The sequence below is a fragment of the Sphingomonas sp. OTU376 genome, assembly GCF_038440415.1.
Classification (GTDB): domain Bacteria; phylum Pseudomonadota; class Alphaproteobacteria; order Sphingomonadales; family Sphingomonadaceae; genus Sphingomonas; species Sphingomonas kyeonggiensis_A.
The window spans coordinates 1-43907 of the sequence record NZ_JASATQ010000045.1 but is presented as its reverse complement, the minus strand read 5'-3'; the positions used below and the strand labels follow the sequence as shown (position 1 = coordinate 43907).

Sequence of the window (43907 nt, the reverse complement as noted above, 5' to 3'; positions counted from 1 at the left end):
GCCTGGGGGGGGGCTTGGGGGGGTTAACAAACGGCCGGGCTCGATGCCGGGCCTTTTCTTTATCTCCGCCGTCTCGCTGGGCTCGCTGCGCTCGCAACCCACCCCCAACCCCTCCCTTGCAGGGAGGGGAGCAGAAACGGCGACGGTTACCGCCCAACCCTGGCCGCAGCGATCCGCCCCTCGGCATAGTCATCGCGCAGCCTTTTCTTGTCGATCTTCCCCGAGGCCGCCAGCGGCATCGCAGGCACCTCGGCGACCTCGCCCGGAATCCACCAGTCCGCAACCTTGCCGCGCAGCATCTCGAGCAGCGCGCGCGGGTCCTCGCCCTGGCTGTCGACGATCAGCACCGGCCGCTCGCCCCATTTCGCATCCGTCCGCGCGATCACCGCGACATGGCGCACCGCCGGGTGCGTGCCAATGATCGCTTCTATTTCGTTCGGGTTGATCCACTCGCCGCCCGACTTGATCAGGTCCTTGGCCCGCCCGCAGATCGTCAGATTGCCCTCGGTGTCGAGCATCGCCAGGTCGCCGGTGTCGAAATAGCCCTCTTCGTCCAGCGCGCTTTCCCGGCTGCGGAAATAGCGCTCGATCACGCTATGTCCCTTCACCTTGAGATGCCCCAGCACATTGCGCTGCGGCACCAGCGTGTTGCCGTCCGCATCGGTGAGCTTGAGGTCGAGCCCCATGACCGGCCGCCCCGAAGCCGGCGCCGCATCCCCGGGCAAGTCCCTCGGTGCGATCGCGCCGACCGGCGACAGCTCGGTCATCCCCCAGCTGGTCTGCACCCGCGCGCCGAGCTTCTCCTCCAGCCGCCGGAGCAGCGCGTCGGGGCAGCTCGATCCGCCGATCAGCACCCGCTCCAGCGTCGGGAAGGCTTCGCCGCTCGCCTCGGCCTGGTCGGCCAGCGTCAACCAGACGGTCTGTACGCCAACAGCCACAGTCACGCCTTCGTCGCGGATCAGCCGTGCCAGGCTCGCCCCGTCGAGCGTCCGCCCGGGCAGCACCAGCCTCGCGCCAACCGCCGGCGCTGCGAACGGCATGCCCCAGCCATTGGCGTGGAACATCGGCACGCCGAGCAGCAACGTGTCACGCGCGGTGATCGCCACCGCGTCCGCCTGCAGCGCGCGCAGCGTGTGGAGGTAGTTGGAGCGGTGGGTATATACGACGCCCTTGGGGCTGCCCGTCGTCCCGCTGGTATAGCAGAGCCCGGCGGGGGCGTTCTCGTCGAACGCCCCCCAGGCCATGGGGGCGCCATGCGCCGCCAGCAGCGCTTCATGGCGCCAGACCTGCACCCGGTGCGACCCGAGGGTGCCAAGTTCCGCGTCCGATGCGTCCAGAAGGATCACATGCTCGATGCTCGGGCAGTGCGGAATGAGCTCGGCGGCGAGCGGCGCCAGGTCCGCGGCCACCGCGAGCACCCGGTTCTCCGCCTCGTTGACCATTGCCGCCAGGTGCGCCGCGGTCAGCCGCGGGTTGAGCGTGTGGCACACCAGCCCCATGCCCATCGCGGCATAATAGATCTCGAAATGGTGGATCGTGTTCCAGCCGAGCGTGCCGACCACCTCGCCCTGGCGCAGCCCGAGCGCGGCGAGCGCGCCCGACAGGCGGTTGCTGCGTTCGCGCAGTGCCGCATAGGTCGAGCGCTTCACGACCGTGCCCGCCTCGGCCTCGACCACCTCGCAGTCCTGGAACCACTTGGCGGCATGATCGAGGAATTTGTCGATGGTCAGACCGTAGGGCTGCATGAAACCTTGGCGCTTTGAGAAAGGAAAGGCCGCCGGAGAGGGAGCACCGGCGGCCAGGCAGGAAATCAGAACGTCTTCAGCAGCTTGATGCCGTACTGGCGGGGCGGGCCCGCGAAGTAGAGGCCCGAGTTCAGCGCTGCCGGGTAATGCTGGTCGGTCAGGTTGGTGCCGTACAAGGTCACCGTCCAGGTCTTGTGCTGGAAGCCGAACTGCGCGTTCAGGATGTTGCGCGCCTCCAGGTGATCGCCGCGCGCCGGGTTCTCGAACAATGTCGCCCACTGGTCGCCGACATGGCCGAAATTCACCCGCGGGGTGATCTTGTCGCCGCTCTTCAGTTCCAGCTCATATTGCGCCCCCAGGTTGAAGGTCAGGTTGGGCGCATAGGTCTGGCGGCGGCCTTTCAGCGCGATGCAGCTGGCGCTGGCGGGACCCGTATTCGGGTTGCACGCCACCGTGCTTGCGCCGCGCGGGTCGGTCGCGAAGAAGGTGCCCAGCTCGCTGTGCAGCACGTTGATGCCGGCATCGAGCGTCAGCCCGCCGCTGCGGAACTCGGCCTCGGCCTCGAACCCGTAGATCTTGGTCTTGTCGGGCACGTTCAGCTCGATCCCGAAGGTCGGGAAGGTCGGATAGCCGATGATGACCTGGAAGTTCTTGTAGTCGTTGTAGAAGCCGGTGATCGTCGTGCGCAGCTTGCCGCCGGCCCAATTGCCCTTCCAGCCCGCTTCGTACGAGGTCACTTCCTCGGGCTTGAACGGCGCGGGCAGGCCCAGCCCCACCGGCACGTTCAGCCCGCCCGGGCGGAAGCCGGTGGCAACGAAGCCATAGAGATACTGGTCCTTGCTCGCCTTCCAGCCCAGCGTGACCTTGTACGAGAAGTTCTTCGAGCTGGTTTCCTGGTCGGCGATGATCGGGGTGCCGTATTGCCGCACGTCGACATCGTTGATCGATCGGCTCTCGGTATAGCGGCCGCCCGCCTCGATCTTCAGGCTCGGGGTGATGTTGAAGCCGATCTGGCCGAACGCCGCGAGCGAGCGCGTCATGTTGTTGCCCTGCAGCTTGTACGTCGCCGCCGGCAGGTCGAGCGGATAGGCCACGTCGATGATGAACTGGTACGGCCGCTTGAAGTGGTAGTCGTTCCACACGCCGAACGCACCGAGCAGCCAGGTGAAGCGCTGGTTGTCGGCCGAGATCAGGTTGAACTCCTGAGTGACCTGCTGTTCGTCGACGCTGTCGTAGAAATAGCTGTTGCCGGTGGCGGTGCCGTCCAGGTCCGCCTTGTACATCGTGTTGGCCCATTGGTAGCTCGAGACCGAGCGGAACTTGGTGCCGCCGGCGAACTCATATTCGGCCTTCAGGATCGAGCGGACGAAATTGTCGCGCGCCGCCTGGGGCGCATTGTACTGCACGTCGAACAGGTCGCGGTGGTTCGGGTTGGGCGTGCTCGTGCCCGGCAGCGTCTTGAAATAATTGGCGAAGGGCGAGGCGGGATAGGCGCCGAAGTCGAGCCAGTCGAAATCGGTCTTCGACAGGATCGAGAAATTGTCGCTCGGCTTCCAGAGCAGGCTGATCCGCCCGGCCATCAGCCCCACCTTGCCCTTTTCATAGGGATAGGGTGCGCCGCCGGCGCCGGTGATGTTGTAGAAGCTGTCGCGGCGCTGGGTGAACAGCGCCACCCGGGCGGCAAAGGTGTCGCTCACCGGCAGGTTCACCGCGCCCTGGAAGCCGGCGTCGTTGTAGTTGCCGTAATGGACGTTGAAATAGCCGTGCGTGCCGCCGCCGATGATCGGATCATTGGTGTTGACGAACACCGCGCCGCCGGTGGCGTTCTGGCCGACGATCGTGCCCTGCGGTCCCCTCAGGACCTGGATGTTGGCAACGTCGAAATACGGCTCGCCCTGCACATAGCCGGGGAAGCTCGGAACCCCGTCCCGGTACGTGATCACGCCGGTCGTGGTCTGGGTGTTGTGCTCGGCCTTGCCGATGCCGCGGACGTTGAAGTCGTTGCCCTGGCCGAAATTATTGACGACGATCGAGGGCATCGCGAACTGCAGCGCGTCGACATTGGCGACGCCCTTGTTGTCCAGCTGGCTGCCCGAAAGCACCGAGGCCGAGACCGCGGTGGTCATCAGATTCTCGTTGCGGCGCTGCGCGGTGACGACGATCTCGTCCTCTTCCGCGTCCGAAGCGGATGCAGCCGCAACCGGCCTGGCCTGTGTCTCGGGGCTGGTGGTCTGCGCCGCGGCGGTGCCGCTCCAGGTCAGGGCAAGCGCAGACGCGCCGGCCAGCAACGGGCGATAGTTCATTCGGGTCCCTCCCACATCCATCTCCAGACGCGATCTTCGTCGCGATGGCGGGAAAGATGCCGCAAAGCCGATGGGCTTGCAACACTAATTCACTCATGAGTGAATGTTGTGACCGGGAAAGGCCGACCCGCGCAACCTTTGGTCACTTCGGGGAATGGAAGGGGATGGGAGAGGGCGTGCCCCAACTAGCGCGTCACCCCGGCCTTGAGCCGGGGTCCCGGGGCAAGCCCGGGGTGACGCAAGGCTAGAAAATCCGCCGCACCGAAAGCAGCAGTGTCCGCCCTTCGGGATCGAGATAGGCCCCCTGATACGCAAGCGGGGTTGCCCCGCTGGCGTCGGTCACTTTCTGTCGCGTGTTCAGCAGGTTGGCGATCGACAGGCTCACCCTTGTCCCGCGCGCCCAGTCCTTGCCGCGGAAGCGGTTGGCTAGGTTGGCGAAGACCCGAAGCTCGAAAGTCGCCAGCGCCCCGAAGCGCAAATCCCCGGCCGGTGACGTGCCGGTCACCTCGGCCGCGCTCTTCCAGCTCCCCGACAGGCGCACGCCCACGCCATTGTCGATCACACCGGTGTTGAGTTGCACATTGTGCCGCGCCCGCGGGGTGCCGCCCAGCGTCCCGCCGTCCATCAGGTCGATCGGCGCAAGTCCCTCGCGCAGCACGATTTCATCCTTCAGGATCACGCTGTGGTAGAGCGAGAATTGCAGCCGTGCGCCATTGTCGCTGCCTCCGCCGCCAGGCCCTCCCGGCCCACCGCGGGAACCGCCCGGCGGTGGCGGCCCGAACCCGCCCGGTCCGCCCGGGGGAGGCGGTCCGAAGCCTTCGGGCGGCGGACCTCCCGGGGGCGGACCGAATCCGTCCGGCGGCCCGTCGAACCCGCCCGGCCGGCCGGGCCCGCTGGGGTCGCGCAGTTCGCGGCCATTGACCACGATGTCGCCGTCCTCGCCGGGCGGCGGGTCATCGCGATGCTCGGGATCGGTGCCCTCGGGCGGACGGTCGTAGCGGGTTTCCCCGTTCGGCCGTCCGCCCTCGGGCCGGTCGCGCATCCATGGCGGCCGGAAGCCCGGAGGAGGCGTCGGTCGCTTGGGTGCGCGCAGCACCTGGGTGAAGTTGATGCCCCAGCGCAGCTGCTCGCGATCCTCGCGGGCGATGTTGACTGCGCGGGTGTCGATACTGGTCAGCTGGCCGGCGGCATCCCTTTCGAAATGCTCGGGAAATGCCTCTTCCAGCGCCGCCGAGCCGTCGGCGATGCTGAGGATAGCATTCTCGGTACGGCTGTTGTTGTAGTTGGCGGTGAAGCTCAGATTGAGCTTGGTCCAGGGCTTGGCGGTCAGTCCCAGCTTGACCACGTGGCGGTCATCGGCCTTGAGCAGCGGGTTGCCACCCGAGATCCGGCTGACCGTCACCGTCTGGCCGGTGGCATAGTCATAGGCGCGGACATTGTCGGTGATCACCACCGCGTCGCCGCGCTGGGCGAGGGTGGGGGCCACCCGGTCCTCGTTCACCGCCGCGATCAGGCTCAACCCCGTGACCGGGGTCCAGTTGAGCCCGTAGCCAAAGGTGCCGAGCGTCCCATAGTCGGAGACCTGGGTGACCCCGCCATTGAGGTTCGCGGTCAGCTTGCCGAGGAAGGGCAGCACCCCCTTGGCGCGGCTCGCCAGCGGCAGGTCGAGGCTGATCTGCCCGCCGCCATTGGTCCGGCTGCTGTCGCCCGACGTCGCCATGCCGCCCAGCGTGCTGCGGGTGCTCAGCGTGCTGAAATCGCCGCCCAATCTCAGGCTGACGGCGGCATCGCCTGCGGGCAAGGCGAGCAGCTTGCCATTGACCAGCAGGCTGGCATTGCCGGTATCGGTCAGCGAACTGGCCCGGTCGGTGCCGATCAGGCCCGCATCCGCGCGGTCGGTATCTCGCCGGGTATCGGCATGGCTGTAGCTCGCCACTGCCGACAGCCGCCAGCGCCGGGACAGGTCGTGGTTGAGCGTCACCCCGCCGCTCACGCTCGTGGTATTGCTGTCCTGCCGTAGCGGATCGTCCGAGAGGAAGTTCGTGGTGCCAAGCGGCAGGCCGTTCAGCCCGTCGCTGGTGCTGTAATCCCCGCGCAGATTCACCGAGAGATTGGTCTTCGCGCCCAGCTGGTGGGCGACATTGGCGTTCAGCCCATAGCTCCGCGTAGCGGGCTTGAGCGTGCGATAGCCCCGGTCGTCCGTGCCGTCGGCCGCTGTGCTCGCCGGCACCAGGTCGCGCTCGCTCTCGAGCAGCGAGGCGGTCGACTTGGCCCGCCCGGCGATGTTGACCCGGTCATTGTCGCGGATGCGGGTATAGGTGAAGTCGCCGCTCCCATTCTCGCCCTGGCCCTCGGTCGCGAGCCCGCCGGCCAGGTTGGCGACGCGCCCTTCGAAGCGCCGGCGAAGGATGATGTTCACCACCTTGCGCTGTGCGTCATAGCCATATTTGAGCGCGACTTCCTCGGGCAGGATATCGACGCGGACGATCGATTCCGTCGGCAGATCCGAGACTTCGTTGACGCCCGAGATACGCTTGCCGTTGACCAGCACCACTGGGCCCTCGTCGTCGCGGCCCTGCGCGCTCGCAGTCTGCTCGGCGATCGCGTCGAGCAACTCGCTCACCGTGCCCACGCCATAGGCGGCGATATCGGCCTGGCCGAGCCGGTTCTCCGGCGGAATGTCGCCGATCACCGATCCCGGCGGGGCCTTGCCGGTGACGACGATGTCGTCCTCGCCCTGCTTGGGAGCGGGGTTGTCCTGCCTGGGCGGTGCCTGGGTCTGGGCGTGCGCCGCCGGGGCGAGCACGGCCAGCGCCGCGCCCGCGAGCAGCTTCATCCTGGTCTGCGTCATGACGGGCTCATTCTTCTCCGCGCGGCGGACGGCCCATCGGGCCGCCAAAACCGCCGGGTCCACCCGGACCGCCCGGTCCGTCACGGTCGCGCGGCTCGAGGCTGCGCAGCTCCTCCATCGTCAGCGCGCCGTCATGATCGGCATCGGCCGCGTCGAACTTCTTGCGCTCATAGGCGAGCAGTTCGTCGAGCGAGGCGCCATTGTCGTAATTGGTGTTGGCGTTGACGATCACGATTGCGTTGAGCGGCTCGACCAGCCGGCGCAGCGCCATGTCGTCCTCGTCCAGGTCCGGCATGATGCTTTCGGAGACCGGCCCGCCAATCTCGGCGACGGGCTGGTGCTCGGCGGAGGCGACCGAGCCCATGTCGTGCTGCCAGGCGAAGAACTCGGCGGCGCTCAGCGATCCGTTATGATCGGTGTCGATCCGCTCGAACCGCGCCTTGATCCGCGCGTCGCGCCGCGCCTCGATCACGGTCTTGAGCTCTTCGAAGGTGACCAGCCCGTCGCCATTCTTGTCGGCGGTCCTGAACATTTCGGTGACGACCTTGTCGAGCTTCTCGCGCTTGACCGGCTTCATCATTTTGGGACGCCCGCCACCCGGACCACCGCCGGGAGGGCCGCCACGGCCGCCGGGTCCGCCCGGCCCGCCGCCGCCGCCGGGAAAGCCGCCACCGCCGCCGCCGGGGCCCATCTGGGCATAGGCCGGCGCCGCCACGGCCAGCGCCGCACCCAATAGGAGGGTGCGCACCACGCCTTGTTTAGATCCTTGCATCACGTCCCCCGTGCAAACCGTCTCGCAGCCGCTCTCGGCCGCCCGGTGCACGCGGGAATTTCGATTTGTTGCAACGCGGAGAAACTGGCGCTGCGTCAGCCCATGGAAGCTGAACGGATCAACTTCGCGGCGCTCGATGAACAGGATGATGCCGCGCCAGGCCTGCTCCCGTCGCGGCCATATGGCGGCTTGGTCGCGTCCAAGCGGATGCCGGTCGCAGAATCGTTCCGCGCGGGGGAGGTGGCGCGCACCTCTGCCCGGCGCGGCCCTGCGTGTCCTCCGTCTTCCCTGGTGGCTCCTCGCACGTCCGCCCTGTTCAAGGAGACGATGTGATGAGGAAGATGATGGCGGTCGCGTCCTGCGCGGCGATGCTGCTCGCGGTGCCGGCCCAGGCCGGTATACAGGACGTGCCCCAGACCCAGCAGGCAGCCCCGGCCGAAGCCGCGCCGGCGGTGCCCGAATGCAAGCCGAAGAAAAAGAAGAAGGGCCTTGGCCTTGGCGGACTGCTGCGCGCCGCCCGCAATTCGGGCCTGGTCGGCGGCCTGGCCGGCAAGGTGGGCGGCAATTCCTATATCGCCAATGCGGCGGCCAGCACGGCGATCGACGTTGCGGCCAGCCAGCCGAGCGGCTCGTCCGACGCGGTGGAGACGCCGCAGTGCTGAAGACGGGTTTCCTTCGGGTCGCGCTGGTGTTGCCGTGGCTGCTGGGCGCATGCGGCGGGCAGGGCGTCGCCAATACGGCTGCCGGCGCGGAGCAGCGGGGGCAGGGAGCGCCGGGCTCGCTGCGTTCGGGGCTCTACAAGATCGTCCAGACCGGCGATGGCGGGGGCGAGGAAGAACGCTGCATCACCAATGAGATCATCGCCGCGGGCCAGTATATCGCGGTCAAGGACCTGCAGCCGGGCTGGAAGATCGTGCGCAACCGCGCCTCGGGCGGTACGGTGGATCTCGAGGCGACGGGTCCGTCCAAGGGCAGGATGGTGTACAGCGGCAGCTACACCGCGACGAGCTTCACCGTCGATGCCGTGATGACCTTCGAGCACAATGGCGAGATGATGACGATGAAGAACCGCGAGACGGGCACGTTCGTGTCGGCCGATTGCGGGAAGGGCGAAGGGTGACTTGAGACTTGCCGATCCTCCCCTCCCGGGATGCGAAACAAAAAGAGCCGGCGACCCCTGGGGTTGCCGGCTCCTTTTTTCCGCTGACCGGATCGATCAGTCGATGTTCTTGGCGAGCTCGCGGTTGAACCAGAGCGCCACCAGGGTGCCGATCGCGCCCGAGAGGAGATAGGCTCCGGCGGCGAGCAGGCCGAACTCGGCGCCCAGCCACAGGGCGATCAGCGGCGCGAAGGCGGCGCCGAACAGCCAGGCGAGGTCCGAGGTGAGCGACGAGCCCGTGTAGCGGTGCGACTTGGTGAACATCGACGACAGTGCGCCCGACGACTGGCCGAACGAGATGCCGAGCAGCGCGAAGCCGAACAGCATGAACACGATCTCGCCCGCCTCGCCCGAGGAGAGGAGCTGCGGGGCGAAGCCGCTGAACACCGCGATCGCGACGGCCGAGCTGCCGAGCAGGGTACGGCGGCCGACACGATCGGCCAGGCTGCCCGAGATGACGATCGCGATGGTGCCGACGATCGCGGCGACCGCTTCGATCACCAGGAAGTCGACCGGGCTGTTCTCGGTATAGAGGAACACCCAGGAGAGCGGGAACACGGTGACCATGTGGAACATGGCGAAGCTGGCGAGCGGGGCGAAGGCGCCCATCACGATGATCCGCCAGTCGGCGCTGACCGTCTCGGAGATCGGCGCGGGCTCGAGCTCGCGGTCTTCGAACAGGCGGGCATATTCCGGCGTCACCACGATGCGCAGGCGGGCGAACAGCGCAACCACGTTGATCGCGAAGGCGACGAAGAAGGGATAGCGCCAGCCCCAGGCGAGGAAGTCCTCGGCCGGCAGGGCAGCGATGAAGAAGGCGAAGAGCAGGCTGGCCACGAACAGGCCGAGCGGCGCGCCGAGCTGCGGGATCATCGCATACCAGCCGCGCTTGTCGCTCGGTGCGTTGATCGCGAGCAGCGAGGCGAGGCCATCCCAGGTGCCGCCCAGTGCCACGCCCTGGCCCATGCGGAACAGCGCGAGCAGGAGCGGCGCGGCGAGGCCGACCTCGGCATAGCCGGGCAGGAAGGCGATCGAAGCGGTCGAGCCGCCGAGCAGGAACAGCGCGATCGTCAGCTTGGCGCCGCGGCCATAGGCGCGGTCGACGGCGGTGAAGATCAGCGTACCGACCGGACGGGTGATGAAGGCGAGCGCGAAGATCGCGAACGACCAGAGCGTGCCCTGCAGCGGATCGAGGAACGGGAAGATCAGCTTCGGGAAGACCAGCACCGAGGCGATGGCGTAGACGAAGAAATCGAAGAACTCGGACGTGCGCCCGATGATCACGCCGATGGCGATCTCGCCGGGATGGATGGCATGGCCGTCGCTGTGCAGCGCGCGGGCATCCCGCTCGGCGGTAAGGGTGGGGACGGGTTCACCGCTCATCGAGTTCGAACTTTCCTGCAACACGCGCAGCGCAAGCGCGTTTCATAATGCCGTTAAGGGGGCTAAGATAGCCCCGGCGCGGCGCTCTTGCGCCATAGCAGACAACGCAGGGATTGGACAAAATGTCCTATGTGCGGTGCAACATCGGGGGCCTAGGCGCCCGCCATGCCTAGACCCCGTCCGCTCTCCGCACGCCTCCGTGCGCTGCTGACCCTGCCGGCTTTCGCGCTGTTGTGCGGATGCGACATGGTCGTGCTCAACCCCGCCGGCGATGTCGCCCGTCAACAGGGTGACCTGGTGATCGTGTCGACGCTGCTGATGCTGCTGATCATCATCCCGGTGATGGCGCTCGTCGTCCTGTTCGCCTGGCGCTATCGCGAGTCGAACAAGGAAGCGCATTACGAGCCGGACTGGGATCACTCGACCGGCCTGGAACTGGTGATCTGGTCGGCCCCGCTGCTCATCATCATCTGCCTTGGCGCGATCACCTGGGTGAGCACCCACCTGCTCGATCCGTACCGCCCGCTGGCGCGCACGGGCCCGAACCAGCCGGTGGCGGCCAATGTGAAGCCGCTTGAGGTCCAGGTCGTCGCACTCGACTGGAAGTGGCTGTTCATCTATCCCGAGCAGGGCATCGCCACGGTCAACGAGATGGCCGCTCCGGTGGGCCGCCCGATCCGCTTCCGGATCTCGGCCTCGTCGGTGATGAACTCCTTCTACATCCCCGCGCTGGCCGGCCAGATCTACGCGATGCCGGCGATGGAGACCCCGCTGAATGCCGTGTTTGACAAGACCGGCGTCTTCCAGGGCTTCTCGGCAAATTATAGCGGTCATGGCTTCTCGAAGATGCGCTTCAAGGCGCACAGCGTGGACCAGGCCGGGTTCGACGCCTGGGTGGCCGAAGCCAAGAAGGCCGGCGGCAACCTGGACCGCGCGGCCTATCTCCAGCTCGAGCGCCCGAGCGAGGGCGATCCGGTGCGCCGCTTCGCCGCGGTGGAGACCGGGCTGTTCGATCGGGTGACCAACCTGTGCGTGCAGCCGGGCAAGATGTGCATGCACCAGATGATGGCGCTCGATGCCGAGGGCGGCATGGGCAAGGCCGGGCTGCACAATGTCCGCCACGTCGAGGACAAGACCAGCGCCACCGGCACTCACATGCATGGCGGCAAGAGCTTCGTCGGCGAGATCTGCGCCGACAAGATGGACGTCGCCGTCCGCGCCCAGCCCAAGCCGATCAGGCAGGCACCGCTCGCCGGTGCCGGCCTGAGGCAGCCTTCGGCGGAGCCGACCCCGACCGCTCCCAGCGTTGCGTCCGAAACCCGGCCGCGTCCTCTTTCCTGATCGCGAAGCAGATTATGATCCCGCAACCCGCACCCGTTAGCCCTATCCTGGGCAAGCTGTCGCTCGACGCGCTGCCGCTGCACGAGCCGATCGTCGTGGCGACCTTCTGTGGCGTCGCCCTTGGCGGCATCGGCCTCGTCGCCGCGCTCACCTATTTCAAGCTCTGGGGCTATCTGTGGAAGAACTGGTTCACCAGTGTCGACCACAAGAAGATCGGGATCATGTACATGATCCTGGGCCTCGTGATGTTCCTGCGCGGCTTCGCCGACGCGCTGATGATGCGCCTCCAGCAGGCGCTCGCGTTCAACGGGTCCGAGGGATACCTGAACGCGCACCACTTCGACCAGGTGTTCACCGCCCACGGCGTGATCATGATCTTCTTCGTGGCGATGCCGTTCGTCACCGGCCTGATGAACTACATCGTGCCGCTGCAGATCGGCGCGCGCGACGTGTCGTTCCCGTTCCTGAACAATTTCAGCTTCTGGATGACGACCGGCGGCGCGGTGCTGGTGATGGCCTCGCTGTTCGTCGGCGAGTTCGCCCAGACCGGCTGGCTGGCCTATCCGCCGCTTTCGGGGATCCTCTACAGCCCTGGGGTCGGCGTCGACTATTATCTATGGGCGCTGCAGGTCGCGGGCGTGGGCACGACACTTTCGGGCATCAACCTGATCGTGACGATCCTCAAGCTCCGCGCGCCCGGCATGACCCTGATGAAGATGCCGGTGTTCACCTGGACCTCGCTCTGCACCAACGTGCTGATCGTCGCGTCCTTCCCGGTGCTGACCGCAGTGCTCGCGCTGCTCGGTCTTGACCGCTACGCCCACACCAACTTCTTCACGAACGACTTCGGCGGCAGCGCCATGATGTACGTGAACCTGATCTGGATCTGGGGTCACCCGGAGGTCTACATCCTGATCCTGCCGCTGTTCGGCGTGTTCTCGGAAGTCACCTCGACCTTCTCGGGCAAGAAGCTGTTCGGCTATTCGTCGATGGTCTATGCCACGATCGTCATCACGATCCTGTCGTACCTCGTCTGGCTGCACCACTTCTTCACCATGGGCTCGGGCGCCAGCGTCAACAGCTTCTTCGGCATCACGACGATGGTCATCTCGATCCCGACGGGCGCCAAGATCTTCAACTGGCTGTTCACCATGTATCGCGGCCGCATCCGCTTCGAGCTGCCGATGATGTGGACCGTCGCGTTCATGCTGACCTTCGTGATCGGCGGCATGACCGGCGTGATGCTCGCCGTGCCCCCGGCCGACTTCGTGCTGCACAACTCGCTGTTCCTGATCGCGCACTTCCACAATGTGATCATCGGCGGCGTGCTGTTCGGCCTGTTTGCGGCGATTAACTTCTGGTGGCCCAAGGCCTTCGGCTTCAAGCTCAACGTCTTCTGGGGCAAGGTGAGCTTCTGGTGCTGGGTGGTCGGCTTCTGGATGGCCTTCACGCCGCTCTACATCATGGGCCTGATGGGCGTGACCCGCCGCATGCGGGTGTTCGACGACCCCAGCCTGCAGATCTTCTTCGTCGTCGCGGCGCTCGGCGCTGCCCTGATCGCCGCCGGCATCGGCGCGATGCTGGTCCAGTTCGCGGTGAGCATCTGGAAGCGCGAGGAGCTGAAGGACGTGACCGGCGATCCGTGGAACGGCCGTACCCTGGAGTGGGCGACCTCATCGCCGCCGCCGGAGTACAACTTCGCGTTCACGCCCGTCATCCATGACTTGGATGCCTGGTACGACATGAAGAGCCGCGGCTGCGAGCGTCCGCTCACCGGCTTCAAGGACATCCACATGCCGAGTAACACCGGCGCGGGCGTGATCCTCGCCGGCATCAGCACCCTGATCGGCTTCGCGCTGATCTGGCACATCTGGTGGCTGGTCGGCGTGAGCTTCGTGGCGCTGATCGGCGGCGCGATCTTCCATACCTTCAACTACAAGCGCGATTTCGACATTCCTGCCGAAGTCGTTGCCGAGACCGAGGCTGCGCGCACGCGCCAGCTCGCCGGAGCCTGATCGATGAGCACCACGACGATTCCCGCCGCGGACGAACCGGTCCGCTTCTACGACCTGGACGAGCATCCGCACCCGGAAGGCTACAGCACGATGCTGGGCTTCTGGATCTACCTGATGAGCGACTGCCTCATCTTCGCGATCCTGTTCGCCTGCTACGCCGTGCTCGGCGGCAACTTCGCCGGCGGCCCGGGGCCGAAGGACCTGTTCGACCTGCCGCTCGTCGCGCTGAACACGGCGATGCTGCTGTTCTCGTCGATCACCTATGGCTTCGCGATGCTCGGCATGGCGAAGGGCAACAAGACGCAAGTGCTGGTGTGGCTGGCGATCACGCTGGTGTTCGGCGGCTGCTTCCTGGGCATCGAGCTCTACGAGTTCAGCGAGCTGATCCATGAGGGCGCAGGCCCGTGGCGCAGCGCGTTCCTGTCGAGCTTCTTCACCCTGGTCGGCACGCACGGCCTGCACGTCACCTTCGGCTCGATCTGGCTGATCACGCTGATGGTGCAGGTGAGCCGCTTCGGCCTGACCGCCGCCAACCAGCGCCGCCTGGCCTGCCTGAGCCTGTTCTGGCACTTCCTCGACGTCATCTGGATCGGCGTCTTCACCTTTGTCTATCTGATGGGAATGCTGCGATGAGCCACGACACCCATGACCACGGGGATCACGGCCACGGCGTCGAGATCCCGCACGGTTCGATGCGCGACTATGTCATCGGCTTCGTGCTTTCGGTCATCCTGACCGCGATCCCGTTCTACCTCGTCATGGAACGCCCGTTCTCGAACGGCGTCACCGCCGCGGCGATCATGGCGTTCGCGATGATCCAGATCGTGGTCCACATGGTCTATTTCCTCCACCTCAAGCCCAAGGCCGAGGGTGGCTGGACGATGACCGCGCTGCTGTTCACGATCATCGTCGTGGTGATCATGCTCTCGGGTTCGCTGTGGGTGATGTACCACCTCAACGCGAACATGATGCCGATGGTCGATCCGAGCCAGCTTCCGTGAACGATGAACCCCGGCCCCGCGTCAGATGGGGCATCGCGGTTGCGATGCTCGTCTGCGCGGGGCTGCTGGCAGGGCTGGGCATCTGGCAGCTCGAGCGCCGCGTCTGGAAACATGAGCTGATTGCCGCGGTCGAGAGCCGTGCGCACGGCACGCCCGCAGCGGCGCCCGGGCCCGGCGCCTGGAGCGCGATCACCGCCAGGACCGACGCCTATCGCCGCGTCACCGCCACCGGCACTCTCCTCAACGACCGCGCCACGCTGGTAAAGGCGGTGACCGAACGTGGTTCGGGCTATTGGGTGATGACCCCGCTCAAGACCCGCGATTTCACCCTGCTGGTCAATCGCGGCTTCATCCCCGACGCGATGCGCGACAAGGTTCCCGCCGGGCCCGGCTATCTGCAGGTGACCGGGCTGTTGCGTGTCACCGAGCCCGGCGGCGGGTTCCTCCGCGCAAACGACCCCAGGGCCAATCGCTGGTATTCGCGCGACGTCGCGGCTATCGCCAGCGCCCATGGGCTCGGACAGGTCGCACCCTATTTCATCGACGCGGATGCCACGCCCAATCCGGGCGGTTGGCCGGTCGGCGGGCTGACCGTGGTCAAGTTCCCCGACAACCACCTGGTCTACGCACTGACCTGGTTCGGGCTGTGCGCGATGGCGCTGTGGGGCGCCTGGTTCATCGGCTGGCGGCGGGGAAGCGCCCAGTGATCCACGCCCGGGGGCAGGAGGATACCGACCCCGGCCGGCGCAACATGTGGCTGCTCGTGCAGCTGCGCTGGATCGCTGTCGGTGGCCAGCTGGGCACGATCGGCTTTGTCCATTTCGTGATGGGCGTGAAGCTGCCGCTGGTCCCGCTGTTCATCGCCCCGCTGGTGCTGATCGGCATCAACCTGGCGACCTATCCGCTGCTGGACCGGCGCGCGGCGATCACCAACTGGGAACTGACCCTGGCGATGCTGGCGGACGTTGCGGCGCTCGCCTGGCAGCTCCACTTCACCGGCGGCCTCGCCAACCCCTTCGCCTCGCTGTTCCTGCTCCAGGTCGTGACCGGGGCGATGCTGCTCCAGCCGGGATCGAGCTGGCTGATCGTCGGCGCGACCAGCCTGGCGGTGTTCGGCATCGCGATAAATCCGGTGCCGCTCGACCTGCCGACCGGCGTCAACGATCCCTTCCGGCTCTATCTGGCTGGCAGCCTGATCTGCTTCGCGTTGATCGCGGTGCTGCTGGTCTCGCTGATCACCCGCATCGCCCGGAATCTGCGCGACGGCGATGCCGAGCGCGCCGAGATCCGCCAGCGCGCCGCCGAGGAGGACCATATCGTCCGCATGGGCCTGCTCGCCACCGGGGCGGCGCACGAACTGGGCACGCCGCTCTCCTCGCTCTCGGTGATCCTGGGCGACTGGCAGCGCATGCCGCGCATCGCAGGCGACCGGGACCTGGCGCAGGACGTGGCCGACATGCAGGCCGAGGTGGCGCGCTGCAAGACGATCGTCAGCGGCATCCTGGCCTCGGCGGGCGAGGCGCGCGGCCTTTCCTCGGAATTCACTACCGTGCGGCAGTTTCTCGACTCGCTGGTCGCGGACTGGCGGGCAAGCCGGCTGACCGGCACGCTCGACTATGCCGATCATTTCGAACCGGACTTGGCGATCGTCTCCGATCCGGGGCTTCGCCAAGTATTGAGCAACGTGATCGACAACGCGGCGGAGGTTTCCGACTGGATCGGCATCACCGCGCTGCGCGACCATGACGACCTGGTGATCGACATCGCCGACGAGGGACCGGGCTTCGCGCCCGAGATGCTCGCCGGCTTCGGCCAGCCCTATCGATCGAGCAAGGGCAAGCCGGGCGGCGGGCTGGGGCTGTTCCTGCTCGTCAACGTGCTGCGCAAGCTGGGGGGCACGGCAAGCGCGGAGAATCTTCCGGGCAGCGGGGCGGTGGTGCGCATCCGCCTGCCGCTTGACGCGATCGCCCGCCCCGGGGAGGAACAGGCATGAGCGCAATCCGCAAGCTGCTGATCGTCGAGGATGACGAGGCCTTTGCCCGGACGCTGCGACGCTCGTTCGAACGGCGCGGCTATATCGTCGAGGCTGCGGCGAGCCATGAGGACCTGACCGTGCTGCTGGAGAATTTCCACCCCGGCTATGCGGTGGTCGATCTCAAGCTGGGCGGGGCCTCGGGCTTGGCCTGCGTCCAGAGCCTGCGCGCCACCGATGCGGGGATGAAGATCGTCGTGCTGACCGGCTTCGCCAGCATCGCCACCGCGGTGGAGGCGATCAAGCTGGGCGCTTCCTATTATCTCGCCAAGCCCTCCAACACCGACGATATCGAGGCGGCGTTCGGCCGGGAGGAAGGCGATCCGGACGCGCAGATCGCCAGCCGGCCCTCGTCGATCAAGACGGTGGAATGGGAGCATATCCACCAGACTTTGGTGGAGACGGACTTCAACATCTCCGAGACCGCCCGGCGGCTGGGGATGCACCGGCGGACGCTGGCGCGGAAGCTGGAGAAGCGGCAGCTTCGCTAGGGTTTTGATGACGTACAACCCAAGCAGTTCCCCGGCGAAGGTCGGGGACGAGGGTTTCTCTGCCGTGTCGCCTGTTACTCTGGGCCCCGGCTTTCGCCGGGGAACCGAAGGGGAATTCCGACGACCTCAAATATCTTCGTCACCCTGAACTTGCTTCAGGGCCTGGCGGTGTCGCTTATGGAGAGTTCGATGCTGAAACAGATTCAGCATGACGGAAGGAGAGAGGCGGGCGGCTTCCCATCCATCGCAAGCGGGCGCAGAGGTGGGGCTCCGGGAGGGGCCATTTGAAGATTCGTGCCGATATCGTCGCCGGCCTCGCGGTTGCCGGGCTGATGCTGCCCGAGGCGGTGGCCTATGCCGGGATCGCGGGCATGGCGCCGGGGCATGCGATCCTGGCGGCGCTGGTCGGCACGCTCGTCTATGCGCTGGCCGGGCGGAGCCGGTTCGCGATCGTATCGGCGACGTCCTCCTCCGCGGCGATCCTTGCCGCTTCGCTGGCTGCGGTGCCGGGCGGCGAGGGAATGCGTGCGCTGTTCCTGATGATGGCGGTGGCGCTGGCCGGGCTGCTGTTCCTGCTGGCATGGGCGTTCCGGCTGGGCGGGCTGACCGGATTCATCTCGCATCCGGTGCTCCGCGGCTTCGCCTTCGGACTGGCGATCACGATCAGCGTCAAGCAGCTACCGGTGCTGGTGGGCGTGCACGCGCCGAGCGGGAGCCTGTTCGATACCGGCTTCGCCGTGCTGCGGGCCGTACCGCACTGGCATGTGCCGAGCCTGGCGGTGGGGCTGGCCGCGCTGGCGACGCTGCTGGTGCTGCGGCGCTGGCCCGGCGTACCGGCGGCGCTCATCGTGCTGGTCTCGGGCGTCGCGGCTTCCGGACTGCTCGGGCTCGAGGCACATCGCGTGGTGACTGTAGGGCACATTGCGCTGGTGACGGAGATGGCGGCGATCCCGGTCTACTCACCGGCGATGCTGCTGGAAGCGGCGCAGGTCGCGGTGCCGCTGGCGCTGATCCTGCTCGCAGAGAGCTGGGGGACGATGCGGACGCTGGCGCTGCGCCATGGCGACCTGCTCGATTCCGGGCGCGAGCTGCGCGCGCTGGGCTTGGCCAATCTCGCTTCGGCGCTGGTGCAGGGGATGCCCGTGGGGGCAGGGCTCTCCGCGAGTGCGGCGAACGAGGCATCGGGCGCGCGCTCGCGGCTGGCCGGCGCGGTGGCAGCGCTGGCGTTGGGGGCTCTGGTGCTGTTCGCGATGCCATGGGTAGCGTTGCTGCCCCAGCCGGTGCTGGCGGCGGTGGTGATCGCGGCACTGACCCATTCGCTCGACCCGCGACCGATCCTGCGGCTCTGGGGGCTCAACCGCGACCAGTATATCGCGCTCGCCGCCGCGCTGGGCGTGCTGGTGCTCGGCGTGCTCGACGGCATGCTCTGCGCGATCCTGCTCTCGCTCGCGGCGCTGGTGCAGCGCTTCGGCAATGCCCGCCTGGCGCGACTGGGGCGGCTGGGGGAGAGCCATGACTTCGTCGATGCCTACCGCCACCACGACGCGGTGATGCTCGCCGGAATCGCGATCTGGCGGCCGGCGGCCCCTTTGTTCTTCGCCAATGCCGAGCGGATGTTCGCCGAGATCGCGCGGCGGACCCTGGCCGAGCCGGACCTGCGCGCGGTGGTGATCAGCCTGGAGGAGAGCATCGATATCGACAGCACGGCGCTCGACGCGCTGCTCGAGTTCGATCGGGGGATGGGGGCGAAGGGGCTGCGGGTCCATTATGCGCGGGTGCACGACCGGGTGCGCGACCTGCTGCATGCAGCGGGCGCGCAAGGGGTGGTGGAGCGGAGCGATTACAGCGTCGCCGATGCGGTGCGGCGGCTGGAGCGATGATACCGATTGCGACACAAAATCGCCCGGCGAGCCGATGACCCGGATGCGGATCGTGCTTATATGCTCCGTCATCGGATCATGGGGGCTCGAAAGGACAGTGCCATGAACAGGATTTCGATCAAGCTTCTCGGCGCCGCCTTGCTGGCCGGGCTGGCCATGCCGGCCGCCGCGGCCGGGCAGAAGGACGGCGAGGCCGAGATCGCCAAGGCGGTCGCCGGGCGTACTGCCGGCAAGCCGGTGGATTGCATCAACCTGCGCGACATCCGCTCGTCGAAGATCATCGACGGGACCGCGATCATCTACGAGATGAACAACGGCGTGAAATATGTGAACCGCCCCCGGAGCGGTGCGCAGACGCTCGACTGGACCGACGTGCTCGTCACCGAGACGACGCTGAGCCAGCTCTGCCGGATCGACACGGTGCGGCTGTACGACACCGGCCTGCGCTCGGTTACCGGCTGGGTGGGTCTGGGCGATTTCGTGCCCTACCCGAAGCCGCCGCGCAGCTGAGGAGCTGATCGCCGATCGAACCGGCGCTCCATCGTTCAGGAGTGCCGTTTGGTCGCGATCGCCTTGCGGGATCGGCGCCGTAGCTCCGTCTCGACCTGAACCCAGTTTTCAGGTTGAGTATGCAGCACGTCCCAGCCCGCACCCTGCTCGACGCGCCCCGCCACCGGCCATTGCGGCTGGTCGAGCCCGGGCATCTGCCCTGGACGGCACGGGCGGCAGCGGCGACGCGGGTGTGGGCGAGCAACCCGGCCCTGCTGGCCGCGCTGCTGCTGGTCGTCGCGATCGTCGCGCGGGCTGCGCAGTTCGGCAATCCCGTCGTCCAGGTCGATGACGAATTCTACCTGCTGACCGGCGACCGGATGCTCCATGGGGCGCTGCCCTATGTCGACATTTGGGACCGCAAGCCAATCGGGCTGTTCCTGATCTATGCCGCGATCCGCCTGCTCGGCGGGGAAGGCGTGCTGGCATATCAGCTGGTGGCGACGCTGTTCGCGGTGGCCACGGCCTTCGTCATCGCGCGGATCGCCCGCAACCTGGCCGGGCCGCACGGCGCGGCGGCGGCGGGCGTGGTCTATATCCTCTATCTCGGCATATTCGGCGGCGAGGCCGGCCAGTCGCCGGTCTTCTACAATCTGTTTGTCGCGCTCGCGGCCTGGGCGATGACCGGTATCGTGCGTCGCCCAGGCTTCGACTGGCTGGGCTTCGCCGGCGGGCTGGTCGTGATGCTGCTGATCGGCGTGGCGATGCAGGTGAAATATACCGCGCTGTTCGAAGGCGTGTTCTTCGGGCTCGCGCTGCTGTGGTTCGCCGCGCAGCGCGGGGTCGGGAGAGGCCGGCTGTTCGCGATGGGCGCGGCCTGGATCGCCGCGGCGCTGCTGCCGACGCTGGCTGCCTGGGGCTGGTATGTCGCGATCGGGCACGGCGACGCGTTCGTGCAGGCGAATTTCCTGTCGATCCTCGAGCGCAGCTCGGACGGCACCGGCATCGTGCTCAAGCGGCTGGGCTGGATGGCGCTCTTGCTCGCGCCGCTCGGGATTGCGGCATGGCTGGGGCGCGGCATGGCGCGGCCGGTGAGCGAGGATGTCCGCAAGCTGCTCGACGGCTGGGCGATCGCGGCGATCGGCGGCGTGCTGCTCTTCGGCACCTTTTTCGACCATTATGCGCTGCCGCTGATCGCGCCGCTCTGCGTGCTGGCCGCCGCCTGGTTCGGCGACGGGGCGGCGGGGCTGGTGCTCGCATCGGGGCGGACGCGTTGGCGGATCCCGGCGGGCGTGGCGATGATGGCGCTGATCGCCACGATCTCGCTCAACATCGTCAACGACAATCGCCGTGACCGGGGCTGGGGCCCGCAGGTCGAGCGGATGGCGGACTATATCCGGCCGCAGCTGCGCGATTGCCTGTACGTGTTCGACGGCGAGCCGGCGCTCTACCGGCTGACCGGCAGCTGCCTGCCGACGCGCTGGCCGTTCCCGAGCCATCTGAGCCTCACCCGCGAATCGCGCGCGATAGGCGCCGATCCGCTGGCCGAGGTGAAGCGGATCATGGCGGCGCGGCCCGAATTCGTGGTCGCCAGCACCCGGCCCGACCGCGACCTGAGCCCCGAAGTGCTCGACTATATGACCGCGCTGCTGGCGCGCGACTATGCGCCGGCGCTGGAAGTGCCGGTGGGGAGCCGCAGCCGCATCGTCTATCGGCGGCGGGCGGGTGCCTGAGCTCCTCCTTTCCGCTGCCGCAATTGCGCCATCTCGCAGCCAAGGCTTGGCAAGAGAAGCGCGCAATGCTTTGGCTTCGGGCATGACTGCCACTTCGTCGATCAGCGGCTTGCAGCGCGTGCTCGAGGACGAGCGGCCGCGGCTGCTGCGCTTCCTCGCCGCGCGCGGAGCGGGCGACGATGCCGAGGATGTGCTGCAGGACCTGTGGCACAAGATCTCGGGTGCCGAGGCGCGCCCGGTCTCCGATCCGATCTCCTATCTGTTCCGCGCCGCGGAGAATGTGCTGCGCGATCGCCAGCGCGCCAACCTGAGTCGCGGGCGGCGCCAGCATGAATGGCAGGACCTTGCGGCCAGCGATCACGCGCCGCAGGGCGAGCGCGTGCTGATCGCGCGCGAGCGATTGCGCGAGGCGGAGACGACGCTGCTTGCACTTGGGCCGCGAGTCGATCAGGTTTTCCGCCGCTACCGGCTGGAGGGGCTCGGCCAGGCAGCGATCGCTCGGGAATTGGGGATAAGCTTGAGCTCGGTGGAAAAGGATCTGCAGAAAGCGTACCGCGCCCTCGCCCAGCTGAAGGACCGGTTCGATGCGGAATGATCGCATCGACTCCGTCCTCGGGTTGAGGTGGGCATGAACGGGCAGGTTTCGGAACTTCTTGCAGAGGACGCCCGGGGGTGGGTGATCCGGCTGCAAGACTCGGCTTTCGTCGATTGGGACGCTTTCGCCGATTGGCTGGAGCGCGATCCCGCGCACTTGCAGGCCTATAATCAGGCACTCGACGCCGATGAGGCGATGGCGGGGCTGTTCCAGCTGGCGCCGGCGCCGGTGGTGGTGCCCGAGGCCGAACCGGTGGCGCCGCGTGCGCCACGGCGGCTGTTCCTGATCTCGGGCGGCGCGGTCGCCGCCGCGTTGGCGGTGGTGGTCGGCTGGTCCAGCCTGGGCAGCGGCCCCGGCGGGCATGAATATGCCACGCGCGCCGGCGAGCGCCGCGAAGTCGCGCTGGCCGACGGATCGAGGATGGTGCTGAACGGCGCCACCCGCGTGGCGGTGCTCGACAAGCGCAGCGCCGAACTGATCGAGGGCGAGGCGCTGTTCGAAGTACGGCACGACGCCGCCAACCCGTTCATCGTCAAGACCGGCGGCGTCACGCTGCAGGATGCCGGCACCGTGTTCAATGTGGTGCGCGACGAGACCGGGTTGCGCGTCTCGGTGGCCGAGGGCGCGGTGATCTACCAGCCCCAGGCCGAAGCGGTGCGGCTGAGCCCAGGCGACTCGCTGAGCGTTGCCGGCAGTGGCCGCCCCGAAGTCAGCCGGACCATCGTCACCGATATCGGGGCGTGGCGCGGTGGGCAGCTCGTTTATCGCAATGCGACGCTCGAGCGCGTCGCCGCCGATCTCTCCCGCAACCTGGGCGTCAAGGTGCGGGTGGGGAAGGGAACGGAAGCCATTCCGTTCACGGGCACGATCTCTACCCAGGGCGGTCCGGGAGCCGTGGTCGAGCGCATCGCCGCGCTGACCGGTACCCGTGCGACCCGTGCGGGCAATGGATGGATGCTGGACGCGATCGACGGTGCACCGCACTAAGCTGATCCTCCCGATCGCTTTGCTGGCGGCTTCGCCTGCGCTTGCGCAGGAGAAGCGGCATAGCGTCTCCGTGCCTGCCGGACGGCTCGATGCCGCGGTGTTCACCCTCGGCAAGCAGACCGGCAGCAGCATCGGCCTGCGCGAGCCCGCATTGGGCGGCATCACGGTGCGGCCGATCAAGGGCAAGCACAGTGTCGATGGCGCGCTGGCCGAGATGCTGCGCGGGACCGGGGCGCGGGCGCGCCGGGTTGCGCCGGGCACCTGGCTGATCGAGCGCGCGCCGCCGGTGCGGCATCGTCCGGCACCGCCGCCGCAGCCGCGCGAGCAACCCGATCCGGAGCCTGCCGAGATCCTGGTCACCGGCAGCAAGCGCGACGTGCCGCTCAAGGCCTATCCCGGCGGCGTCCAAATCGTCGAAGGTGAGGACATCCCGGTATCCGAAGGCGGCAAGGGCAGCGATGTGATCGCCAATCGCGTCGCCAGCCTGGCCTCCACGCACCTCGGGCCGGGCCGCAACAAGCTGTTCATCCGCGGCATCGCAGATTCGAGCTTTGTCGGGCCGACCCAGGCGACCGTGGGCCAATATTGGGGCAACAGCCGGATCACCTACAGCGCGCCCGATCCCGACCTGAAGCTGTACGATATCGGCCGGGTCGAAGTGCTCGAAGGGCCGCAGGGCACGCTCTACGGCGCCGGATCACTGGGTGGCGTGGTTCGCGTGATACCGCGCGCGCCCGATTTCTGGGCGACCGGCGGGCAGGTCTGGGGTGGTGGATCGCTCACCGAGCATGGCCAGCCGAGCTGGGACGTGGGCGGCATCGTCAACATGCCGATCAAGGAAGGCGAGCTGGCCTTCCGAGCGCTGGCGTTCAGCTCGCGCGACGGCGGCTATATCGACGATCGCGAGCGCGGACTGGACGACGTCAACAGTGTGCGCACCACCGGCGGCCGCGCGGCCCTGCGCTGGGAAGTCGATGGCTGGACGATCGACCTGGGCGGCGTCGGCCAGAGCATCAAGGGCAATGACGCGCAATATTCCGACGGCAAGGGCGACGGGCTGAGCCGCAGGAGCCCGATCGCTCAGCCCTTCCAGAACGACTTCTGGCTGGCCGAGCTGGTCGCCCGCAAGCGCTGGGGCGATATCGAGTTGAGCACGGCCGGTGCCTATGCCCGGCAATATGTCTCCGAAGTCTTTGCCGGTGCCTCGGTCGACGACGTCAACCAGGGTTTCCCATTGCCCGCGCTGAACTCCCCGCTGATCGGCTATCAGCAAATCAACCGGGTGAGCATGATCACCTCGGAGACGCGGCTGTCACGGCGCGGCCCGCGCGGTACCGGATGGCTGATCGGGGTCAGTTTCCTCGAGAATCGCGGCCGGGTGAACCGCAGCTATGGGTCGATGCGCGCGGCGCTGACCGGCGTGCGCAACACCGTGGACGAGGCGACGCTCTACGGCGAGGGCACGGTGGAGCCGGTACGCGGGGTGACGATCACCGCGGGCGGGCGGCTGACGCGCTCGCACCTGACCGGCAATGCGCAGGACGCGGACCGTTTCTTCGCCTTCCGCGCCGATCCACGTGCGAAGGCGGCGCGCACCGAGACGCGGCTGCTGCCCTCGGCCGCGATCGCCTATCGCCCGTTCGACGGGCTCACTGTGTTCGGCCGCTTCGAGCAGGGCTTCCGCCCCGGCGGCCTGGCGGTACGGCGCGACCTGATCCAGCGTTTCCAGGGCGACCGGCTTTCCACGGTCGAGGCGGGCACGCGCTACACCGCCGATGGGCTGAGCGTATCGACCAGCGCATCGATGACCTGGTGGACCAGCATTCAGGCCGACCTGATCGACGGCTATGGTTTCCCGACCACGTCGAACATCGGCGACGGGCGGGTGCTGTCGCTGGGGATGGCGGTGCGATGGCGGCCGCTGCCGGGGCTGGACCTGGACGGTTCGCTCTATCTGAACGCTTCGAAGGTGACCGACCCTTCCGCGGCGGTGTTCCCGCTCGCCGAGGGACCGTCCGACTTCAACCGGCTGCCCAATGTCGCCGATGCGAGCGGGCGGCTGGGTGCCGCCTATCGCACCGCGCTGGGCGGCGAGGCCGAATTCTCCGCGAGCAGCTATCTGCGCTATGTCGGGCGCTCGACGCTGGGCATCGGCCCGGTACTGGGCAAGCCGCAGGGCGACTATGTCGATACCGGCATGGAGCTGCGACTGGAGCGTGGCCGGCGGGCGATCACCCTGTCGGCGACCAATCTGCTCGATACCCGCGGCAACCGCTTCGCGCTGGGATCACCGCTGCTGATCCGCGACGAGAAGCAGATCACCCCGCTGCGCCCCCGCACCGTGCGGCTTGGGGTTGAGCTGGGGTTCTAGGCTTTACGACGGAGAAACCCTGGGCCCCGGCTTCCACCGGGGAACGGAAAAAAGCCGGTCCCGTAATCTTTGCCTAAATTTTTTTGAAAAGCGTTGCGGGATCGCCACAGGGGCTCCGTCTCAACCATGCCCCCGAGGCAGGAATGCTTAGTCGTCCCCCGGCACCGCATTCGCTGTCTCGAACCCCCGGGAGGGCGCGCCTTTGCGTATCTGTGCCCCGGCGCGCCCCTCCCGGGGCCCAATTCAAGGGCCCAGAAAAGGGATCGCATGAAGCTCTTCCTCGACGGCGAGATTGCGCGTTTCGCGCGCATCGCACCCGGCGCCGATCTCGAACTTGCCGTGGTCATCCCCACCTTCAACGAGCGGGCCAATGTGCCGCTGCTGATCGACAAGCTCGACGCCGCGCTGAAAGGGCGGAGCTGGGAGGCGATCTTCGTCGACGACAACAGTCCGGACGGTACCGCCGATGCGGCACGTGCGCTCGGTCGCAAGGACATGCGGGTGCGGGTGATCCAGCGGATCGGCCGGCGCGGGCTCTCCTCGGCCTGTATCGAGGGCATGTGCGCCACTTCGGCGCCCTTCGTCGCGGTGATCGACGGCGACCTGCAGCATGACGAGACCCTGCTGCCCAAGATGCTCGATGCGCTGGAGCGTGACCAGAATCTCGACGTGGCGATCGGTTCGCGCTTCGTGGATGGCGGCGGTACCGGCGAGTGGGACGAGGATCGCGTGGCCAAATCGGCCTTCGCGACCAGGCTCTCGCGCAAGGTGCTCAAGGCCGATCTCTCGGATCCGATGAGCGGCTTCTTCATGATCCGCGCCGGCGTGGTGCGCGACCTGGTGCCCAGGCTCTCGGCAATCGGCTTCAAGATCCTGCTCGACATCATGACCGCCTCGCCGCGGCCGTTGAAGTTCGTCGAGCTGCCCTATGTGTTCCGCACGCGCGCGCTTGGCGAGTCCAAGCTCGATCATGTCGTGGCGATGGAATATCTGATCGCGCTCTATGACCGGATGTTCGGCAAGGTCGTGCCGGTGCGCTTCGTGATGTTCTCCGGCATCGGTGCGTTGGGTGCGGCGGTGCATTTCGCGGTGCTCTCCGCCTTGTTCTGCGGGCTCGGATGGTCGTTCGTCGGCGCGACGATGTTCGCGGTGCTGGGCGCGATGACCTTCAACTTCTTCCTCAACAACGCGCTGACCTATCGCGAGCAAAGGCTGAAGGGCGCGGCCAGGCTGCTGCGCGGCTGGGCCAGCTTCTGCGTGGTGTGCGGCGCGGGCGCGGCGGCCAATGTCGGCGTCGCGGCGTTCCTCCACAATGTCCAGCATGGCGACTGGCGCCTGTCGGCGCTGGCCGGGATCGGCGTGGCGGCGGTTTGGAACTTCGCGCTGTCGTCGCGTTTCGTGTGGGGGCGGTACTGACCACCCACGTATCCGTTCCCCGGCTTGCGCTGGGGAAGCGGTAGTTTACGCCACCAGCCGCAGCCGCCGCTTCCTCGCCGCGCTGCGCGAGCTGCCGCCGATCAGCGTCTGCAGGTCGATCATCCCGCGCGGCAGACCCAGGCCCGGAGGCGCCGCGATGTAGCGGGCGGTCCAGACCGGCGAGAACTTGTCCTTGTAGGCGCGCAGACCCTCGAAGCCGTAGAATGCGTCGCCGTGCCGGTAGAGCAGCGCCCCGATCCGCGCCCACATCGGGGCGAGGCGGCGGGACTCGATGCCCGACAGCGGCGCCATGCCGAGATTGAACCAGCGATAGCCCTGGTCGCGGCCCCAGATCATCAGCTGGACGAACAGGAAGTCCATCGTGCCGTAGGGCATCTCGTCGAGATGGCGCATCAGGTCGATCGACAGCTCCTCGCGATTTTCGGTCGCCCAGACATTGGCGAAGGCGACGATCCTGCCGTTCTGGCGGACCAGCGCGCAATCGAAGCGGGCGATATAGGCGGGATCGAAGCGGCCGACCGAAAAGGCCTTCTCGCCATGCCCCTTGTCGGCGAGCCAGGCATCGGAGACGGCGCGGAGCTCGGGCATCAGGGCAGGGACCTGCGCCGAGGGCACGATCTCGAAGACCGCCCCTTCGCGGGCGGCGCGGCGATCGGAATGACGGAGCGAGCGCTTTTCCGAACCATCCATCGAGAAGCCTGGGAGCGGCACGCGAGCTTCCTCGCCATATTTCACCAGCTGAAGGCCGAGGTCGATCGCGATCGGCAGCGTGTCGGTCGAGATCTGGTAGAGGAGCAGGCGGCCCTGCGCGGCATCGGCCATCTCGCGGATCTGCCAGAGCAGGTCGCCCCATTCCTCCTTCGGGCCGACGGGGTCGCCCATCACGATCCAGCTCTGGCCCTGTACCTGGTACATCAGCAGCGTCTCGCCGCTTTCGGAGCGCAGGAAGCGCTTGTCGCCGGCATAGGCGAGCAGCGCGTCGGTGCGGTTGGCGTGAACCAGGGCGAGGCGGGGCAGCTCGGTGTCCGGCGCGTGCTCCTCGCGCCTGGGCTGGGCATAGCCGAACCACTGGGTGACGGCGACGCAGGTGAGCGCCACGGCAGTGGCGAAGCTGGCGCGCAGGAAGCGCGAGGCGTCGCCCTTCCAGGCGAATTCCCACCAGAGATTGTCCTGATAGGGCACGTGCTTGAAGGCGAAGAAGCCGATCCAGGTAGCAAGCGCGACGGCGACCGCGACGGACAGGAGCGCGCGGCCGGTGAGTGCGCTGGTGAGCGCTGTCTTGCGGTAGAAGGCGGTGCGCGACAGCTGGAGCAGGCCGGCGATGATCAGCAGGATCACAGCTTCCTCATAATCGACCCCCTTCATCAACGAGAACAGCGCGCCGGCGAGCAGTAGCGTGCGGCAGAGCAGGAAAGCGGCGTCGAGACGGCGATAGAGCGCGGGGGCGATCAGCAGCAGCGCGGTGCCGGCCAGGCTGGCGGCGATGTGCGAGGCCTCGACAAAGGGCAGGGGGACAAAGGCGTGGAGGTCGCGCAGGCGCGCGGGGATGGCGGGGAGCGAGCCCGAGACAAGCAGCACGATGCCGCCGACGAAAACCAGTGCCGCGAGGAAGGTGGGGGCGAGGCCATGCATCGCCAGACCGACCGCGCGGATCGCGGCGAGCGGCTTCTTCAGCTGGCGGCGCTCATGCACCGCGAGCAGCGCGGCGGCGACCAGCAGCGGCAGGACATAGTAGATCAGCCGGTAGAGGATCAACGCGGCGAGGATGCGCGACGGGTCGGCGCCCGGCAGCACCGCGAGCATTACCGCCTCGAACACGCCGACGCCGCCGGGGACATGGGTGACCAGTGCGGCGATGATCGCCAGCGCATAGCCGAGGAAGAAGGCCGGGAAGGCGTGGAGGCCGGCGCCGGGGACGAGGATCAGCAGCGCGGCGCTGGCGAGCGCGAGGTCGACCGCCGAGGTGGCGATCATACCGAGCGCCTGCGTCCGGCTGGGGAACGGGGCGTGCCAGCGCCCGAGGCGCAGGTCGCGGGGCCTGGCGCGCAGCACGGCGAGTACGCCCAGGGTTGTCGCGAGGATCGCGATGCCGATCGCGCGCTGGACGCTGGCGGAGATGGTGACGCCGGCGAGCTCAAGCCCGCCGCCGTGCAGCGCGAGCGCGGCGCCGGCCATGACGACCACGCCCGACCAGAAGGTCAGGCTCGCGGTGGCGATCACCTTGACCACATCGGCGGTGTCGAGCCCGGCGGCATGGTAGACACGATAGCGTGCCGAACCGCCGGTAAGCAGCGCGAAGCCCAGGTTATGGCTCAGCGTGTAGCTGGTGAAGGAGGCGAGCGCGGCAGTGCGATAGGGGAGCGGACGGCCGATGATGCGCAGCGCCAGCACGTCGTACAGCGTCAGCATCAGGTAACTGCCGACGGTCAGCGCCAGCGCGCCGGCGACCTGCCAGGCACCGATCGCGTGGAAGGCGTGGCGCACGTCGCGCCAGCGGACCTCGTGGAGCAGCCCGTGCAGCGCCGCAAAGGCGAGCGCGACGATGCCGATGACGGCGCCGATCTGGAGCGCAGTTTTGTGGGCGGGGCGCATCGCGTCGGCCCTCAGCCGCGCTGCCAGACCTGCGACTTGCAGATCCAGCCGCCCAGGATGCATCCGCTGATCTTCAGGCTGTTCGGGCCCTGCTGTTCGATCTTCGAGTAGAAGGTCTGGCCCATGTCGGGGACATAGACCCGGCCCTGCCACTTGCCGTTGCCGGTGGGGTGATAGTCCTGGAGCAGTTCGGTGCCGATCAGCTTGGCGACGCCGCTATCCTTCGCGTCCTTCTGCGCCTCGGCATTGGCCCAGACCACCCAGCCGCACAATTTGTCGCCGCACGCGCCGGTCTGCACCTTCACCGTGCCGCGCGGATTGACCCAGGTGCCCATCACGCCGGTCGCGGCGGCGACCGGAGCCTGGGCGGAGGCCTGCATGGTGCCGAGCACCGTGGCGGCGAGGCCGAGGCCGGCCAGGATCTTGCCGAAGCGCATGTCGAATGTCCCTCTGTTGGTCCGTTGTCGCGGCCCGCTCTAGGTAGGCGCGGCTGTCCGCCGCGTGATCCCAAACCTAAATATTGGTAATGTTGGCGATGCCGGCGTGGAGCGCCTTGAACAGCGCGTCCGGATCATGGTGGAGCATGTGCCCGCCCGGCAGCACGATGCGGCGGACATTGGTCTGGGTCAGCTTCGGGCAGAGGCTGTCGGTCTCTTCCACGCCCTGCACGCAGAGCGTCGGCACCCAGGTGAGCTGGCGGCCGGTAGGCAGCGCCATCGCATCGGGCTTGGCCCAGTTGAACAGCTCGTTGGGTGATGCGCGGAAGAAGACGGTGTCGGTGGGCACCACCAGCGCGACGGCCTTCACCCTGGCGCGCAGGTCGGAGGGCAGGCCGGTCAGGCCGACATGCATCATGTCCGCGCCGAAGGACTGGCCGATCATCACCAATCGGTCAGCGTGCCCGAAGGCGAGCGCGCGGCGCGCGGCGGTGGCGATCAGCGCCTGGACCTCGGCCGGGCTGCGCTGCTGGCGGAAATAGGCGAGCGAGCTGACACCCACCACGGGCACGCCCTCTGCGGCGAAGCGCCTGGCGATCTCCGGCCCCATGCCGATCTTGAAGCCCATATCGCCCGAGACCAGCACCACCGCCAGGCCGCGCGCATGCGGGGGCGTGGGTTTGGTGGGGGCGATGTCATAGAAGACCGGGCCGCCGAAATAGCCGATATAGGTCAGGAAGCCGGTGAATCCGGCGAGCACCAGCGCTAGGGCGACCAGGGCGATCTTCAACTTGCGGCGGCTACGGCGCATGCGCGAACTCCTTGAAACTGCTCGCCGTGTAGCCTGTCGCAGTTCGCGAAGGAGTGGCCGGATCATGACCAAAGCTTAACGTGACTTGCCGACCTATGGCGGGCATCCCGATGCTCGAAATGACCACCAATGAAATCCGGGAAGACGCCAGGACCGCCGGCCGCGCGATGCGCGGGACCGACGGGTTCGTGCTGATCCTCGTCCTCTCTTTCGCGCTCAGCGCCATGGTGATCCTGGGCTGGGCCTGGCGATCGGGAATCAACCACGTCTTCGCCGCACAGACCGGCGCCAACATGTTCCCCGGCTTCACCGCAGAGACCCCCAGCGGCGCTGCGCACGGGCTGGTCGTCACCAGCTTGCGCTCGGGCAGCGAGGCGGCGCAGGACGGGATGGAAGTGGGCGACGCGATCGTGGCGATCGATGGCCGCGGGATCGACACGCTCGACCAGGCGCGGCGTTACCTGCGTGACGACCGTCATCCAGAGGTATATCTCGACTTGGTCCACCAAAAGCAGCTACGCCATCTCAAGCTCTTGCGAAGTGCGAGTGGAGAGAATGGGGCACAAGCTGCTGCTGGTGGAGGATGACGAGGCCACCGCCGCGTACATCGTCAAAGGAATGACCGAAGAGGGGTTCACGGTAGACCGCGCCGACAATGGGCGCGACGGCCTGTTCCTCGCCAGCGACGGCAGTTACGACGCGATCGTGCTCGATCGCATGCTGCCGGGCATGGACGGCATGGCCGTGCTCGGTGCGCTGCGTGCCGCGAAGATCGAGACTCCGGTCATCATCCTCTCCGCGCTCGGCACGCCTGACGACCGGGTCGGCGGGCTCACCTCGGGCGCCGACGACTATCTCGTGAAGCCCTTCGCCTTTGCCGAACTCCTCGCCCGCGTGCGCTTGCTGCTGCGCAAGCGCGGGGCGGCCGAGGGCGCGGTGACCAAGCTCAACTCCGGCGACCTCGAGATGGACCTGCTGTCGCGGCGGGTGAAGCGGGGCGCCCGGGTGATCGACCTGCAGCCGCGCGAGTTTCGCCTGCTCGAATATTTCCTGCGCCACCCGGACCAGGTGATTACCCGCACCATGCTGCTCGAAGGCGTGTGGGACTATCATTTCGATCCGGGGACCAATGTGATCGACGTCCATATCAGCCGGCTTAGGAAGAAGCTGGACGATGGCGGCGAGCCGATCCTCCACACGATCCGTGGCGCCGGCTATCGGCTCGGCCCGGCGGCCTGAGATGACGCTCCGCCTGGGGCAGCTGGCGCGTTCGGTTACGGCGCGCTTCGTGATCGTCGCCTTCCTCGTCCAGCTTATCGTCACCGGCGGCATCCTGCTGTTTGTCCAGCAGGCGAGCGAGCGCGCGCTGGCGGCCGAGCAGAAGACGCTGGTCGCCGAACTGCGCGACGACCTGGTCTCGGCCTGGCGGGCCGGTGGGGACGAGGGGTTGCGACGGCTGATCGATGCCCGGCTGGAGCAGGCGCATGCCAGCCCGCCGGTGATCCTGCTCGCCACCGCGAAGCAGGATCCGATCCGCGGCAATCTGGGCGACTGGCCGACGGTGATCCCGGCGCGGACCGACTGGCAGGCGATCGAGCTCTACCGCACCGGCAGCGACCGGGCGGAGCTGATGGGGGTATCCTCCACCACCTTGCCCAATGGCGAGCTGCTGCTGGCGGGGCACGTCATCAGTTCCAGCGTGCGCCTGGCGCGGGTGAACGAGGAAGCGATCACCGCGGCTTTGGTGATCGGCGTGATCTTCGCGCTGCTCAGTGCGCTGCTGATCGGCAGGGTGCTCTCCAACCAGATCCAGGGCGTGGTGAGCACCGCGCGCGAAGTGGGCGAGGGCCGGCTAGGTCGGCGCGTGCCGATCGACGGCAGCGGCGACGCGTTCGATGCGCTGGGCCAGTCGGTCAATGCGATGCTCGACCGGATCGAGGCGCTGGTCTCGCAACTGCGGATGATGACCGACGGGCTGGCGCATGACCTCAAATCGCCGGTCACCCGGATCAAGGTGGCGCTGGAGCGCGCGATCATCGAGACCGAGGACGAGACCGCGCTGGCGGCGCTGGAGCGCGTTTCGGGCGAGGCGGAGACCTTGCTCGGCATGCTCTCGACCGCGCTGCTGATCAGCCGGGCCGAGGCGGGGATCGGACGCGACCGCTTCGTCGATACCGACATTGCCGCGCTGCTCGAGGACCTGGCCGAAGTCTATGGTCCGCTGGCCGAGGATCGCGGCTTCGAGATCGCCGTCGAGGCCGAGCCGGGCCTGCACGTGGCGCTGCACCGCGAACTGGTCGGCCAGGCGCTGGGCAACCTGATCGAGAACGCAACCAAATATGCCGAGGGCGGGCATCGGATAACGGTGAGAGCTGCGCGCGAAGGCGGCGGGGTTTCGCTGTCGGTGGGGGACGACGGGCCGGGCATTCCCGAGGCGCGCCGCGCTGAGGCACTGAGCCGCTTCGGGCGGCTCGATCCGGCGCGGCATATTGCCGGGTCCGGCCTGGGGCTGTCGCTGGTCGAGGCGGTGGCGCGGCTGCACCAGGGGAGCTTCGCGCTGGAGGATGCCGGTCCGGGGCTGCGGGCGGTGTTGCGGTTCTAAGCGCCAGTCCCTCTACCGCTTGCGGGAGAGAGAATAGGGTCACACCGCCAGCGCGTAGGTGATCACCAGTGCCGCCACCGTCATCAGCGACATGGCCGCGATGAAGGTCACGTCGGCGATCCGCTCCAGCTCGTGCAGGCGCTTGGCCGGCCCGTGGCGGATCGCGAAATAGCTGGTCAGCGTCGCGATCAGGAACAGCACCGAATCGAGCGCCAGCATGTCGTCGGCCAGCGTATTGGCCTTGCGCACCGCGATCACCACCCGGAGGATGCCGATCGCGGTGAGGCAGACGCCGACCATCGCGGCGGCGATCGGGCAGATCATCCGGCAGGCACGCTCGTCGAGCATGTACTGGCTGTGATGCTCCTGCGGCGGCCCCTTCACTCGGCGGCGACCGGGGTCCGGGTTTCCACCTTGGCTTCCGGCTCGGCCACGGCCTGGGCTTCCACCCGGCCGCTGCGCTCCAGCTTGCCCCAGCCGACCCAGGGTCCGCGCAGCGCGTTGGCGACGGCGCGGATCACCACCCAGTACATCAGCTGGCGATAGACGAATCGCTGGGCGAGCAGCAGCAGGCCCGGATAGCGCTTCTCGCGCTTCTCCATCCGGTACGCGATCCAGCCGCACAGATAGTCGATCGCCATGAACGACACCCAGTAGATCCCCATGCGGATCACGTCGCTCTCGGTCTGCGCCCAGCCATGCTGGTAGACCCTGAGCGCGGTGCCGAGGATCGAGACGAGCAGTGCGGCGTCGATCAGCGGCGAGATCAGCGCGAAGGCGATCTGGAAAACCCAGGCCTGGGGAATGCCGACCAGCGCGAGGCCGGCGGGCTTGCGGGTGCGCAGGATCGCGCGGTGCTTCCACAGACACTGGAGCGTGCCGAACGCCCAGCGGAAGCGCTGCTTGGCGAGCGCGCCGAAGCTCTCGGGCGCCTCGGTCCAGGCGACCGCGTCGATGTCATAGCCGACCCGCCAGCCCTTGCGCTGGATCGCGATGGTCAGGTCCTGGTCCTCGGCCAGCGTGTCGACCGGATAGCCGCCGACATCGTCCAGCGCCGCCTTGCGCCACGCGCCGACCGCGCCGGGGACGACCATGATCGCATCGAGGCTGGCGAGTGCGCGCCGCTCGAGATTCTGCGAGGTGACATATTCGACCGACTGCCAGCGGGTGACCAGGTTGACCCGGTTGCCGACCTTGGCGTTGCCGGCGATCGCGCCGATCTCGTCATCCTCGAACCAGCGGGCGAGGCGGGCGATGGTCAGCGGCTCGAACTGGGTATCGGCATCGAGCGCGATGACAATGTCGCCGCGGGCGATCTCCAGCCCCTTGTTGAGCGCGCGAGCCTTGCCGCCATTCTCCAGGGTGAGCAGCTTGACACGCGGCTCGGCGGAGAAGGCGTTGCGGACCACATCGCTGGTGCCGTCATTCGAGCCGTCGTCGAGCACGATGACCTCGACATTGACCTGTTCGCTGGCGAGCACGCGGCGGATCGAATTCTCGATCACCTTGGCCTCGTTATATGCCGGGATCAGCACCGAGACGAAGCGGCCGAGATCGATCGCGGGAGCGACCGGGCGGTTCTTCCTGCGGTTGCCGTTCACCGCCAGCGCGGCGAGGACCAGGGCGCGGGCGATGCCGAGCGCGATCGCGACGAAGAACAGCCACTTCAGCGCGAAGCCGATGATCGCGGCGACGAGGAAGATGCCGACATCGGTGCGCACCGCGGCAAGATCGGCGCCCTTCACTTCGGGCATTACCTGGTCGCGGGTGAGGCCGGCGAGCTGCGAGACGGGGACGAACTGATAGCCCTTCGCCCGGAGCGCATCGATGATGCGGGGCAGCGCGGCGATGGTCTGCGAGCGATCACCGCCGCCGTCATGCAGCAGGATGATCTGGCCGGACTGCTCGTAATTGCCGGCCTCCACTTCGCGCAGCACGGTGTTGACGATCTCGTCGGTGCCCGGGCGCTGCCAGTCGTTCGGGTCCACGTGCAGGCCGACATTGGTGTAGCCGGCGCGCTGCGCGGTGAGCGCGGGGATCAGTTCGTCCGCGGTGGTCGGCTCAGCGTCGCCGAAATAGGGCGCGCGGAACAGGCGGACCGAGCGGCCGGTATAGGCTTCGAGCAGGCGCTGGGTGGCGTTGAGCTCGATCCTTGTGCCGCGCGCTGAGGCGAGCGCCAGGTTCGGGTGGGTGAAGGTGTGGCTGCCGATCTCATTGCCTTCGTCGACGACGCGGCGGACGAGGAACGGCTCGGCCATCGCATTCTCGCCGATCATGAAGAAGGTGCCGGTGACCTGCTTGGCCTTCAGGATGTCGAGGATCTTGGGCGTCCAGTCCGGATCGGGGCCGTCGTCGAAGGTCAGCGCGACCTTGCCGGGCATATAGCCGGTGCGGGTGACGACATAGGGCGTGGGCAGCGACTGGAAGGTCTCGTCGACGATCAGGCCGTTCGGGTTCTGGACGATGGTGCGGGCACCCACGCTCGGCGTGCTGGTGATGCGCAGGATCTCGCCCGAGCCCTCGACGTCGACGTCGCCAACTGCCTCGATCCGGCGCAGATCGGGGATCTTGCCCGAATGCGCGGCGGCAAGGGCGGGCCAGAAGTTCGAGTCTTCCGAGCCCAGGCGCCACAGCGCGACACCGCCGACGCCCTTGATATTGGCGGCGCGCAGCTGGTTCCAGGCGGTGGTGGCGTCGGCCATCCACACGGTGTGCTCGGTGCCGTTCTCCTCATAGGCGAAGCTCTGGTTACCGCTCGCCTTGTCGAAGGTGACGGTGGCGTCGCTGTCGTGCGCGATCAGCCAGGCCTCTTCGATCGAGATCGGATCGGCCTTGCCGGGGGCGGTCCAGTTATAGCCATAGTTGGCGATGCCGACGATCAGCTTGTCGGCCGGAACCTGGGTGAGCGCGGCGTTCATCTGGTTGACGAACCAGGCCTGGCTGGCGATCGGGCCGGGCGCGGTGACGGGCGCGTGCTCGTCATAATCCATCAGGATCAGCTTGTCCGTCGCGGCGGCATAGGCCTTCATGTTCCAGTCGTCGTCCTGGGCGGGGACGGTGACGGAGACGCTCATCTTCGCCGCGGCGAAGCGGGCATGCGCGTCGCGCAGCAGCGCGAGATAGCCGGGCTGGGCGGCGGTGGGCAGCTCCTCGAAGTCGAACACGGCGCCGTCCGCCTTGCGGGCGACCAGGGTGCGCTGGAGACTGTCGAGGAAGGCGGCGCGCGCCTTGGGATCGCGCAGCAGCGCGGCGGCGCCGGCGCTGTCCCAATTGTCGCCGGTGGCGTTCTGCACCATCGGCAGCACCTTGGGGCGCCTGCTGGCGCCGGCGATGATCGTATCGAACTGGGGATCGGGGGTGACGGCGATTGCGTGCTGCGCGCCGGTGACGCTGTAGAGCGACGGCACGACCCAATCGAGGTCGTTCACGTGGCGGCGGAGGGAGGCGCGGCTGGCATCGTCCCAAGGCACGTAGAAGCCGACGGAGAGCGGCGCGCTCGACGCATGCGCCTTGCCGCGCGGCAGCCAGGAAGCGAAGCTGTGGCGCAAGTGATTGGCCTGCTGCTTCAGCGAACGGGGCTGGGGATGCTCCATCGCCATGGCAAGTGGGCCCGGGGTGGGCACGCGGACCAGCGTCATCGCGAACGCACCGGCGGCCAGCACGATCACCAGCAGGAGCGCGAAGAAGGCGCGCATCGTCCAGCGGTTTCGCTTGCCGCTTGCGTCGAAGAAGATCGGACGTTCCATCGCCTCTGTGCCCTGATTGCAATGTCTGGTGGTGCGACGCCCGGCCCGAGGAGTGCAGGAGGACCGGGCGCCGCTGGTTTGCCGGCCATGAACGCGGATATGGCCAGCGCTGTCTGGTTAACCCCGCCAGTCCTTCCCGGACCTGCCCGCGGCATTAACTTCCTGTCATGTGGACGATTTCGGCAAAGCAAAACGGCCGGCGCGAAGGGGAGACGCGCCGGCCGTTCAGGGTTGCGGGTGCAGGCTGAAGAGGGTTGCCCGCACCCGCTGGCATCGTCCGGAACAGGGAGTGTCGGGCGATGCCGGAACTGGCTCAGTTCCTGGTTGCGACCCTCGGGGTGTGGTTCGACAGCCGTGCATCGGCGGTCGACCAGGCGGCCGAGCCGGAGACGAGCGTGGCCAGCGCCAGAAGTGCGATTGCGATGCGGGGATTGGACATCTTCAGGCCTCCTGTTTCACCGGCCGCTCGCCGACCGTGAGACAGGTTTTGCCGGAACGCACGTGTCCCGGCCGTGTCGGGAAGGTTACAATTTAGAGAGGCGGCGCAGGCCCAGCCAGCGGGCAGCCGGCGGAGCGAGTCGGCGCATGAGCTGGTCGAAGGCGGTAGCGAGGGCGAGGGTGATGCCGAACAGCGGCATCAGCACGCCGAGCAGGATCGTGAGTCCCACCAGCGCCCAGCTGTGCCGCAACGGATCCTTGGGAGTGGGCGCGCCCAGCACTCCCTGGGGACGTCTGCGCCACCACAGCACGGCGCTCGACACTGCCAGCAGCACCAGCCCGACCAGCACAAGCAGGTTCACGAGCTGGTTGAGCAGCCCCAGCCAGGCGCCTTCGTGCACCGCGACGCCGAAGCCGACCGCGCGATCGATCCAGTGGCGGTCGCCAAAGCCCTGCGATCCGATCACCGCGCCGTCGTCGCCGATCTCGACGGAGACGCGGCGGGTGCGATCTTCCGCCTGGGACTGGACCAGCCAGCGGCCTCCTGCCCTGGTGGGCGGGCTGACTTCGGCGGTGGCGGCGAGGCCGAGCGTCATGGCCTTGGCCACCACCCGGTCGAGCGCCGGGCCCTTGGGAGCGACATGCGCCATGGTCATGCCGTGATGCTCGGCATGCTCGTCGAGCATCGCGCGGACGCCCTTGTCGAGATCGGCACGTGCCGCCGCATCGGCCTCGGATCCGGCGGACCAGTCCTGGCGGACGGCAGCGGTGCCGGTCGCGATGCGCACTTGCTTGAGATAGTCGCCCCAGTTCTCTGCCCAGGGCAGGCCGGAGACGATCAGGAAGATCGCGCCGATCGACACCCACAGCCCGATCACCGCGTGCAGGTCACGCCAGAAGATCCGCCTGCCGCCCCTGAGGCGCGGCCAGAGGATGCCGCCCAGCCCCTTGCCCTTGCGGCCGCGCGGCCACCAGAGGAACAGGCCGGTGAAGAGCATCACGATCGTCCAGCAGGCGGCGATCTCTACCAGGGCCGAGCCCCATTTGCCGGCGAGCAGCTCGCCATGTAGGCGGAAAACCACGCGCATGAAACGGTCTTCCTCGGGCACGGCCTTGAGCACCTGCCCGCTCTGGGGATGCACCCAGACACGCGTTTCTTCCGCGCCGGCGCCGACGAGCAGCTGGACGGCGTCGTCCGGCGCTTCGGGCAGGACGTATTTGTGCAGCACCGCGCCGGGCACCGCCGCCGTGCCGGCCGCGACGATCTGCTCGGGGGCGAGTATCGAGCGGCCGGGCGTCGCGACATGGGTGTAGGGCGCATAGAGCCAGCCTTCGATCTGCGGCTTGAATAGATAGATGCCGCCGGTGACCGACAGCCACAGGATGAAGGGCAGGCAGAACAGCCCGGCATAGAAATGCCAGCGCCACACCGCGCGGAACCAGCGTTCGTGGCGGACGGTCCCGTCGCTCACAGCGTCCACCCCGCTTCGACCAGGACGCTGCGCTGGGGATAGGGGTGATACACCCACGCCTTGTTGTTGGTGATATTGTCCACGCCTGCGCTCAGCCGGAAATTGTCGGTCATCTTCCAGTTCACCTTGGCATCGAGCGCGAACAGCTCCGAGGTATAGCCGAACGTGTCGCCGCGCTGGGTGCCGAAAAGGTCGGTATTGGGCCGGGTAGCATAGCGCATGCCGAGCGAGGCCAGCACGCGCGGGGTCACCTGATAGCGGATGTTAGCGTTGAGCCGCCAGCGCGGGATGCGCGGGAACTGCACGCCCTCGGCCGCCGGCGCGCTGTCGTTGCGCACGGTCTTCGAGTCGATCCAGGCGGCATTGGCGTCGATATCCAGGCCGGCCACGCCGACATCGCGTGCCTCGGCGATCAGCTCGAGTCCGACTTGGCGGGTCGTGTCGATATTCTTGAAGCTCGAGGTGGTGATCCCGTTCTGGTTGAAGCCGGTGAACGCGAAGATCGTGTCCTCAACCCGCTGCCAGAAGGCCGAGCCGGTGAGCTTCAGCCCGCCGAAGTCATGCGCGACGAGCAGGTTGGCGTCGCGCGAGCGCTCGGGCTTGAGGTTCGGATCGAAGCTGTTCGGGTTGAAGCTGCCATCGCCATTGAGGCTGCCCTGGAACAGCTCGCCCACCGTCGGGAAGCGCGTCGCCTCGGCCAGGCTGAGCTGCACGCTGGTCGCCTGCCCATGCCATTCGACAGAGAATTTCGGATCGAACGCGGTGTCGCTGCGCGCGGCATAGCTATTGGTGACCGGGACCCCGCCAGTTCCGAGCCGCCCAAGCCCGCCGTCGAACGCCCGCCAGTTCTCCAGCCGCGCGCCGAGGGTGAAGACCAGCGCCTCAGCGCGTAGCCGCCCCTCGGCCCAGCCGGCGAGCAGCCGGGTCTTGCCATGGGTGCGGGTGGAGAAGGCGCGGCCGCCATCGCCGCGCCACACCGGCAATGTGTAGTTGGTCTGGTCGGTCTGGTAGAGATTGGCGCTGGCGCCGCCCGCAAGCTCGAACGCGCCGGTGCGGCCGTCGACCGAAAGCTCGGCGGTGTACCAGCCGGTCGGCCCCTGGCGCGCCAGCGTGCCCGCGCCATTGTTCGCACCCGCCGTCCAGCTTGCCGAAGTGAAGCCGTCCGAGCGGGCGATCTGGTAGGTCGAGAAGTTGAGCTTCGCGGTCACGTCCGGCGCGATCGGGGCGGTGAGCTTGGCGCCGGCGAGGAACTCGTCGCGCACCGTGCGCGACCAGCGCGCGCCGGACGCCGTCCAGCTCTGGCCGAGCGTGGTCACCCTGCCTTCGCAAACCTTGTTGCCGGCGGCGTCGCGCAGATAGCAGTCGGGCGCATATTGCGCGTCGACATTGTGCCAATAGGCCAGCAGCGCTTCGCCGGTGATGCCCGAGGTGCCGTCATAGCCGATGCGCAGTTTGGCCTGGTCCTGCGTCGTCCGCGCCGGGCTCTGCGCCGCGAAGATCGGGCTGGTCGGCCGGCCGGGCGAATTGGGAATCGCCTGGCCCGTATCGACGATCGCGCCGGTCACCACGGTGCCGGGGGCGCCGGTTGCCGGGGTGAGACCATACCAGCTCATCGGCTGGCCATCGTTGCGGAAATGGCGCCCGGAGAGCCGTGCCGACCACGGCCCGTCCTTCTGCCGCCAGCCCAGGCCGGCCTCGCCCGACCAGCCCCAATAGGTCGCGTGGGTGCCGTACTGGTCATAGGGCTCGGCCAGCCCCTGTACGGTCGCGAAGGCTTCGGTTTTCTCCGGCGAGCGGGTGGTGATGTTGACGATGCCGCCCATCGAATTGCCCGAGTAGCGCGCCGAATAGGGGCCATACACCACGTCGAACTGCTCAACCTCGCCGGGGCCGACCACCCCCCATTTGGGCGAGAAGGCGAAGCTGTTGCCGAGGAAGTTCGACACCACGAACCCGTCGACCATCACCAGCGCGCGGGCGCTCTGCATCGAATGGGTGCCGCGAAAGCCCGGCACGCCGTTCGAGTCCCCGGCATAGCGTTTGCGCACGAAGAAATCGGGCGCGTATTTCATCAGGTCCTCGACATTCTGTGCGTTGACGCCGGCGAACTGCGCCTCGCCCATGCTCACCGAGAGCCCGCGCGGATCGATGCTGATCGGCGCGTCCTTCTGACCGACCACGAGGATGGAAGGTTCGTCCTGCGCCTCCTGGGCGAGGGCGGGACCGGCAATGCAGAACAGCGGCAGCGCGGCGATGCGCGCGCGACGACAAGAAGACATGAAAACTCACCTGAACGAGGAAGGACCAAGGGTTCAGGCGAGCGAGGGCGGTCCTTGCGAAGGCGGCTGGGCAAAAGCGCGGCGGCGTGGTGCTGGCGTGGCGACGGGTGCGAAGCCGAGTGCGAGCAGGAAGGCGAGCGCGGCGAGCAGCAGCACCGGATCGGCGCCGCCGAGCATGGCATGGCCGAGTCCCGACCAGGCGCAATCCTGCTTGCCGCCGTCACTGGGCTTGGCGTGATCGGGGTCCATCGGGATGTCGACGGTCATGGTCGCGGGCCCACTGCCGTCGCAGATCACCATGGTGAGCGTCTTGCCGCCGGTTTCACCGAGCATATAGTCGGCGGGCACGAGCGCCTTCGCCGCCAGCGCCGTGGCGATCAGCCACAATGCCAGCCAGCGATGCTCCTTCAGGAAGACGCGCCATGCCCCCATGGAGGACCGGGCTATTCGCTTCGCCGCCGCCTGTCACGTCCGGAATGCGTCGAAGGGGATGGGCATTTTGTCCAACCGTGCAGGTTTCCCCGAGAGGCGAACCGGCGTAAGGGGCCGCGCATGACCCAGCAGCCCATTCTCGTGCTCACCACCGGCGGCACCATCGACAAGCAGTATTTCGACGCCTCGAGCCAGTACACGATCGTCGGCACAATGGTGACGCGGCTGTTCGAGCTGGGCCGGGTGCTGCATCCCTTCGAGATCGACGAAGTGATGCGCAAGGACAGCCTGGAGATGGACGATGCCGACCGCGCGGCGATCGCTGCCCGTGTCGCCGCGTCGGATGCGGAGCGCATCGTCATCACGCACGGCACCGACACGATGACCGAGACCGCCAGGGCGCTTGCCGGCATTCCGGGCAAGACGATCGTGCTGGTCGGCGCGCTGGCGCCGGCGCGCTTCGCCGAGAGCGATGCCACCTTCAACCTGGGCATGGCCTTCGCCACCGTCCAGGTCGCGCAGCCCGGCGTCTACATCACGATGAATGGCACCGTGTTCGAAGCGGGCAAGGTGGTGAAGGACCGCGAAGCCGGGCGCTTCGTGGAAATTTGAGGGCTAACCTGGCCATTCCATCGTCACCCTGAACTTGTTTCAGGGTCAAATGCTCGCACCGGCGATCTCCTTCGCGGTTCCTTGGATGCTGAAACAGGTTCAGCATGACGGGGTTGCCAGAGGCGGACCCTGGTTGCAGCACGGCCCGCCTCCAGTCTCTCCGTTTCCGGAAAGAAGGACTGCCTACAAGATACCGGGCAGTTTGAGCCTCTTCTCACGCGCACAGTCCAAAGCCTCGACGTAGCCGGCGTCGGCATGCCGCATCACGCCGGTCGCGGGGTCGTTCCACAGCACGCGCTCGAGCCGGGCCGCGGCTTCCGGCGTTCCGTCCGCGACGATGACCATGCCGGCATGCTGCGAATAGCCCATGCCGACGCCGCCGCCGTGATGGAGCGACACCCAGGTCGCGCCCGATGCGGTGTTGAGCAGGGCGTTGAGCAGCGGCCAGTCCGAGACTGCGTCCGATCCGTCCTGCATCGCCTCGGTCTCGCGATTGGGGCTGGCGACCGATCCGCTGTCGAGATGGTCGCGGCCGATCACGATCGGGGCCTTGAGTTCGCCGCTGGCCACCATCTCGTTGAAGGCAAGGCCGAGCCGGTGGCGGTCGCCCAGGCCGACCCAGCAGATGCGGGCGGGCAGGCCCTGGAAGTGGATGCGCTCGGCGGCCATGTCGAGCCAGTTGTGGAGATGCGCGTTGTCAGGCAGCAGCTCCTTCACCTTGGCATCGGTCTTCGCGATGTCCTCGGGATCGCCCGAGAGCGCCGCCCAGCGGAACGGACCGATCCCGCGGCAGAAGAGCGGGCGGATATAGGCGGGGACGAAGCCGGGGAAGTCGAAGGCATTGGTCACGCCCTCGTCCAGCGCGACCTGGCGGATGTTGTTGCCGTAATCGACCGTCGGCACTCCGGCGGCGTGGAAGTCGAGCATCGCCTTCACATGCTGCGCCATCGATGCCTTGGCGGCCTTGGCCACACCCTCGGGATCGCGCTCGCGCTTCTCGATCCATTCGGCGACGGTCCAGCCGACGGGCAGATAGCCGTTGATCGGGTCATGCGCGCTGGTCTGGTCGGTGAGCAGGTCGGGGCGAATGCCGCGCGCGAACATCTCGGGCAGCAGCTCCGCCGCGTTGCCGAGCAGGCCGACCGAGACCGGCTTGTCGGCGCAGCGGATGATCTCCAGTGCCTCGTCGATGCTCTCGGCCGCGCGGTCGAGATAGCCGGTGCGCAGGCGCATCTCGATGCGGCTCGGCTGGCACTCGATCGCGAGGCAGGAAGCGCCTGCCATCACCGCCGCTAGCGGCTGCGCGCCGCCCATGCCGCCAAGGCCGGCCGTGAGCAGCCAGCGGCCCTTCAGGCTGCCGCCATAATGCTGGCGGGCCATTTCGGCGAAGGTCTCGTACGTACCCTGCACGATGCCCTGGGTGCCGATATAGATCCACGAGCCGGCGGTCATCTGGCCGTACATCGCCAGCCCCTTGCGATCGAGCTCGTTGAAATGCTCCCAGGTCGCCCAATGCGGCACGAGGTTGGAATTGGCGAGGAGGACGCGGGGGGCGTTCTCGTGGGTGCGGAACACGCCGACCGGCTTGCCCGACTGGATCAGCAACGTCTCGTCGGCCTCGAGATCGCGCAGCGCGGCGACGATCTTGTCATAGCTCTCCCAGTCGCGGGCCGCGCGGCCGATGCCGCCATAGACGACCAACTCCTCGGGCCGCTCGGCGACGTCGGGGTGGAGGTTGTTCATCAGCATGCGCAGCGGCGCTTCGGTGAGCCAGCTCTTGGCGCTGCGCTCCGTGCCGGTGGCGGGCTTGATGATGCGGCTGTTGTCGAGGCGAGTCATTCCGGGGCTCCGGCAAATTCGAGGCAGGCGATGAGGATGCTGGTCAGGGCCCCCCCCGAAGG

Annotated in this window: 36 protein-coding genes; 21 read left to right on the top strand and 15 right to left on the bottom strand. The window is 67.6% G+C overall.

Features of this window, described 5'->3' with window-relative positions:
- Positions 1-146 precede the first annotated feature (146 nt).
- From AAHM44_RS17295 to AAHM44_RS17280, 4 genes are all read right to left on the bottom strand, one after another.
- On the bottom strand, positions 147-1745 hold the full coding sequence (locus tag AAHM44_RS17295) for an AMP-binding protein (RefSeq protein ID WP_342250762.1): 1599 nt from the start codon (positions 1743-1745) through the stop codon (positions 147-149).
- A 65-nt stretch (positions 1746-1810) separates the two neighbouring features.
- Positions 1811-4048, bottom strand: a complete 2238-nt coding sequence (locus AAHM44_RS17290; RefSeq protein ID WP_342250761.1) for a TonB-dependent receptor — start codon at positions 4046-4048, stop codon at positions 1811-1813.
- Positions 4049-4292: 244 nt separating this feature from the next.
- On the bottom strand, positions 4293-6899 hold the full coding sequence (locus AAHM44_RS17285) for a TonB-dependent receptor plug domain-containing protein (protein WP_342250760.1): 2607 nt from the start codon (positions 6897-6899) through the stop codon (positions 4293-4295).
- A gap of 7 nt (positions 6900-6906) precedes the next feature.
- Positions 6907-7650 carry an EF-hand domain-containing protein gene (locus AAHM44_RS17280; RefSeq protein WP_342250759.1) on the bottom strand — a complete coding sequence of 248 codons (744 nt, stop codon included), beginning with the start codon at positions 7648-7650 and terminating at the stop codon, positions 6907-6909.
- A gap of 123 nt (positions 7651-7773) precedes the next feature.
- On the opposite strand from AAHM44_RS17280, the gene AAHM44_RS17275 reads away from it, so the two are divergent.
- From AAHM44_RS17275 to AAHM44_RS17265, 3 genes are read left to right on the top strand one after another with little or no spacing between them, the layout of a single operon-like run.
- Positions 7774-8004, top strand: a complete 231-nt coding sequence (locus tag AAHM44_RS17275) for a hypothetical protein (protein WP_342250758.1) — start codon at positions 7774-7776, stop codon at positions 8002-8004.
- Positions 8004-8333, top strand: a complete 330-nt coding sequence (locus tag AAHM44_RS17270) for a hypothetical protein (RefSeq protein ID WP_342250757.1) — start codon at positions 8004-8006, stop codon at positions 8331-8333. The genes AAHM44_RS17275 and AAHM44_RS17270 overlap by 1 nt, the downstream gene beginning before the upstream one ends.
- On the top strand, positions 8327-8791 hold the full coding sequence (locus tag AAHM44_RS17265) for a DUF3617 family protein (RefSeq protein WP_342250756.1): 465 nt from the start codon (positions 8327-8329) through the stop codon (positions 8789-8791). The genes AAHM44_RS17270 and AAHM44_RS17265 overlap by 7 nt, the downstream gene beginning before the upstream one ends.
- A 96-nt stretch (positions 8792-8887) precedes the next feature.
- Here AAHM44_RS17265 and AAHM44_RS17260 read toward each other — a convergent pair whose 3' ends face one another.
- Entirely contained in the window at positions 8888-10213 is a 1326-nt protein-coding gene (locus AAHM44_RS17260) for an MFS transporter (RefSeq protein WP_269576227.1), read from the bottom strand.
- Positions 10214-10378: 165 nt separating this feature from the next.
- Between AAHM44_RS17260 and cyoA the strand changes: the two genes are divergently transcribed.
- From cyoA to AAHM44_RS17190, 14 genes are all read left to right on the top strand, one after another.
- Positions 10379-11554, top strand: a complete 1176-nt coding sequence (cyoA, locus tag AAHM44_RS17255) for a ubiquinol oxidase subunit II (RefSeq protein ID WP_342250755.1) — start codon at positions 10379-10381, stop codon at positions 11552-11554.
- A gap of 14 nt (positions 11555-11568) precedes the next feature.
- Complete coding sequence (gene cyoB, locus AAHM44_RS17250) at positions 11569-13569, top strand: cytochrome o ubiquinol oxidase subunit I (RefSeq protein ID WP_269576226.1); 2001 nt, start codon at positions 11569-11571, stop codon at positions 13567-13569.
- Positions 13570-13572: 3 nt separating this feature from the next.
- Entirely contained in the window at positions 13573-14202 is a 630-nt protein-coding gene (gene cyoC / locus AAHM44_RS17245; protein ID WP_269576225.1) for a cytochrome o ubiquinol oxidase subunit III, read from the top strand.
- Complete coding sequence (cyoD, locus tag AAHM44_RS17240; RefSeq protein ID WP_342250754.1) at positions 14199-14570, top strand: cytochrome o ubiquinol oxidase subunit IV; 372 nt, start codon at positions 14199-14201, stop codon at positions 14568-14570. Before cyoC ends, cyoD begins: the two co-directional genes overlap by 4 nt.
- A 44-nt stretch (positions 14571-14614) precedes the next feature.
- The gene (locus AAHM44_RS17235) at positions 14615-15277 is read left to right on the top strand and encodes an SURF1 family protein (protein WP_342250763.1); all 663 of its coding nucleotides are present in this window, start codon (positions 14615-14617) and stop codon (positions 15275-15277) included.
- The gene (locus tag AAHM44_RS17230; protein WP_342250753.1) at positions 15274-16563 is read left to right on the top strand and encodes an ATP-binding protein; all 1290 of its coding nucleotides are present in this window, start codon (positions 15274-15276) and stop codon (positions 16561-16563) included. The genes AAHM44_RS17235 and AAHM44_RS17230 overlap by 4 nt, the downstream gene beginning before the upstream one ends.
- Positions 16560-17093, top strand: a complete 534-nt coding sequence (locus AAHM44_RS17225) for a response regulator transcription factor (protein ID WP_269576223.1) — start codon at positions 16560-16562, stop codon at positions 17091-17093. The genes AAHM44_RS17230 and AAHM44_RS17225 overlap by 4 nt, the downstream gene beginning before the upstream one ends.
- Before the next feature lie 284 nt (positions 17094-17377).
- Complete coding sequence (locus AAHM44_RS17220) at positions 17378-18973, top strand: SulP family inorganic anion transporter (RefSeq protein ID WP_342250752.1); 1596 nt, start codon at positions 17378-17380, stop codon at positions 18971-18973.
- A gap of 102 nt (positions 18974-19075) precedes the next feature.
- Positions 19076-19483, top strand: coding sequence for a hypothetical protein (locus tag AAHM44_RS17215; RefSeq protein ID WP_269576221.1), 408 nt, complete (start codon positions 19076-19078; stop codon positions 19481-19483).
- Between the two features lie 119 nt (positions 19484-19602).
- Positions 19603-21195: an ArnT family glycosyltransferase gene (locus AAHM44_RS17210; RefSeq protein WP_342250751.1), complete on the top strand. Its 1593-nt coding sequence runs from the start codon at positions 19603-19605 to the stop codon at positions 21193-21195.
- Positions 21196-21277: 82 nt separating this feature from the next.
- Complete coding sequence (locus AAHM44_RS17205; protein ID WP_269576219.1) at positions 21278-21790, top strand: RNA polymerase sigma factor; 513 nt, start codon at positions 21278-21280, stop codon at positions 21788-21790.
- 33 nt (positions 21791-21823) lie between these two features.
- On the top strand, positions 21824-22777 hold the full coding sequence (locus AAHM44_RS17200; RefSeq protein ID WP_342250750.1) for a FecR family protein: 954 nt from the start codon (positions 21824-21826) through the stop codon (positions 22775-22777).
- Positions 22764-25148, top strand: coding sequence for a TonB-dependent receptor domain-containing protein (locus AAHM44_RS17195; RefSeq protein ID WP_342250749.1), 2385 nt, complete (start codon positions 22764-22766; stop codon positions 25146-25148). The genes AAHM44_RS17200 and AAHM44_RS17195 overlap by 14 nt, the downstream gene beginning before the upstream one ends.
- Positions 25149-25415: 267 nt before the next feature.
- Complete coding sequence (locus tag AAHM44_RS17190) at positions 25416-26564, top strand: glycosyltransferase family 2 protein (RefSeq protein ID WP_342250748.1); 1149 nt, start codon at positions 25416-25418, stop codon at positions 26562-26564.
- A gap of 45 nt (positions 26565-26609) precedes the next feature.
- Here the strand turns inward: AAHM44_RS17190 and mprF are convergent, their stop codons facing one another.
- The 3 genes from mprF to AAHM44_RS17175 all read right to left on the bottom strand — a co-directional run bounded on the left by mprF (position 26610) and on the right by AAHM44_RS17175 (position 30425).
- Positions 26610-29177, bottom strand: a complete 2568-nt coding sequence (mprF, locus tag AAHM44_RS17185) for a bifunctional lysylphosphatidylglycerol flippase/synthetase MprF (RefSeq protein WP_342250747.1) — start codon at positions 29175-29177, stop codon at positions 26610-26612.
- Positions 29178-29188: 11 nt separating this feature from the next.
- Complete coding sequence (locus AAHM44_RS17180; protein WP_446746000.1) at positions 29189-29614, bottom strand: DUF2147 domain-containing protein; 426 nt, start codon at positions 29612-29614, stop codon at positions 29189-29191.
- A 76-nt stretch (positions 29615-29690) separates the two neighbouring features.
- The gene (locus AAHM44_RS17175; protein WP_342250746.1) at positions 29691-30425 is read right to left on the bottom strand and encodes an AcvB/VirJ family lysyl-phosphatidylglycerol hydrolase; all 735 of its coding nucleotides are present in this window, start codon (positions 30423-30425) and stop codon (positions 29691-29693) included.
- A 119-nt stretch (positions 30426-30544) separates the two neighbouring features.
- Here AAHM44_RS17175 and AAHM44_RS17170 point away from each other — a divergent pair, with 119 nt between their 5' ends.
- The 3 genes from AAHM44_RS17170 to AAHM44_RS17160 are packed head-to-tail and all read left to right on the top strand — an operon-like array spanning position 30545 to position 33027.
- Entirely contained in the window at positions 30545-31012 is a 468-nt protein-coding gene (locus AAHM44_RS17170; RefSeq protein ID WP_184168712.1) for a PDZ domain-containing protein, read from the top strand.
- Complete coding sequence (locus AAHM44_RS17165) at positions 30981-31664, top strand: winged helix-turn-helix domain-containing protein (protein WP_184168711.1); 684 nt, start codon at positions 30981-30983, stop codon at positions 31662-31664. The genes AAHM44_RS17170 and AAHM44_RS17165 overlap by 32 nt, the downstream gene beginning before the upstream one ends.
- Position 31665: 1 nt before the next feature.
- The gene (locus AAHM44_RS17160; protein WP_342250745.1) at positions 31666-33027 is read left to right on the top strand and encodes a sensor histidine kinase; all 1362 of its coding nucleotides are present in this window, start codon (positions 31666-31668) and stop codon (positions 33025-33027) included.
- Between the two features lie 39 nt (positions 33028-33066).
- Here AAHM44_RS17160 and AAHM44_RS17155 read toward each other — a convergent pair whose 3' ends face one another.
- From AAHM44_RS17155 to AAHM44_RS17130, 6 genes are all read right to left on the bottom strand, one after another.
- Positions 33067-33411: a hypothetical protein gene (locus AAHM44_RS17155; protein WP_311768497.1), complete on the bottom strand. Its 345-nt coding sequence runs from the start codon at positions 33409-33411 to the stop codon at positions 33067-33069.
- A complete protein-coding gene (locus tag AAHM44_RS17150) occupies positions 33408-36773 on the bottom strand; it encodes a glycosyltransferase (protein ID WP_342250744.1) in 3366 nt (1121 codons plus the stop codon). The genes AAHM44_RS17155 and AAHM44_RS17150 overlap by 4 nt, the downstream gene beginning before the upstream one ends.
- A gap of 313 nt (positions 36774-37086) precedes the next feature.
- Positions 37087-37212 carry a hypothetical protein gene (locus AAHM44_RS17145; RefSeq protein WP_269576209.1) on the bottom strand — a complete coding sequence of 42 codons (126 nt, stop codon included), beginning with the start codon at positions 37210-37212 and terminating at the stop codon, positions 37087-37089.
- Between the two features lie 85 nt (positions 37213-37297).
- Complete coding sequence (locus tag AAHM44_RS17140) at positions 37298-38683, bottom strand: PepSY-associated TM helix domain-containing protein (protein WP_342250743.1); 1386 nt, start codon at positions 38681-38683, stop codon at positions 37298-37300.
- Positions 38680-40962, bottom strand: a complete 2283-nt coding sequence (locus AAHM44_RS17135; RefSeq protein ID WP_342250742.1) for a TonB-dependent receptor — start codon at positions 40960-40962, stop codon at positions 38680-38682. The genes AAHM44_RS17140 and AAHM44_RS17135 overlap by 4 nt, the downstream gene beginning before the upstream one ends.
- Positions 40963-40995: 33 nt before the next feature.
- Positions 40996-41394: a DUF2946 family protein gene (locus tag AAHM44_RS17130; RefSeq protein WP_342250741.1), complete on the bottom strand. Its 399-nt coding sequence runs from the start codon at positions 41392-41394 to the stop codon at positions 40996-40998.
- A 120-nt stretch (positions 41395-41514) separates the two neighbouring features.
- Between AAHM44_RS17130 and AAHM44_RS17125 the strand changes: the two genes are divergently transcribed.
- Positions 41515-42006 carry an asparaginase domain-containing protein gene (locus AAHM44_RS17125; protein ID WP_342250740.1) on the top strand — a complete coding sequence of 164 codons (492 nt, stop codon included), beginning with the start codon at positions 41515-41517 and terminating at the stop codon, positions 42004-42006.
- A 183-nt stretch (positions 42007-42189) separates the two neighbouring features.
- Here AAHM44_RS17125 and hutU read toward each other — a convergent pair whose 3' ends face one another.
- Positions 42190-43845 (bottom strand): urocanate hydratase, encoded by a 1656-nt coding sequence (hutU, locus tag AAHM44_RS17120; protein WP_342250739.1) that lies wholly within the window; start codon positions 43843-43845, stop codon positions 42190-42192.
- Positions 43846-43907 lie beyond the last annotated feature (62 nt).

Excerpts from the sequence above, each read along its gene's own strand:
- AAHM44_RS17295 (WP_342250762.1), bottom strand. The coding sequence starts at position 1,745 with ATGCAGCCCTACGGTCTGACCATCGACAAATTCCTCGATCATGCCGCC.
- AAHM44_RS17290 (WP_342250761.1), bottom strand. The coding sequence starts at position 4,048 with ATGAACTATCGCCCGTTGCTGGCCGGCGCGTCTGCGCTTGCCCTGACC.
- AAHM44_RS17285 (WP_342250760.1), bottom strand. The coding sequence starts at position 6,899 with ATGACGCAGACCAGGATGAAGCTGCTCGCGGGCGCGGCGCTGGCCGTG.
- AAHM44_RS17275 (WP_342250758.1), top strand. The coding sequence starts at position 7,774 with ATGGAAGCTGAACGGATCAACTTCGCGGCGCTCGATGAACAGGATGAT.
- AAHM44_RS17270 (WP_342250757.1), top strand. The coding sequence starts at position 8,004 with ATGAGGAAGATGATGGCGGTCGCGTCCTGCGCGGCGATGCTGCTCGCG.
- AAHM44_RS17260 (WP_269576227.1), bottom strand. The coding sequence starts at position 10,213 with ATGAGCGGTGAACCCGTCCCCACCCTTACCGCCGAGCGGGATGCCCGC.
- cyoA (WP_342250755.1), top strand. The coding sequence starts at position 10,379 with ATGCCTAGACCCCGTCCGCTCTCCGCACGCCTCCGTGCGCTGCTGACC.
- cyoB (WP_269576226.1), top strand. The coding sequence starts at position 11,569 with ATGATCCCGCAACCCGCACCCGTTAGCCCTATCCTGGGCAAGCTGTCG.
- cyoC (WP_269576225.1), top strand. The coding sequence starts at position 13,573 with ATGAGCACCACGACGATTCCCGCCGCGGACGAACCGGTCCGCTTCTAC.
- cyoD (WP_342250754.1), top strand. The coding sequence starts at position 14,199 with ATGAGCCACGACACCCATGACCACGGGGATCACGGCCACGGCGTCGAG.
- AAHM44_RS17235 (WP_342250763.1), top strand. The coding sequence starts at position 14,615 with ATGCTCGTCTGCGCGGGGCTGCTGGCAGGGCTGGGCATCTGGCAGCTC.
- AAHM44_RS17225 (WP_269576223.1), top strand. The coding sequence starts at position 16,560 with ATGAGCGCAATCCGCAAGCTGCTGATCGTCGAGGATGACGAGGCCTTT.
- AAHM44_RS17215 (WP_269576221.1), top strand. The coding sequence starts at position 19,076 with ATGAACAGGATTTCGATCAAGCTTCTCGGCGCCGCCTTGCTGGCCGGG.
- AAHM44_RS17210 (WP_342250751.1), top strand. The coding sequence starts at position 19,603 with ATGCAGCACGTCCCAGCCCGCACCCTGCTCGACGCGCCCCGCCACCGG.
- AAHM44_RS17205 (WP_269576219.1), top strand. The coding sequence starts at position 21,278 with ATGACTGCCACTTCGTCGATCAGCGGCTTGCAGCGCGTGCTCGAGGAC.
- AAHM44_RS17200 (WP_342250750.1), top strand. The coding sequence starts at position 21,824 with ATGAACGGGCAGGTTTCGGAACTTCTTGCAGAGGACGCCCGGGGGTGG.
- AAHM44_RS17190 (WP_342250748.1), top strand. The coding sequence starts at position 25,416 with ATGAAGCTCTTCCTCGACGGCGAGATTGCGCGTTTCGCGCGCATCGCA.
- mprF (WP_342250747.1), bottom strand. The coding sequence starts at position 29,177 with ATGCGCCCCGCCCACAAAACTGCGCTCCAGATCGGCGCCGTCATCGGC.
- AAHM44_RS17180 (WP_446746000.1), bottom strand. The coding sequence starts at position 29,614 with ATGCGCTTCGGCAAGATCCTGGCCGGCCTCGGCCTCGCCGCCACGGTG.
- AAHM44_RS17175 (WP_342250746.1), bottom strand. The coding sequence starts at position 30,425 with ATGCGCCGTAGCCGCCGCAAGTTGAAGATCGCCCTGGTCGCCCTAGCG.
- AAHM44_RS17170 (WP_184168712.1), top strand. The coding sequence starts at position 30,545 with ATGACCACCAATGAAATCCGGGAAGACGCCAGGACCGCCGGCCGCGCG.
- AAHM44_RS17165 (WP_184168711.1), top strand. The coding sequence starts at position 30,981 with ATGGGGCACAAGCTGCTGCTGGTGGAGGATGACGAGGCCACCGCCGCG.
- AAHM44_RS17160 (WP_342250745.1), top strand. The coding sequence starts at position 31,666 with ATGACGCTCCGCCTGGGGCAGCTGGCGCGTTCGGTTACGGCGCGCTTC.
- AAHM44_RS17150 (WP_342250744.1), bottom strand. The coding sequence starts at position 36,773 with ATGGAACGTCCGATCTTCTTCGACGCAAGCGGCAAGCGAAACCGCTGG.
- AAHM44_RS17145 (WP_269576209.1), bottom strand. The coding sequence starts at position 37,212 with ATGTCCAATCCCCGCATCGCAATCGCACTTCTGGCGCTGGCCACGCTC.
- AAHM44_RS17135 (WP_342250742.1), bottom strand. The coding sequence starts at position 40,962 with ATGTCTTCTTGTCGTCGCGCGCGCATCGCCGCGCTGCCGCTGTTCTGC.
- AAHM44_RS17130 (WP_342250741.1), bottom strand. The coding sequence starts at position 41,394 with ATGGGGGCATGGCGCGTCTTCCTGAAGGAGCATCGCTGGCTGGCATTG.
- AAHM44_RS17125 (WP_342250740.1), top strand. The coding sequence starts at position 41,515 with ATGACCCAGCAGCCCATTCTCGTGCTCACCACCGGCGGCACCATCGAC.
- hutU (WP_342250739.1), bottom strand. The coding sequence starts at position 43,845 with ATGACTCGCCTCGACAACAGCCGCATCATCAAGCCCGCCACCGGCACG.